The organism is Labilibaculum euxinicum (assembly GCF_009795715.1).
Classification (GTDB): domain Bacteria; phylum Bacteroidota; class Bacteroidia; order Bacteroidales; family Marinifilaceae; genus Labilibaculum; species Labilibaculum euxinus.
The window spans coordinates 57,672-115,342 of the sequence record NZ_WTCR01000013.1; the positions used below are offsets into that span (position 1 = coordinate 57,672).

The following is a 57,671-nucleotide window of genomic DNA, read 5'->3' on the forward strand; positions in this document are numbered from 1 at the left end:
CAAGTGGCATTCGTAACGACTTTAACAGCATTACTTCCAATAAAAAATTCTTCGAAACCGGAAGCTCCGTAAGCTCCCATAAGAATCATGTATGCATCGCCGTATTTTGCTTGATTTACAATTTCGCGGTAAACACTTCCTGTTCTTATTTTAAAATCAAAAACTCCATTCCTAACACAATAGTCAGCAGAATGAAGCTCAGTCAATTTCTCGAAATATTCTTGTACGGTATGAATGATTTCATTTTTCAATTCCTCGAAATGAAAAGGGATTTCGAATTTCTCAGATTTCTGCACATGAATCATCCTAAGATGACAATCCAATTTATTTGCCAAATAAATGCCAAACCTCAATGCCTTGAGAGAATCACCAGAAAAATCAACTGGAACTAAAATACGTTTCATGATGTCTACTTTTACATTAACACTTTATAACCGTAACACAAGAACTATTCCTAAATTTGAACGACATACCATCCAAACGGGTTTAAAAAGAGATTAATTTCTCACAAACCCACTCTAAATCAAGTTCTTCCTGAACCCCTTATTTGCGGGATAAAAATACACAAAAATATTTAGCAACAAACACAATTACCAAGCCAATATAAACTTAAATATCCATTGCTTAAATATTGATGAAAATCGTTTCGATCTCCTACTAAAAGTACAAATTAATCAACTAAAAACCATCCAATTAATAATCATAAGCTTACATCCTGAATTCTGAAACGCAATCCATTATTCTTTACCCATTCTAAATCACCTCTCCTTTCTTGTCATTCAGTTGAGATAATATAACTTTGCACAAAATTTATTATAAGGGAAATACAAAAATGAGCAATAACAACAAAAAATTATTTTTGGAGACTTACGGTTGCCAAATGAATGTTGCTGATAGTGAAGTTGTAGCTTCGATAATGGAACATGATGGTTTTATCATTACAAAAAACCGCGAAGAAGCTGATGTAATTTTAGTAAATACCTGCTCGGTTCGTGAAAATGCAGAAACCAGAGTTCGTGGAAGAGTTCAAGGCTTTAGCGAATTAAAGAAAAAGAACCCAAAACTATTGGTTGGAGTAATTGGCTGCATGGCTGAACGACTCGGAGAAAAACTATTTGATCAGGAAAAAAATGTAAATATTGTTGTTGGCCCTGATGCCTATATGGATCTTCCTCTTCTGGTGAAAAAAGCAGAAAATGGAGAGAAAGCGATCAACATAGAACTCTCCCTTACCGAAACATACAAAGATATTTGTCCGTCGAGAATTGATGAAACTTCCATATCTGGTTTTGTTTCTATCATGAGAGGCTGCAATAATTTCTGCACCTACTGCATTGTTCCCTACACAAGAGGACGTGAACGTAGCCGAAACCCGGAGAGTATATTAAAAGAAGTTAAAGATTTGGCTGAAAAAGGATACAAAGAAGTTACTCTCTTAGGCCAAAATGTAAATTCATTTGCTTTTAAGAATTCTGTTTCCGAAGTCAGCTTTCCTGAGCTTTTAGAGATGGTTGCTGTTTCTGTTCCTGAAATGAGAATCAGGTTCGCAACGTCACACCCTAAAGACATGAGTGATGACACATTAAAAGCCATTGCCAAGCATGATAATATCTGTAAGTTTATTCACTTGCCGGTGCAATCAGGAAGTGATTCCGTTTTGAAAGACATGCGCAGAAAATATACTCAGGAATGGTATAAAGACAGAATTGCAGCCATCCGAAAAATTATACCAGGATGCGGGATTTCCTCCGATATTTTTTGTGGATTCCATAATGAAAGCGAAGAAGATTTCAATCAAACCATTGAATTAATGAAATGGGCGAAATTCGATTTAGCCTACATGTTTAAATATTCAGAACGTCCGGGTACATTTGCTTACAAGAATTTAGAAGACAATGTTCCCGAAGAGGTAAAACAAAGAAGATTAGAAGAGATGATTGCTCTGCAAAACCAAATATCTTTAGAAAACAATCAAGGTGATATTGGAAAAGTTTTCGAAGTTTTGATTGAAGGAATTTCCAAAAGATCTGAACAGGATGTATATGGAAGAACTTCACAAAATAAAGTGGTTGTATTTCCAAAAAAGAACTACCGTGTTGGTGATTTGGCAAATGTAATTATTAACGAATGCACCAAAGCAACTCTTGTAGGAGAAGCTGTTTAATCTGAAAACACATATTAAAATCCAACAAGGCTGAATTATTCAGTTGTGTTGGATTTTTTTGGTATTTTTACCAGACAGCCTGCATCAAAACCTTACTACTATGAAAATTCAGATTCGACCGGAAAACAAGAATGATTACAAGACTATATCCATGATTAACGACATGGCATTTGGTAGAGAAACTGAAGGATTATTAGTTGAAAAACTTCGAAAAAACAAAAAGTTCATCAAAGATCTTTCCTTAGTTGCTTGTATGGGAAATGAAATTGTTGGTCATATTTTATTCTTTCCAATCGAAATTAAATCTGAGAATAACACATTTGATTCTTTAGCCTTGGCACCTATGTCGGTAATACCTGAATTGCAAGGATTAGGTATTGGGGCACAATTGGTAGAGAATGGATTGGCAAAGGCAAAAAAAATGGGGCACCAATCTGTAATTGTATTGGGGCACGATAAATATTACCCTGAATTTGGTTTTACTCCAGCTTCCAAATTCAATATCACATGTACTTTTGAAGTGCCAAATGAAGTTTTTATGGCACTTGAATTGGAAAAAGATGCTCTAAAAACCGTTTCCGGATGTGTTGAATACCCAAAGGAATTTAACGACCTGTAAATCTCACAATTTTCACTGTAATTATTTATTATAACTGCAGACAAGCAGTCCGAAAACGAACAGTACTTTGTTCACATCCGAACAATAATAATTATCTGCAGTACAACACTTTCAACACAACCACACACACAATCAAGAGCTTATTAGCTTTGGTACAAATTATGATACTACCATCGAATTAATATTATTGTTCATGGAAAACCTATGTCCTAATTTTTAACACAATTCGACAAAACATGATTAAAAAGTTGTTTTTCATCACCACATTTTTAATTGCTCTTGCACAAAGTCTTCTCGGTATGGATAATCCTCAATGGTTGAGGTATCCGTCAATCTCTCCGGATGGTCAAACTGTTGTTTTTGAATATGGCGGCGATTTATTTACCATTTCTTCGGAAGGTGGTAATGCCACAGCACTTACCAGCAACCAGTCCTACGACTACCAACCGGTTTGGTCTCCCGACAGCAAAACTATCGCATTTGCTTCTGACCGATACGGGAATTTTGACATCTTTACAATACCTGTTGAAGGAGGGACTCCGAACAGAATTACATTTAATTCAAAAGGAGAAATACCATCTAGTTTTACACCAGACGGACAAAACATACTATTTTCTTCAACAATTAGTGATGATTTCAAAAATGCAATGTTTCCGTCAGGCGTACTTCCTGAATTGTACAGTGTACCGGTAAATGGCGGCAAAGTTTCACAGATACTGACTTCGCCGGCATTGGATGCAAAGTACAGTAAAAATATGGAGTACATATTATACCGTGACAGTAAAGGATATGAAGATCATTGGAGAAAGCATCATACCTCGGCAGTTACCAGAGACATTTGGTTGTATGATGTTGCAAATAAAAAACACAGTATGTTCTCAACATTTGAAGGTGAGGATTTGTATCCTGTATTTAATGCATCAAATGATGAGATCTACTATCTGACAGAAAAATCAGGCAGTTTTAATGTTTGGAAAGCTCCTGTAAAAGATAAAACCCAACTGACTCAAATCAGTACATTTGAGAAACTCCCGGTTCGTTTCTTAAGCATTTCTGACAGCAACAAACTTTGTTATTCCTGGAATGGTGAAATTTATACTCAGGAAGAAGGAAAAGCTCCTGTAAAACTAGAAACAGCCATTGCTATTGACAATAAAGAAAATGAAGTCAGTTTTGAAAAACTAAGCAGCGGCGCTACCGAAATGAGCGTTTCTCCAAACGGAAAAGAAGTTGCTTTCATTGTACGTGGAGAAGTTTTCGTGACCTCTGTTGAATATGGAACTACAAAACGAATTACCAACACTCCGGAACAGGAACGCTCGGTAAGCTTTAGTCCTGATGGAAAAGCTTTACTATATGCTTCGGAAAGAAACGGCAGCTGGAATTTGTACCAAACCAAAATGACCCGGGAAGATGAAACTCAGTTTGCCAACTCTACCATTTTAAAAGAAGAGGCAGTTTTGGAAATTGATGCAGAAACCTTTCAACCAAAATATTCTCCTGACGGCAAAGAAATTGCTTTTCTTGAAGATCGCGTTATCCTAAAAGTAATCAACTTAGAATCAAAAAAAGTTAGAACGATACTAGGCAAAAAATGGAACTACTCTTATTCCGACGGAGATCAGCATTACGACTGGTCGCCTGATGGCAAATGGTTTCTTGTTAATATTTATCCTCACACCATTTTTATGCCAGATGCGGCAATGGTGGATGCTCAGGGAAATCAGAAGGTGATTAACCTTACTGAAAGCGGCTACAGCGATTCTGATGCCAAATGGTCATTAAAAGGAAATGCAATGATCTGGTTCACCGACAAACGTGGATATCGCAGTCATGGAAGCTGGGGCTCGCAATCGGATGTTTACATTCAATTCTTTAACCAGAAAGCATTTGATGATTTCAAACTTTCAAAGGAAGAAAAAGAATTAAAAGAAGAAGCTGAAAAAGCTAAGAAAGAGGAAGATAATGGCGATGACAAAGACAAGAAAAAGGATAAGAAGGACAAAAAAGACAAAGATAAAGTTGAAGATTTAAACATTGAATTTTCAGGAATGGAAGATCGTCAGATTTGTTTAACAATCAATCCTTCCAAACTTTCTGATGCAATTCTGACTCCTGATGGAAAAAAATTATTTTACCTAAGCAAATTCGAAGGTGGATACGATCTTTGGGTAAACGATTTGGAAGAGAAGGAAACGAAAAAAATTCTTGACCTAAAAGGCGGTGGCGGCGATATGCAGTTCGACAAGGAAGCAAAAAACCTGTTTTTAATGTCAGGCAACAGCATCATTAAAGTAGATGTTGCGACAAACAAGCGAAAAAACATCAGCTACACTGCCGAAATGTATTTGGATAAAGCCAAAGAAAGAGAATATCTTTTTGAACATGTTTGGCGCACCATGTTAAGAAAATTTTATGATCCTGAAATGCATCAAGTTGACTGGGATTTTTACAAAAGTGAATACAAGCGATTTTTACCTTATATTAATAACAATCACGATTTTGCAGAAATGCTAAGTGAGTTATTGGGTGAGTTAAATGCTTCGCATACCGGTTCCGGTTATCGGGCCAGATCAAAAAATCCTGATCAAACAGCCAAATTAGGCGCATTCTTTGATTGGAATTACGAAGGTGATGGTTTACGAATTGCCGAAGTACTGGAAAAAGGCCCCCTTAACCAAGCCGATTCAAAGATTAAAGCAGGAACTATCATCGAAAAAATTGATGGAAATGTGATTCCTAAAAACGAGAGTTATTATCCTTTACTAAATCACAAAGCTGATAAAAAAGTACTCTTATCTCTTTACAATCCTTACACAAAAGAACGATGGGAAGAAACTGTAAAACCTGTTTCGGGCATTAATACTTTATTGTACGAACGTTGGGTAAAAAAGCGTCAGGAAGAATGCGAGCGCCTGTCGAACGGACGAATTGGATATGTTCATGTAAAAGGAATGGATTCGCAAAGCTACCGAAAAGTATATTCTGAAATTCTGGGTAAATATGGTACTTACGAAGCCATTGTTGTTGATACCAGATTTAATGGCGGAGGATGGCTGCACGACGATTTAGCAACTCTGCTTAGCGGTGAAGTATACTCTACCCTTTCACCCAGAGGACAGGATTTTGGAACAGAACCTCTTTCCAAGTGGAAAAAGCCATCTGCTGTTTTAATTAGTGAGAGCAATTATTCTGACGCTTGCGCATTCCCATATGTATACAAAACATTAAAAATCGGGAAACTGGTTGGAATGCCTGTTCCCGGTACTATGACTGCTGTATGGTGGGAAACTCTTCAGGATCCGACTTTGTATTTCGGTATGCCAATGGTTGGAGTAAAAGACACCAAAGGAAAATACATTGAAAATCACCAAATAGAACCGGATATTAAAGTTAGAAATGACTACGAAGTTGTAACCAAAGGTGATGATCAGCAACTTAAAAAAGCGGTTGAGTCTTTATTAAAAGAAATTGATGAAAAATAGTCTGTGAAATCAATGAACCTGCAATCAAACACTTCTTCCTGATGGAAGAAGTGTTCTGCAGGCAAAAGACATCTCGTGTACGAAACAAACAGCTCACAACTGGAATCAGATTAAAATGTATTAAATACGATTAACAACAAGAACTACATATTCTGAATAAACTGAACCTTAAGTGTAAATGAGACGGAACTCATCCCTCCTTTGATCACCTCAAATGAATTGAGTTTCGATCTCATTTTACTGGTATGGTTTTTGTTAATTAACAATGTAAAATAAAATTTCAAGAGATATTCCTGACCGCTTTTATTAACCTACTGGCAAACGGAATTATAGGGGTCTGTTCTCCTACTTTTTTCAAAACCTGAACAGACATAATTTGCCGAAAATAACACGGAATAGGGGCCGTTGTTATTTTCGGCTTTTTATTTACAACATCCTAAAAAACAGTCTTGGTATATTTTAGAATAAACAATTTTATTGTTAATTTAACAAGCTGATGATATAAAGTAATAACAAACAAAACAACTACACATAAAAGTTCATCGAAAATAAAAATTTTATTATGAAACGATTCATTTATCTGGCTTTACTCCTTGGCTTTTCAAGTGCGAATGCTCAGGAGAACATAACTTATCAGAAGCCTTCCTCTGAGATCTTAGATTTAGTTGATGTGAAGGCTGCTCCATCGGTACTTATTGATGAAAGTAAAGATTTTATGGTTTTACGATATCGTGATTCGTACAAAACCATTGCTGAACTTTCTGAAGTTGAGTTGCGTCTGGGTGGTTTGAGAATCAACCCAAAAACAAATATCGGTAGTAGAACAAACTATTACAACGATCTGAAATTAATCAATTTAAAAGAAACAAATGCGAGTCCGAAACCCGTAACAGGATTACCGGAAAATCCTCGTTTAGCCAATTTCAAATGGTCGCCCGATCAGAAAATGATCGCTTTTACTAATACAAGCCAAGATGGTGTTGAGATTTGGTTTTTGGATCTTAAAAAAGCTGTTGCTGCAAAATTAACAGAAGCCAATGTTAATGCCAATATGGGCGATGTAATCAATTGGTTCGAAGACAGCAAATCCTTATTGGTGAAAATGATTTCTGAAGACAGAAAAGAACTCATCGATACGAAAAACAGTATTCCAACCGGACCAACAATATCTGTTAATGAAGGAAGTAAAGCTCAAAACAGAACCTATCAGGATTTGCTGAAAAACAAAAATGACGAATACAATTTTGAACAATTGGCTCTTTCAGATCTTTACAAAATATCGCTTAACGGAGGTAAAGAAAAATGGTTAGGTGCAGCAATGTTTGAAAGTATTACCTTCTCTCCTGACGGAAACTATGTAATGCTGACCACCATCGAAAAACCATTTTCCTATCTGGTTCCCTACTCAAGATTTCCATTTAAAACCACAATATATTCGAGCAAAGGCGAAATGGTGCAGACCGTTTTGGAAGTGCCTTTGGTTGAAGAACTGCCAAAGGGATTTATGGCAATAAGAACCGGAAGAAGAGATTTGAATTGGCGCGATGATAAACCCTCCACTCTAATTTATACTGAAGCTCTTGATGGCGGAGATCCCGAAAACAAAGTGGATTTTCGAGATGAAGTATTTGAACTGAAAGCTCCATTTAACGGCACGCCAAAAAGTATCTTAAAAACGATCAATCGATTCTATACTATTGACTGGGGCAATGACAATATCGCAATTGCCATGGATTACTGGTGGAATACCAGAAATATAAAAACCTACGTGTTTAATCCATCGGATGCCAGTCAGGAACCCAAAATAATTTCAGATCGAAACTATCAGGACAAATACAATGATCCGGGAAACTTTGTGCATAAAAGAAATAAATTCAGCAACTATGTACTGGCTTTAGATGGTGATAATGCCTTCTTAATAGGAGATGGTTACAGTGAAAAGGGGCAATATCCTTTTGTTGATCAGTTAAATTTGAAGACTGAAAAAACCGAACGCTTGTATCAATCAACTTACGAAGACAAAATTGAAGACATTCAGGATTTTGATCCTGTAAACAAAAAGTTATTGGTGCGTATTGAATCTAAAACCGAATACCCTAACTACTACTTCCGAAATATAAAAAAGAAAGAACTTCAGCAACTTACCAGCTTCGAGAATCCTTTTAAAAGCATCCAAAACGTGCACAAAGAGGTTTTAAACTACAAGCGAGAAGATGGTTTGGAACTATCCGGAACCTTATATCTTCCTGTAGGTTATGACGCAAACAAAAAAGAAAAAATGCCAATGATTTTGTGGGCTTATCCAAAGGAATTTAAGGACAAAGCAAGTGCTTCTCAAAACACTCAAAATCCAAACGAGTTTACCTACCCTTACTGGGCATCGCCAATTTACTGGGTAACTAAGGGTTATGTTGTTTTAGATGATGCCTCATTCCCTATTATTGGAGAAGGTGAAACAGAACCAAACGATTCTTTCTGTAAGCAACTGGTTTCGAATGCAAAAGCTGCAATTGATGCTGTAGATTCTTTGGGATATATCGATAGAAATAAAGTTGCTGTTGGCGGACATAGTTACGGTGCTTTTATGGTGGCCAACCTATTAAGTCATTCAGATTTGTTTGCTGCCGGAATTGCCCGAAGCGGTGCCTACAACAGAACATTAACACCATTTGGTTTTCAGAGCGAAGAACGCTCGTATTGGGACGCCCCTGAAGTATACTACAAAATGTCGCCTTTTATGCATGCCGACGAAATGAAAACTCCTTTGCTGTTAATTCATGGCGAAGCAGATAACAATTCAGGAACTTACCCAATGCAAAGTGAGCGGTATTTTAACGCACTAAAAGGATTGGGAGCTAACGTTCGATTGGTTATTTTCCCAAAAGAAAGTCATAGTTACAGAGCCAAAGAGAGTATCCTGCACATGTTGTGGGAACAAGATCAGTGGCTTGAAAAGTATGTTAAAAACAGAAAGATGGAATAAGTCTGCAAGTTTCAAAGTTATACAAGAAGGGAATTCACTCGTAAAGATGAATTCCCTTTTCTTTTTTAATAGAAAAGGGCACTATTATTCTCATTCGTCTTTTGTAATTTTGATTTGCAAACACAACAATCCACAACATGAATTTCGAAATTAAAAAAGCAGATGATTTTAATACAATTAACTGGTCGGGCGGAACCAGTACTCAACTTTATATCTACCCGCCAACATCAGATTACCAGCGAAGAGATTTTGATTTTAGACTAAGCACAGCTACGGTAGAAGTTGAGGAATCAGATTTTACTTCCCTACCCGGCGTGTCGCGAAAAATCATGATTTTAGATGGAGCAATAGAAATCATTCATGAAAATCGTTACAGCAAAAAGCTTGACAAATTCGATACAGACAGCTTTGAAGGAGACTGGAAAACCTCATCGATTGGAGAATGCATCGATTTTAATTTGATGACACGCGTCACTTCAAAAGGAGAAATCAAGGCTCTTTCTATTGAAAAGAAACAAATTGTAAATTTACCTCTTGAAAAAGAAACAGATTTCCTGATTGGATATATTTTCTCAGGTGAAATTAGTCTGACTATAAATCAGAAAATTCATCAGCTGCAACAGGGAAACCTCCTGGTGATTACTCAATTTGGCAGCGCAAACCTGCAACTAACCGGAATGGAGAACAGCGAGATCATTATATCTAAAATCATTATTTAAGATTTCTGGTTTTCAAATATTACTCGAGCATTCTTTTCCACAGGTGAGCAATACTTCGCAAAACTTTTGATCCGTTATTATTTTGCTGAGTAAAGGTGTCTTTAAAACTTTTCCCAAAACGTTTTGAAGCAAACAAAACAGTGCCATCGTTAAGAGTTAATTGCAGTTCCTTATGATTGTAACGCAGAATATAATCTTGATTTACTAATAAACTATTGCTTATGGGATAGAAATTATAATCTATCATCAGCATCTCTTTATAGTAACCCAAATTTCTGGTAGTAGTGAGTCGATTCCCATTTCTTAAAAATACGTAGGCAATTACACCATCGGCCTCGAGGTATTTAATTTCATCGACAGTCACAAATTCAACAATTCCATTGTGCAGATGCAGAGCAATTTTATTGGTTTTATTTATGTTACTGTCCCCAACCCGATCTAAAAGCAAGCTTATTTGCCGGTTGAAATACTGCGATCGCAGTTTCTCCGTTGCTTTGTTTACAGCAAGTATTAAATCAGTATCATCTAAAGGCTTGTAAAGAAAATCGAGAGCCGAATATTTAATGGCTCTAAGGGTAAACTCTTTTGCACTTTCGCCTGTTATAAAAATGATTTCAAAGTCTATTTTGCCTTCATCCGAAAGCATCCGCAAAAGATCAAAACCCGTTCCTTTAGGCAATTGAATATCCAGAAATATGATATCGAAATGATTCGCTTTAATCTTTTCATAGGCATCATCGATACTAAATGCTTGTTGAATGTCTCTGATTAAAGGACACAATTTTTCGATTCTTTGTTTGATGTAGTTTGATGTATCTTCGACATCCTCAACTACCAATGCTGTATAAACTTCTTGCATAACCTGCTAATTAGTAAATGTCACACTTACTTCTGTTCCTTCATCAAGGTCTTTGTATTCAATCTTAATTTTATAATCCAGATCGTTGAGAATTTCAATTTTTTTATTGATTAGTTCCAATCCTCTGGACTGATACAATTTGATCGAATCCTTTTTATTTTGCTGAGAGCGTTCCCGTCCAATTCCATTATCCCGAATCATACATTCCACACCATCTTCCCGATCTGAAAAGCGAATCTGCAGAAATCCAATTTTCTCACCAGGCTCCAAACCATGTTTAATTGCATTTTCTACCAAAGGCTGCAAAATCATTGGCGGAATTGTTTTGTTTTGGAGGTCATCAGAATCCAATTTAATTTCAAAATCAAACTTCCGTTCTTTATGTTTTACCTGTTCCAATTCAATATACATCTGCAATAAATCCACTTCCTCTTTAATCGTAATTTCACTGCTAACCGAAGCTCCCAGTAAAACCTTTGATGATTTAATAGATGCCTCCATGTAAGCACGAATCAATCTTGAAAACTTAATTAAGTATTCGTTGGCCTTTTCGGGCTTATGCAAACTGATTAAATTCTGTACTGACGACAAAATATTAAAAACAAAATGAGGATTTAATTGTGCCTGCAAAGTCGCAATTTCAAGAAATTTTATTTTTCGTTCCCGATCCAACATTTTCATTTTAATATGGATTCTGGAATGAACAAAAAAACCAAGTATCAACACCAATATTACAAAACCAATTAAAGTATGCTGATAAAAACGAGGCTCCTTATAAAAAGGCAACGAAATTTTAAGATGCAAATGATCCTCTTTTTGTGTTGTTACATTTGGATTTCCGCCTGGGCGCGCCATTACATGAAAACAATAGTTTCCTGAAGCCAAATTCCGATAGTTTGCATACTTCTTTTTTGTCCAATCGCTCCAAGTTTTATCTACACCATCCAACTTGTATTTGAACATCGGATTGGTTGGCAAACCAAAACCAATTGCTTCAAAAGATAAATCCAATTCGTTACAACCATTTTCCATACAAATTTCTGATCTGGAGATTGTATCTGAATAAATTATTCCCTTATCATTTAGGCTTGTAATTCGCACATCATAAAAATCAGTATCAAAATTGACTTTATGCAGATCAATAACTGAAGTGCAAGTTGTAGAAGGAACGTACAACAAATCTTTATCCAGTAAAAACCCATTCTGACAAACCTCCTCGGACAAAAATCCATTTCGAAAATTGAACAGCTTCATGCGGATATTTCCTTTGGAATAAAATAATGCCAAATCCATCGCAAAAACCTCCAAAGAAGTTCCAACAATCAGTAATTCATCACTTTTCGAGATAATTCCGGCAATATTGTTTTCGATGATTCCATCGTCGACTCTTCTAAATTCCTCATTTTGTGAATTGTAAAACCACAAACCGTCCTTCCCTCCCATCCAAAAATTTCCTTTTACATCTTTATGGATAGAAAAAACACCATACTTAGGACCGCCTTCTATTTTTGAAAAACATTTCTTTTTTCGGTCGTATTTGGTGAGACAACCATTAGTCCCAATCCAAATATTTCCCTCTTCATCAAAATCTATAGCTTTAGGATGCGAAGGAACCAACTGCTTGCTTGAATCAATCAGAATCTCAATATTTTCCTTCTCATCGATAAAACCAAGTCCGTTCATTTGTCCGAATATAATTCGATTGCTAACAGAATCGTATTTCGTGATCAAGGAAATTCCGGTATCGAATTTCTTTGTGTTTTTGTAGTTGTATTTCACCAATCCGTAATGCGTAGGAAAATACAGAAAACCCTTTTTATCTTTTGAAGCACCATAATAGTAATCGGTCTCCTTTCGGTGGAATGGCCCCGGAGCAAGAATTTCCTCCTTGGTTTGAGATTTCATGTCCAAACGATACAAAGCATCTTTATATACAGCGCCATAAAAATGACCGTCATCCCCTTTAATCATTGTCCAGATATCGTTCATAAAGCTTCGGGGAAAATTGGATATGGGACCATTAAATATCTGATACAAGCCATTGTCCGAACCAGACCAAATATTATTATCCCGATCTAAAATAGCCGGATATGGTGCTTTTATAAAATCCAAATTGAATTTTGTGGAGGATTTTGTAACACTATCCAAACGGTAAAAAGAATAGTCATTGACATACAGATAATCCTTTACTGGCAAATGGTTTATTTTAATACTATCAACCCGGTTGTTGGTCCTGTAAACACTAAAATAATTACTTTTATCAACAGGATTCAGGTAATGAATGTTTTCATTTTCTTCCTCCACCAAGACAATTTCCTCCCCCTTTAAAGCTAAAACCTTTCGTTTTACAGAACCTTCAAATTTAATTTCGCGTTCTATTTTCCCATCCGCAATACTAAAGATTTGATTTAAATCCTGCATTGTAAAATACATCCTGGCTTTATCCTTTACATATGCTACCGAATTTATGACCCCTTTAAAATCCGCATCCGAAACGTATCGCTGTATTTCAGCTGTATCCCGATACTGAAAAAGGCAATTTTCAGATAAAATCCAATACTCTTCATTCCCTATAATCACCGCAGCAGGATTTTTGAAGCCTGTTAACAGCAGCATATCCCTGCCATCAAATCGATACAATTGATCGTAGGTTTTTACATAAACCCGTCCTTTCGAATCGCTTTCAATCTCGTATATACTTTTATTAGGCAGGTAATTCTCAAACTCTTCCCCGTTGAACTTCACCAAACCAGACTTGGTTCCCACCCAAATATATCCTAAATGATCCTGATGAATTGCCCGAACCTGAATTTGAGGCAAACCCGAATGAGTTGTATAATTGATATATGGACGCTGCTGTGCAAACACAGAAAGAGTCAAAAAAATCAGGAACATGATGAGACAGATTCTCCTCATTTTGAGTTTAGATATAAGGGGTTTTTAAATACAAATACCAAGATAGGAATTCTATTCTAAATTATGATTCAATAGATAACAAGTGAGCAGATAGAGTAATAAGTGGTAAATAATAAGACAATCCAAAGGAAACAAACTGTCAGAATATATATGCTTGGTTCTTAAAAAACTCCCACTTATTACCGCAAATTACCACTTGTTATTTTCTTCTGTGACTTGCCGTTGAATCCAACTACTTTTAAAAGAAAATACAAATCTAAAACTCAAAAAAATGAAAAAACTTCTACTCTTAATCACTGTTTTCTTTACAATCGTTTTTACCGGACAAGCACAAAGACGGGTTATTCTTCACCACCAAGGTACTGCAAGTATGTACAATACAATCAGCACTGCCATAACAGCATCCGCAGCCGGCGATACCATTTACATTTCAGCAGGCAACTTTATAGAAGATTTACACATTAATAAAGAACTTACAATATTTGGTGCCGGTCATCACCCAAGCACCACCGCAGCTACAGGAATAACAGAAGTTTCGGGTGCTGTTTATGTTAGAGCCGGTGCCATAAAAGGCAAAATAGAAGGACTGTACTGCGATGACATTAGTATGTCCGCTTACAATGCCTCAGACCTTACAGGATATGCCATTAGCCGATGCAACATGAGAAACATTACCTTACCCACAACCATTACTTTTTCATCATCATTTGTGGTTTCGGAGTCTATTATAAGAGGCACTACCAATATTAATAATTGCACTACTTACATATTTGAAAAAAATATATTCGGAAACTATATCCAATATGCTAAATATGGACTATTTGCCAATAATGTTTTTCTTCTGGGAACAGCAAATTCTCTCTGCTACCCAGGATCAGAATGCACTTTCGAAAATAATATAATTTATTACAACAATACTACACCAAGCTATTTGTTAAGAAATTCCAACAATATTGCGTTACACAAAAATCTTATCATCAGCGACTACGATTACCAAACCAACCCAATAGCCGACAATACTTTTACCAGCAATCAAATTGCAGCCACAGCCGATGCAGCATCTGTTTTCACAAGCTGGGATGGAACAACAACCATCTACGCTTACGATTTTGATTTACACCTACAAGCCCCTTACGATGCAATTAACGGAGACGATGGAACTCAAATCGGAATTTACGGAACCAAAGACAATTTAGATAATCCAACTCCTTACAAAGACAATTGTGCACCTGTTATTCCATTAATCGAAGAAAAAACCATATCAAGAACAACCAATACCGATGGCGATCTTCCTATTCAATTTAAAATATCAGCTCAAAACAACTAAATATGAAAAAAGTAATTCTATTACTATTGCTTTTTTCAATTACGCATACTCTTTACTCCCAAAACATTGACAAGTATGAATACTGGTTCGATGATAATTTTACATCTCGGATATCAGTCACAGAAACGGGAGTTGCAACACTTGAATTAAGCAATAATATTAACACTACGGGATTATCCGATGGTTTTCATTCTGTTCATTTCAGGTTCAGAGATGATTCCAAAAGATGGTCCGTACCAGTAACTGATTTTTTCAGGAAATATCCTGACGGAACAGTTGCGGTCACCCGCAATATTTCGAAGTTTGAATATTGGATAGACGATGATTTTGCCAGTCGGATCGTCTCAGCCATTCCTGTGACAAACATTGCCAATCTCAATCAGGTGATGGATACAAAAAGTTTGGCTGCAGGATTTCATTCCATTCATTTTCGCTTTTGCGATGATTCAAAGCAATGGAGTACTCCGGTAACATCATTCTTTCGAAAATACGAAATTGGAACAGAAAGTATCGTTCGGAAAATTAATGGTTTTGAATACTGGATTGATGATAATTTCGCAGACAGACATGCTTCGGCAATTCCTGTTACCGGCATCGCCAATCTGAATCAGGTGATGGATACAAAAACCTTAGCAACCGGATTCCATTCCATACACTTTCGCTTTCGCGATGATTCAAAGCAATGGAGCACTCCGGTAACTTCTTTCTTCAGAAAACACGAAATTGGAACAGAAAGTATCGTTCGAAAAATTAATGGTTTTGAATACTGGATGGATGATGATTTCAACAATCGAATTGCCTCATCTTTGCCTTTAGCCGATACTGCAGTAATCAATCAGGTTTTGGATACCAAACTGCTGGCAAGTGGCTTTCATTCAATACACATGCGGTTTAAAGATGATTCGAATCAATGGAGCGTTCCTGCAACATCTTTTATTCGAAAATATGGCAGCAATTCCGGAATCATTGCCCGAAAAATCACTTCGTACCGATATTGGTTCAATGATGATGTAACAAGTATCAATCAGGTTGATTTAAATGAATCGATTACTCCATTCACCTTGTCAGAATCCATTCATCTCGATCAGCTTCCCATTGGAGACAATCAGCTCATTCATTTTCAATTCCTTGATGACACCAAACAATGGAGCGTTGCAACTACCGATACAATTAATAGGTTAGCTCGGGTTGTTGCTAATTTCACCGCCGATAAAACAGAAAACTGCGGTTCAATGACTGTTCAGTTTACCAACAACTCAAGCGATGGAGAAACTTACCTTTGGGATTTTGGCGACGGAAATACAAGTACCGAAGAAAATCCTCTGCACACATACGATACAGCTGGTTCGTTTACCGTATCATTAACAACAACCAATGATACCTATTCCTTATCAGATGTTTCAAGCATAACGGATTTTATTAGCATACATGAAATTCCAAGTATTGATTTGGGTGCTGATGTGCAAATCTGCGAAGGCAGCGAACACACTTTTAGTGCAGCCGATAATTTTGCTCAGTATTTCTGGAACAATACAGAAGGTACAAACGAGTTAATCGCTTCCGCGGAAGGAGATTACACCCTAAAAGTAGTGGATAACAACGGATGCGAAGCTACTGATATAGCGAATCTTTCTTTCCACGCTGCTCCATCGGTTGATTTGGGTGCTGATGTGCAAATCTGCCAAGGTGGCGAACATACTTTTAGTACAGCCGATAATTTTGCTCAGTATTTCTGGAACAATACAGAAGGCACAAACGAATTGATCGCTTCCGCGGAAGGAGATTACACCCTGAAAGTAATTGATGCAAATGGTTGCGAAGCGACTGATATAGCGAATCTTTCTTTCCACGCTGCTCCATCGGTTGATTTGGGTGCTGATGTGCAAATCTGCGAAGGCAGCGAACACACTTTTAGTGCAGCCGATAATTTTGCGCAGTATTTCTGGAACAATACAGAAGGTACAAATGAATTGATCGCTTCCGCGGAAGGAGATTACACCCTAAAAGTGGTGGACAACAACGGATGCGAAGCTACTGACGTGGCAAATCTTTCCTTCCATACTGCTCCATCGGTTGATTTGGGTGCTGATGTGCAAATCTGCCAAGGCAGCGAACACACTTTTAGTGCAGCCGATAATTTTGCGCAGTATTTCTGGAACAATACAGAAGGTACAAACGAGTTAATCGCTTCCGCGGAAGGAGATTACACCCTGAAAGTAATTGATGCAAATGGTTGCGAAGCTACTGATATAGCGAATCTTTCTTTCCACGCTGCTCCATCGGTTGATTTAGGCGCTGATGTGCAAATCTGCCAAGGTGGCGAACATACTTTTAGTGTCGCGGACAATTTTGCGCAGTATTTCTGGAACAATGCAGAAGGAACAAACGAGTTGAACGCTTCCGCGGAAGGAGATTACACCCTAAAAGTGGTGGACAACAACGGATGCGAAGCTACTGACGTGGCAAATCTTTCTTTCCATACTGCTCCAACAGTTGATTTGGGCGCTGATGTGCAAATCTGCCAAAGCAGCGAGCATACTTTTAGTGCCGCGGACAATTTCGCACAGTATTTCTGGAACAATGCAGAAGGCACCAATGAGTTAATCGCTTCCGCTGAAGGAGATTACACCCTAAAAGTGGTGGACAACAACGGATGCGAAGCTACTGACGTGGCAAATCTTTCTTTCCATACTGCTCCAACAGTTGATTTGGGCGCTGATGTGCAAATCTGCCAAGGCAGCGAGCATACTTTTAGTGCCGCAGACAATTTTGCGCAGTATTTCTGGAACAACACAGAAGGCATCAATGAATTAATCGCTTCCGCTGAAGGAGATTACACCTTGAAAGTGATTGATGCCAATGGTTGCGAAGCAACAGACATGGTGAGCCTAACTTTTAAGGAAAGTCCGGATATTAATTTGGGCGACGATATTGATCTTTGCGAGGGTGAAACTCATACTTTTACGGTTTCGGATGCCTACGCTCACTACTTTTGGAACGACGTGGAAGGCACAAATGCGCATGAAATCGGTTCAACCGGCACCTGCACTCTTCGTGTGGAAAACAGCAATGGCTGTTCGGCTGCCGATCAGGTATCGATAACCGTTCATGACTTACCGCAAATTCCTGTCGCAACTTACAACAACGGCATTCTGTCTTCTACATCTGCAACTGAATACCAATGGTACAGAAACAACGAGGTGCAGAATGGAACCACCAATCAGGAATTCTCGCCATCGCAGGATGGAAACTATTCCGTAGAGGTTTGGAATCAATATGGATGCAAATCAGAAATATCGGAACAGGTAGAAGTCATTTTGGTAGGAATTGAAGAGCTTATCAAAAAGAACATCTCCATTTATCCGAACCCAACAAAAGGAAAGTTGGTGATCGATTTGCATGAAAATTTCAATTACTCAACCAACATACAGGTAGAATTGTTCGATTCAGCCGGAAAACTAATCTTGTACAAACAACTGGAACCAACAACCACTCTAGACTTGACAAGTTATCCGGCAGGATTGTATTTTGTTCACTTTATCAACCAAAACGAAGCTGTCAGCTTCAAAATTGTTAAACAATGATGTAGTAGAAGTACATTTTAGTTAGAGGGAAGGGAATCTGTTTGTAACGGGTTCCCTTTTTATTTACGATCTCAATTGCATACAGCAAAGGCTTCACAAAAATTCTGTATCGAAACAAACTCAACACCTATTCCGCTATTATTGATTGTTAAATGTATCTGCCTTTTTGGATTTCAAAACGGCATGCAATTATTAAAACTTTTAGATTTCTTTCGCCCGCCATGGCTCACAACTTATTCGAAATGAAATAATATACTCAGCTTAATAATTATCTTATACTACTGATGAATTAAGTTACTCTGCTAAATAATTACAAGTTCATTTTATTAAATCGCATCATCAGCTAATAAAATATCATTTTCCGATGACCAAAATAAGTACTCAGATGTCATCTGAATAGATTATATATTCAGCTGATAATATAAAATCATTCGCAAACAGTATCATTTATTCAGCTGAGCATACAATCTGCTACGCAAATACTCTCGTTTATTCTTCTGATATAGTAATAATATCAGCACAATGGTATAAAACCTTGCTGCAACAAGATCTTGCACCACCCTACAGAATCAAACAGGAAGCAATTATTACGAATAATAAATCTAAATAAGAGCAAACATAAAATATTTCTCATTATCAAAACCATTGCTTAGCCACTAATGAATCGGAAGTACAGAACAGGTAATTTCATCCTGCCAATTCAATGCATTATAATCAGCAAAATCTCATTCTATTTTTTTATACATTTAGACTTTGTTAAATATATCACGAGCAGAAAGACCTAAAACAGAACCACAATGAAACATACAACATTCAATGATGTTATTTAGGCAAACAACAATCAGGCATTCTTATTTAATCTGCTGCTGTGAGATTTATCTATTATCAAATTATTCAACTTGGCAGGTTTGACAGGATAGATTGTCTTTAGTTCTTAATACGTTTATATATCATTTGATTTAAAATAATATAAAATGAAAAAAACATTTTTTATTCTTGCTTTGGCTAGTATCCTATTTTCTTGCTCAAAAGATGAGGAATTAACTGCTGAGGAAATGCACACTCTCACCAGTTATTCCGAACCTCCAACAGATTAAGGCAAAAATTGGAGCTCCATATTGGGAAGGTAATAATACAGATGGTGGAGTTTTAGTCCAATCTGATATCTTATCTAAAGGTTATAGACTTTTCTATTTTAGTAAAAAAAACGGTGAATTTGCCAGACATTACAATTTTAATAGTGAAGATGAGTTATTCGAAGTTTCGATAAACTTTAATGGTACTTACGACAATACAACCTTCTTAATTCATTGGTTTGAGCATAAATATGGAGTATGCGCAGCTTCAAAAAATGGAGATTACATCTGCCGTGAGTGGAAAACTTCGAGTAATGGTATCTTATTACGGTACAAACTAGACCCTGGTGGGTTAGGAATACACAGTATGGCTGTTAAGTATTTTAAATAAATCACATAAACACCTAACCCTATTAACATTCAACTTTATGATGAAATTAACTACTGTTGTTATCTATAAAAAATAAACGAAATGAAGATACTATTATCAATTATCATCCTAATAACCTCAAATCAACTTTTATTCTCACAACTAGATACAACATCATTATTAACAACTAAGGAATACTTAAATAGTTCCTTCGCTGTTAATAATTTTCTCTGGAGTGGTATGAGTCTTGGACAGAATATTGCTAAAGACCTAGACAAGACAGTGTTTGACATATCAAATTTTGATAAAAAAAATATAGACTCATTAGATGAAAAATACAAAGGTCAATATGAATTAGTTTTAGAAAATAAAGAAGCAATAAAAGAGTATATCGAAGAGTCTGGTCTTTTTCTTGCTGATTATTTCTATTATAGTAGCAATTTTATTCCTAGTTTCTTTACTGTAGATAAAGAAGGCGAATTAACAATCATATTCTCTGGATTGTGGTGTCGTGAAGTTTATAACATACAAAAATTATCAAGTAAAGAGAGAGTGGCAGAGATTATTACTAATCACGTATTACCGTCATTAAATTACCTTATTAAACATTTCAGGAACAGTAAAATTATGCGTTTTGGATTTATTTGTACTTATGGTAGTAAAGATCCATATGATAGTTCTACATCATCTTTGGAAGGAGAATCAGTTGCATTCATAACAAGTATTGATAAAAGAATACGTAGATGGTGATATTACGGATAATGAATTTGCTGAAACTGCCGAAATCTACATTAACGACAGAAGTATGGTTTCAGGTAAGAAAAAAATTAATGTTAATTTTAATTAGTAGTCACTATCCCGCAAAATGTGTAATTGCTATTTTCAGGGTTAGACTTTAGTTAAGTCTGACCCTTTCTTTAAATATATGTGAAGTAATTAATTCAACACTTTCATACAATCTTTATAAAGGCACCTAAAAATAATCAGTCTAATATGCCATCAGCAACCATTCCTTTAGAATCCGAATCCTATTATCACATTTATAATCGTGGTATTGACGGATGTAATTTATATCGGGAGATTAATGATTACAAACATTTCTTAAAACTTTACGAGAAGTATATTGATCCAATCGCAGATACTTTTGTTTGGGTTTTGATGCCTAATCATTTTCATTTGCTGATTAGAATAAAATCGGAGAAGGAAATTGGAATTTACAAAAATTTAAACTCTGACGGGTCTAAAGACTCCGTCAGGTTTCAAACCCAACCAAGTGTAAACCTGTCAGAGTTCGAAGAACCTGATAGAGTTGGTATCAAAAAGCCAAATCCCACAAAACACTTTTCACATCTTTTTAATGCCTACTCCAAATACATTAATAAAAAGTACCAACGAACAGGATCCCTTTTCGAAAGACCTTTCAAAAGAAAACTGGTAGAAGACGAGACCTATCTTCGAACGCTGGTCTTATACATCCACAACAATCCCATTCATCACGGATTTACGGATATTGCCGTGGACTATCCGTGGAGCAGCTATCTAACTTGTTTATCGGTTAAACCAACAAAATTGAAACGAAAAGATGTAATTGAATGGTTCGATGATGAAGCTAACTTCAGATTTGTGCATCAGCAACACGTTGATTTTATGGAGATGGATGAATGGCTGGAGATCTAATTCTTCACCTCTTAAAACTCTGACGTGTCTAAGGACTCCGTCAGGTTTCAAACCGAACCAGATGAAAACCTGTCAGCTCCTGATAGAGTTGGTATCAAAAAGCCAAATCCTGCAAAACACTTTTCACATCTTTCTGCAGGAGCAAAAAAAAGGCCCGCTCTTCATTATTTCGAGCGGGTCTTTACTTATAATTAATGGTGTGATTAATTTTGTTTTTCCAATCTCTCGGTTAGCTTTTTAATGATTTGTTTAGCATCCCCAACGATACCCAAATCGGAAACCTGAAAAATTGGTGCGTGTTTGTCTTTGTTTACGGCAATAATCAAATCAGAATCTTCCATACCCGCAACATGCTGGATGGCTCCTGAAATACCAAATGCAAAGTACAAATCGGGACGAACAGTTTTCCCTGTCTGGCCCACCTGACGATCGTGACCAATGTAACCGGCATCAACCATAGCACGGGAAGCCGAAACTTCTGCATTCAATGTATGAGCTAATGCATCCATTGCTTCAAACCCTTCTTTATTACCAATTCCACGTCCGCCTGAAACCAAAATTCTGGCTTCGGTAATATCGATTAGATTGTTGTCTTCCTTCACAGTTTCCAACAATTTCACACGAAACTTAGCTGCATTGAATTTCACCTCGTAGTTCACGATAGCTCCGGTACGACTTTCGTCAGCATCCATTGCAAACAATACTCCCGGACGAACCGTTCCCATTTGCGGACGATGGTTTTTACAAACAATAGTCGCCATAAGGTTACCTCCGAAAGCAGGACGAGTCATTAACATTTCGCCATTTTCGCCAATCTCAATTTTGGTACAATCAGCAGTTAAACCAGTGCCTACACGAGCCGAAACTCTTGGACCCAAATCACGACCCAAAGTGGTTGCCCCGATAAATAAAGATTCCGGTTTTCTTTCGCTGATAATTTGGCAGATTGCCTGTGTATATGGTTCTGTAGTATATTCTTTTAGTTCAGGAGCATCCACAACAATTACCTCATCGGCACCACGAGCGATTAAGCCTTGTGCCTGATCAGTAATCTGATCTCCCAACAACATTGCGTACACCTTGTCGCTCAACTCATCAGCCAGCTTTCTAGCCTGTCCTAACAATTCCAAAGCTACGTTTTGAATGATACCTTCACGTTGTTCGATGAAGACGTATATACCTTTGTAATCCTCTAATTTCATAGCTGTAACTAGTTTAGAATGAATTTCTCTTTTAATTTCTTGATGATGATTCCTACGGCCTCATCAGTACCAACTTCGTAAAGTTCACCTGCTGGTTTCAAACCACGGGCAAATGCTTTGTGTACGCTTGTTGGTGATCCTTTTAATCCCAAATCTTTCTCATCAACTTCAATTTCGTTGAATCCCCAAACCTCAACCTCTTTTTGGTAGGCATCAACAATGCCGCCAACATTCATGTAACGTGGAGTGTTTGCCGATGAAAGAACGGTTACCACACAAGGAGCTTCTACCTCCAGCATTTGGTATCCGTCTTCGATATGACGTTTCATTGTGAATGTCTTATCTCCGTCGAATTTTAAATCTTCCAAATAAGATACCTGAGGCAAATCCAAATGCTCAGCAATCTGAGGACCTACCTGAGCAGTATCACCATCAATCGCCTGACGGCCTGTAATCAAAAGATCAAAATCGATCTTCCGTAATGCACCTGCCAAAGCGTGCGAAGTAGCCAAAGTATCTGCTCCTGCAAATTTTCGATCCGTTAAGTGAATCGCCCGATCAACGCCCATAGCGTAAGCCTCACGAAGAATTAAATCGGCCTGAGGAGGTCCCATGGTAATTACGGTAACATGAGCTCCTTTTTCATCTTTTAACTGCAATGCCATTTCTAAACCACTTTTATCATCAGGGTTCATAATACTTGGCACACCGTCGCGGATTAAAGTTCCCGTTACCGGATCAATTTTTATTTCGGTTGTATCCGGTACCTGTTTAATACAGACAACTATTTTCATTTTGTTTTCTTTTTATTGGGATTGTAGGGACACGACATGTCGTGTCCCTACGAATAATTAAATCCTTATTTTAACATATTGGCTGAAATTACCATTCTCTGAACTTCTGATGTTCCTTCGTAGATTTCTGTGATTTTTGCATCACGCATCATACGCTCCACCGGATATTCTCTGGTATAACCATATCCACCGTGAAGTTGAACTGCCTTATTGGTTACTTCCATGGCTGTTTCAGCAGCGTATAGTTTAGCCATTGCAGCATCAACCGAATAAGGAAGTTTAGCATCTTTTTTGTAAGCTGCTTTGCGAACCAGCATACGCGACGCTTCCGTTTTGGTATTCATATCAGCCAACTGAAATTGTGTATTCTGAAATGCAGAAATCGGACGACCGAACTGCTTTCTTTCTTTCACATATTTCACTGTTTCGTCGATAGCTCCCTGAGCAATACCCAAAGCCTGAGCCGCAATACCAATACGTCCGCCATCTAAGGTTTTCATAGCAATACCGAAACCTTTACTCAATTTACCCAACATGTTTTCCTTAGGAACAATACAGTTTTCGAATACCAATTCGCAGGTTGCAGATCCGCGGATACCCATTTTCTTTTCTTTTTTTCCGATAGAAAAACCTGGAGTTCCCTTTTCAATGATAAAAGCAGTGATACCACGTGTACCTTGTGATTTATCAGTCATCGCCAAAATCACATAAACATGAGCAAATTCAGCATTGGTAATAAATATTTTACTTCCGTTGATGATATAATTGTCACCATCCTCGACTGCAGTTGTCTGTTGTCCTGCGGCATCAGTACCAGCATTAGGTTCAGTCAAACCAAAAGCCCCAATCCATTCTCCTGAAGCAAGTTTTGGAAGGTATTTTTGCTTTTGTGCCTCTGTTCCGTACTCCAAAATAGGAGCCGCACACAATGATGTGTGAGCCGATACAATAACCCCTGTAGTGGCACACACTGCCGACAGTTCTTCAACGGCCATCGAGTACATTACATTTGTTCCGCCTGCACCACCATATTGCTTTGGAATAGGAATACCCATAATTCCAATTTTGGCCATTTTCTCAACTGTTTCAACCGGAAATCTTTCCAAATCATCTACTTCAGCAGCCAAAGGTTTCACTTCATTCTCAGCAAAATCCTTAATCATTTGCTGGAATAATTCCTGTTCTTTTGTTAAGCTAAAATTCATTGTTTAAATATAGATTTCAGATATGAGATTTTAGATGTGAGATTTATTCACAGCTCACATCCAGTGACTCATATCTCATCATAAGTTATATATCTTTCTAAATAATCTCTGAACTAAAACCACAGATAAGTTGAAATTTAAGATTCAAGATATCAAGTGCAAGAATTTCTCATGTCTCACATCTAATATCTCACTTCTCATTACACATTTTTCAAAATAATTGCAGTACCCATTCCGCCACCAATACAAAGCGAAGCCAAACCAAACTCTTTTCCGGTACGCTTCATTTCGTGAATTAAACTTACGGTAATACGAGTTCCTGATGCTCCAATTGGATGACCTAAAGCGATAGCTCCTCCGTTCACATTGCATCTTTCAGCAAAGAAATCAGCATCAACAGCGTGATCTTCGCACAATTGTTTTACCACTCCTAATGATTGTGCCGCAAAAGCTTCATTCAATTCAAGCACTTCCATTTGCTCCAATTTCATATTCGCTTTCTTCAATGCACTTGCAATTGCAGGAACAGGTCCCATCCCCATAATTGCCGGATCAACACCACCCTGACCGGTAGCTACAATCTCAGCAAGAGGAGTTAATCCAAATTCTTTAACGGCCTCTTCCGAAGCAACCAATACAAAGGCCGCACCATCATTTATACCCGATGCATTGCCTGCTGTTACAGTTCCATCCTTTTTAAAAGCGGGACGTAAGCCAGCTAATTTTTCTACGCTGGTTCCGCGATTAATGAATTCATCCGCATCGAAAATGATTGTTTCTCTGCGGGATTTTATCTCTACAGGAACAATTTCATTCTTAAAATTTCCCTTATCCTGAGCGGCCATTGCTTTTTGCTGAGAAGCAAAAGAAAAAGCATCCTGCTCTTCGCGGGTTAAGTTATATTTAGCAGCAATGTTTTCTGCCGTAATTCCCATATGGTATCCTTCAAAAGCATCTGTTAAACCATCAAAAACCATGTGGTCAACTGCTTTCAAATCCATCATTTTGTGTCCTGTACGAACAGTTCCCGGCATTACAAAACCAGCATCCGACATGTTCTCGGTTCCTCCGGCAAGTATCAAATTCGCTTCCCCGGCTTTAATGTTCGCATAGGCCAAATTGATTGTTTTCATACCTGAACCACAAATCATGTTGATTCCGTAAGCAGGAACTTCCTGGGGAATACCTGCTTTAATGGAAGCCTGACGGGCAATCCCCTGACCTTGACCAGCCATAAGGATATTACCAACAACAACCTCATCAATTTTAGCCGCGTCAACGCCGGTTTCTTGAATGATGTTCTTGATTACTGTGGCTGCCAAATCAGTGGCTTTAACAGGAGTTAATGCTCCTAAAAATTTCCCGATTGCAGTTCGCTTGGCTGCAACAATATATACTTTGCTCATATCTAGTTTTTTCTCATTTCAATTAAATCCTCAGCAATAATTAATTTTGCATCGGTAGCTTCCTGAATTTGCTCAATGGTAAATAAAGGATTGATCTCTTTTAAAAGAATTCCTTCCGGAACGATATCCATAACACCCATTTCTGTGATAATCATGTTTACCTGACCTGCCGCAGTTAATGGAAGATTACAATCCGTCATGATCTTATGACTTCCGCGTGCAGTATGCTCCATGGCAAGAATTACACGCTTGGCTCCAACGATCAAATCCATAGCTCCTCCCATTCCCGGAGTTTTTTTGCCTGGAATAATCCAGTTTGCTAAATTTCCTTTTTCGTCTACCTGAAGGGCTCCCAAAATAGTAACATCAACATGACCACCTCTAATAATTCCAAAAGAAACAGAACTATCGAAACTACTGGCGCCATTTTTACAAGTAATAAATCCACCACCGGCATTTACAAAATCAGGGTCTTCATCTCCTTCAGCAGGAGCAACACCCATCCCCAACAATCCATTCTCCGATTGTAAAATCACATTCACATCTTCAGGAACGTAATTTGGGATAATTGTTGGCAATCCGATTCCAAGATTTACTACATCACCATTGTGTAATTCGAGAGCTGCTCTTCTGGCAATTACCTCTCTGATTTCATTTTTATCCATGTGAGACTATTTTTAGATGTGAGATGTGAGACTTGAAATATGAGACTTGCTTTTCTCATATCTAATATCTCATGTCTAATTTTTATCTATTTATTCTTCTGCTTAACTCCTGAGCTGCGTATGATGCAACATCATCGGCATATTTATTCATTCCAAAACCGGCATCGTAACCCAATTCTTTTGCCAACTCATGAGAAATCCGCGGTCCGCCGCAAATTAAAATTACTTTCTCGCGCAATCCTTCAGCTTCCATTAGCTCAACCAGTTCTACCAAATTCTTAATGTGAACATCTTTTTGAGTAACTGTTTGTGATACTAAAAGAACATCAGCTTCAAATTCTATTGCTTTCGCAATAAACTCTTCGTTTGGCACCTGACTTCCCATGTTTAAAGCTTCCATCATTTCGTAACGCTCCAAACCATAGTGTCCGGCAAAACCTTTCATATTCATGATGGCATCGATTCCAACAGTATGCGCATCGGAACCTGTACTGGCGCCTAAAACACGAATCGGACGACCAATGTTTTCTTTAATGAAATCATCCGTTTCGTGCATATCCATAGCCGTTGCTTCCACTTTAGGAACAGTAATTCCTGTAAAATCGACAGTATGAATACAATTTCCATAACAATTGAAAAATGTAAATCCTGCCATTAGCTCCTGCACATATACAACCTGAGGATTTTCAAAACCCATTTTCCTCATCATTTGCTTGGCTGCTTCGATGGCCTCGTCGCCTTTTGCTACCGGTAATGTAAAACTAACCTGAGTTTTACCATCGTTCATGGTATCGCCGTAAGGCTTGATCTTAGTTAGATCAAGTGTTTTATCAAATTCGTTGGAATCAGTTGAATAAAGACCTCCACTCATTTTTTTGTCTCCTTTATATTTTAAATATCAAATGCAATCGCACCCGTGTCTTTTAACACCCCCCTAATCCCCCCTGAAAGGGGGACTTCCCAGCTCCCAAAACTTATTTTTTTGGAACTTTTTACTTGATGCTTTGTACTTGTTACTTTATACTTGTTACTTTTTATGCAATAATTCAATAAACGGATTGAAGTAGTTGCTTCCTTTTTCCACAACTCCAGCCAAACCTTTACCGCCGTTTTTCGGACGTTTGATATCAGCAAAAATTCCTTTTTCAAGTGCTGTAAACAATCCTTCTTTTTCGATTTTCTCAACCAATTCAGTTGCATCATCAAGAACTTTTGCTGCACGCTGACGAATGATTCCGCCTTCTTTGAATTCCATTTCATCACCAATACTCTTCATGTTGTTGAAAATGTATTTAGCGTTTTCAATAGAAAGATATCTGTCGGACATGAATGGTGTGTGAATTGCTTCAGTAAGCATTCCCAGCAACTGAATTCCTTGTCCGGTCCAAATTGAAATTTGGTTGAACAATGCATCCTGAACATGGCCTTTAAATACATTCCCGGTCATGAATTTTGTTGGAGGCATATATTTTAGAGGAGCCTTAGGAAAAATCTCTCGGATCATTTGAGCTTGACCCAACTCATAAAGGAAACCATTCTCTAGTCCCGGTTCCATTTCGAAAGCGTGACCTAACCCCATTTGTTCTTCAGGTAAACCTGCTACCAAAGCCAACTGCTCGTTAATAAAATCGGAAGCCAACACAGTGTGAGCCTCATCAAATGCATCAGCAGTTGTCAGGTAATTATCTTCTCCAGTGTTAATAATTACACCGGCAAAACCATTCAATAATCTTGAAAAGTACTGATCGACAATAGTACGTTGCATGTTGATATCGCGGAAAAGGATACCGTACAATGCATCGTTCAACATCACGTCCAAACCTTCAATCGCTCCCATTGCAGCAATCTCTGGCATACACAAACCAGAACAGTAGTTACACAAACGGATGTATTTGCCTTCTTCCTCACCAATTTTATCAAGGTGAGTACGCATAATTCGGAAATTTTCTTGAGTTGCCACAGTTCCACCAAAACCTTCGGTTGTTGCTCCGTAAGGAACGTAGTCAAGCAAACTTTGTCCGGTAGTACGAATTACAGCAATAATATCGGCACCCTGACGAGCTGCCGCCTCTGCCTGAACAACATCTTCGTAGATATTACCAGTTGCCACAATTACATATAAATAAGGCTTTGGTCCTTCACCTATTGTTTCTATGTAATTATCTCTTTTCGCTTTGCGATCCTTAATCACCTGAATACTTTTCATTACAAAAGGTTGAATTGCCTTGTGAATTTCTTCAGTTGAATGAACCGGAATCTTAGTTAGATCCAATTCTCCAACAGCGATTTTCTCTGCAATTTCCTGCGGGTTTAAACCTGTTTCCAAAACAGCATTTCCCAAAAAGAACATTACACCTTCGCTCAAAACTCCTTTTTCCTGCAATTCATCAACAACAACATTTGGTAACGGCACCTCGTTGTTATCAACTCCATCGATTCCCAAAAGACGACACAAAGTTCTCTCAACTGAAACAGTTGAATAGTTCTCTACGAATTTCTGAACCTCGTCTGCAATTCGCTTCGACACCTCTTTTGCGTGTCCAACTTTCTCAAAGTCAAGACCTAGTTTACTCCTCTCCATTTCTTCCTAATTATGATTTAAGAATTATGAATTATAAATCAGGAAACTGTATTACACAATTCATCATTTATAACTAATAACTCATAATTTATTCTTACTCGCTAATTGGTTCTGCGCTTTTTCAATAATCTCTTTATCGATTCCCAATAAAGAAGCAATCCGAAGCGCTTCGTGAGGAACTTCCCCTTCCAGATCCTCTACCAATGAATAATCCATATAACTGTTTATATTTTTGCGGGTGATTACATTTGCACCCAAATCCTTGTCCAGACCTTTCACCCGAAGTTTTCTGAACTTGGATTTTAAACCACTGTAATGTGTAGTGATTACGCTTTTTATTTTTCCTTGATAAAAAATATCCGCTACGGCATTTACAATTGCCAAACCTTCTACCGGATTTGTTGTCCGAGCCAATTCATCAATCAAAACCAAAACATTTTTATGGCTTTTAGAATCTTTTACCATACGGCTCACATTCAACATTTCAGAAGCGAATGAAGACAAGCCATTCAATTCTGACTGCTCATCGCCAACCGATATCATTACTTTATCAACAATGCTGATTTGTGCCGATGCGGCCGGAACAAAAAATCCAAACTGAAACAAATACTGACAAAGAGCAAGTGTTTTTAACACTACCGTTTTCCCAGCCATATTCGCTCCTGTAATTACACAAACCGAACTTTCAAGCTCAATATCTATAGTCTGGTAATTTTTATTCTGGTTTGCCAGTTCATTTTTAATCATTGGGTTGAACAAGCCCCTATATATTGTATTTCCCTTAGATACTTCTCCCTTACTCAGCTGTAAACTTTTAGCTTGAACAGCTTTCGCGATCAATAAATCCAAATGAGCCAATTGCTGCAAAGCATTTGCTAAACCGGATCCGTGTAAGGAGATTTTAGAACATAGATCCTCACGAACCTTTGCCTCAATTTCTTGTGATTTGCTAAATAAAACTTCAATGTCCAATTCAGAATCTCCATTTTTACTCTTAGCGAATCTCAACTCTTTACGAGCTACAGCCAATTCCTCTGAATAATTATCGTAGATGTAAAAAGATGGAATTTTTGTATTTTGAGGATCAAGCAAACGAATCAATTGACTCAGATCCTGAATTTCCAGAAAACTCTGCTTTCCTTCTTTTTGAAGTTCAACAATATCCTGAGCCACTAAAGCAAACACCTTAATTTCGAACAGTTCAACATCATCAAGCACCAAATTACCAAGCAAATTATTCACGCTTCCACGGATATCGCGCAACTGAGCTAATTTATTCTGAATTTGAAAAATAAAATCTGAATTCAACTCCAAAGCTTGTACTATCCGATCCACCAAGTTCAATTCGGCAGTAATTTCCTTTTCGCAGCACATCATTTTCGAATCCAGCAGACAACGTCTTCCCATGGGAGATCTTAAATCCAGATTCTCCATCAGAAATTGCAATCCGCTTGTATGTGATACTACTTCCCGAAACATTTCTACAATCTTTTTATATCGTAAACCGGCACATTTACTTTATCCTGCAATGCACTTTTCAACTCATCCGAATTCAATCGGTATCCATCAGGCGAAACAGGATTAATTGTAATCGCCAACAAATTGGTTTTATTTAAAACCTGTATTCTTCCGCCTCGCTTTACAAAAGCATAATAGGTTTCAGGATTTGCAAATACTCTTGTAAAATCCCTGACAATCAGCTTTATTTCAGATATCTGCTTCTGATTTTTCAAGAATTCTAAAAACTGATCGGTTACAGCGCCACTCACAAAAAAGCTATTGCCATACTGAAAAAGCTTATCTTTTTCTTTTTTAATCAGCAAAACAGAACTAATTCCAGTATCCTGAAACTTGCCTTCCGAATCGATTGCCCAAATGCCATTATCTACTTCAGATAATTGAGCTTTCAAATTCATTTCAATTTCCGGCAACTGAATCAAATCATACACATATTTAGTCTTATAAACCAATTGCGTAATATTTGCCGAAAGAGCTGCTCCTGTCGCCAAAATCATGGCCTCGGTTACAGCTGGCGAACCTATACTTTTGCGGGATAAAGCACCATCAACAATGCACAGCTCTACTCCTTTATTTTTTAAATCAGCAATTAACTCCTTAATGGAATGATTGCTAACGGGTCCCGACAAAAGAACCTTACCCTTGCTTAAAACTTTTGCGCTTACCAACCGACCTAAACTTGTTGATTGACGGGATACATCTATCACTTCAGATATCAGCTTTCGCTGTTTGTAATGCAATTCCGAAGTCACAAAAATCATCCCTTCACTAAGCTCTATTTCGGGCTTATTTGTTTGTGTAACCTGATCACAGCTTTCGCCATCAATACCAATTGAAGTCAGAGCTATTTGTTTACGGCTGTCCCTAAGCCGGGACAGCACGTAATTCAAACACTCGGTCTTCCCGGTATTTTTCTCAAGTCCTACAATCGAAAGACTCTTATAATTTTCTATGTCGTTAAGAAACGGCATCTATTTTTTTATTTCTGTCTTTTCTAGCCAAATGATCTGGTTCTATTGATAATCTATCTCCATTTAAAAGAGATGCAACCCCTTCGTGTTTCTCATTCATCGTACAATCAGGACAAGTGCATTTATTATCGTAATGAGAAGGTTCAGTATAAGTTGTAATCACTCCTTCAAAATTTCTCATTACCACTTTTCCAGGACTCTGAGAAATTACATACTGAGGCATCACCGGAGTTTTTCCTCCTCCTCCCGGAGCATCAACTACAAAAGTTGGCACCGCAAAACCAGAAGTATGCCCCCGAAGATTTTCAATGATCTCAATTCCCTTAGAAACCGGAGTTCTGAAATGCTCCAATCCCATCGAAAGATCACACTGATAAATATAATACGGACGAACCCTGTTCATTACAAGGTTGTGCATCAACTTTTTCATGATGTGAACACAATCATTCACCCCTTTTAAAAGTACCGATTGGTTTCCTAAAGGAATCCCTGCATTTGCCATGCGAGCCAATGCATTTTTAGAATCCTCAGTCATCTCGTCGGAGTGATTAAAATGAGTATTCAGCCAAATTGGATGATATTTACTCAACATTTTCACCAAATTATCCGTAATACGTTGTGGCAAAACAACAGGAGTACGTGTTCCTATACGAATAATCTCAACATGAGGAATAGCTCGCAAACGGCTGATAATATATTCTAATTTATCATCGCTGATCAACAAAGCATCCCCACCCGAAAGAACTACATCTCTTATCTGCGACGTATTTGCGATGTACTCAATTGCTTTCTCGATATTATCCTGAGGAGTTGAAGCATCAGACTGTCCGGCAAAACGACGGCGGGTACAATGACGGCAATACATCGAACACATATCAGTTATCAGAAACAAAACACGATCCGGATAACGGTGAGTTAAACCAGGAACAGGAGAATCTTCATCCTCATGCAATGGATCCAAAAGATCTGCCGGAGAATGATATACTTCTGCGGCTGTTGGAATTGCCTGCTTACGAACCGGACAATTTGGGTTATTCTGATCAATTAGAGTCATGTAATATGGAGTAATAGCCATACGCAATGATGCCAATGATCTGCGAACTCCTTCTTCTTCCTCTTCAGTCAAACTAATGTATTTCTTTAACTGATCCAATGTTTCAATACGGTTACGCACCTGCCATTTCCAGTCATTCCACTGAATATCGGTTACCTCAGGAAACATTTCTCTGCGTCTGTCGTTGTTAGTCATTACACGTATAATTTTTCGAACAATTCTCTAATTCCTTTTGAATTTCTGATAATATCTAATGTTAGGTCGGCATGTCCAATTGCATAACCATTCCCAACAATCATATCAACATCTTTACCCACACCCTCTGCTCCAAGAGCTGCTTTACTAAACGATGTGGCCATTGAGAAGAAGTAAACGCATCCTCTGTCTTTGGTAATTAAAATAGATGACATTTCTGTAGACGCAACATTTACATTGTTGATTACTACATCGCATCCTTCCTCACCAGTTATTTCGGTTACTCGTGTGTAAACATCCATTACATCTGTTGCATCACCAACCAAAACATCAGTAGCCAAACCAAGATTTTTAATGCGCTGTGCATTTTCTTTCGAATACTCCACAACAATCACTTTTCCTTTTGGCCCAACCTTCTGCATTGCCTGATAGCAGCAAAGCACACCCGATTTTCCACCACCACCGATAATACAAACCGTGTCGCCTTCTTTCACCAAACGATCTACCTGAGCAGGAGCACCTGCAACATCAAGAGCTGCCAAAGCCAATTTCTCAGGCAAGTCTGTTGGAAGAACTGCATACAAACCACTCGCAAAAAGAATCGCCTGAGCGTCTACATCAACCTGATCGTTAGACAAATTAATATTTGTAATCTTTTCGATATTAAGAGGAGTTAATGATAAAGAAACCAATGTGGCTATCTTATCACCAACTTTTAAATCCTGATTTGGGAAATTAGGACCAACCGCCTTAACTGTTCCAATCAACATTCCACCAGAACCCGTTACCGGATTTTGCATTTTACCGCGTTCAGCAACAATAGAAAGAATCATTTCTTCCATTTTTGCTTTATCAGCATCACAAGCGCCCTTAATCTGAGTAAAACTTGCCGAATCAATATTCAATGTTTGAACATCAATTAAAACCTCATTGTCGTAAACCGACATGTTGTTATCCAACTTTTGAGCTGGTTGTGGAAGAGTACCTTTTGGTTCAAGTACTCTGTGTGTTCCGTATTTATTTCCTTTGTTCATTTCCTATTATTAGATTTGAGATTTGAGATTTGAGACATGAGAAAAAGACTCCTGCTCAACTTCCTTGATCTAATCTTATTTTTGCTTTAACCCTAAAATTTCCCGAGCTTCGGCTGGTGTTGCAATCCCGCGGCCTAATTCCTTCGCCAAACGAACTACTTTCTCAACCAACTGACCATTCGACTCAGCCACAACTCCTCTCGAAATCATTGTATTGTCTTCAAATCCTACACGAACATGCCCCCCATCAATAATGGCCGCAGTGGCCAATGGGAATTCAAAACGACCAACACCAGCAACCGTATAAGTTGCATCGGCAGGAATGCTTTCCCGTAAGAAAACGAAGTCGCGAAGAGTACCCGAAATTCCTCCATTCACTCCCATTACAAAATCGAAGTGCATCGGCGATTTAATAAACCCTTTTTTGTGAAGACGAAGTGCCATATCAATCATCGATTTATCGAACACTTCCAATTCTGGTTTAATACCTCTCTCAATCATTCTCTCACCAAAATACTTAATGGTGTTTTCAGTATTCTCGAAGATTTCATCGCCGCCAAAATTCAAAGTACCGCAATCTAAAGTTGCCATTTCAGGATTCAACTCTGTTGGTTGCAGTCTTTCATCGTTGGTCATACCTACAGCACCACCAGTAGATGGCTGAATAATTACATCAGGATATTTCGCATGAATCGCATCCATCACCATTTTAAAACGGCTCTTATCTTGGGTAGGAGTTCCATCATCAGTTCTCACATGAAGATGAATTATACTTGCTCCAGCCTCATAAGCCAAACCTGCTTCGCGCACGCATTCTTCGATAGTGTAAGGAACATTTGGATTGTGCTCTTTGGTAACTTCTGCGCCACAAATGGCTGCTGTGATGATCAGTTTTTCCATGGCTTATAATTATTTACGTTGAGATTTCTTAGGAGTAACACATGTTCCGACAGCTCTGCAAACTACAACTGGCTCTTCTAAAAAATCAGCTGCCGATTCAGAAATATCTGTTCTTGGCACAATTACTTTGCGGGCCTCGAAAGTCATTTTACGGCTTGAGTTGCCTTCTTTTATAATTTCGCCAACTGCTTCGATGTAATCACCTGCATAAACAGGAGCTAAAAATTCAATACTTTCGTATCCTGCAAACAATCCTTCATCACCATCGCGACGGATTAATAATTCTGTTGCTACGTCACCAAATAACTGAAGCATTTTTGCTCCATCAACCAAATTTCCACCATAATGAGCGTCATGAGAACTCATGCGCATTCTTATCATTGCCTTTTCCATTTGTCTATATTAGTTAGTTGTTTACAATAAAATCTACAAAAATAGATGGAGTTTTTACCTCTTCCGGCTTCAGTGTTCCAGCCTCTACCATCTGCTTAGCTTCTACAATTACCAAATCGGCAGCAGTAGCCATTAATGGATTAAAATTCTGAGTGGTTCCTCTATAAGTAAGATTACCCTGAGTATCAGAAATGCTTGCTCCAATCAAGGCAACATCTGCCCGCAAAGGTTTCTCAAGCAAAAACTCTTTTCCATCAACAGTTATAATCTCCTTACCTTCGGCAACCATGGTTCCCAAACCTGTTGGAGTAAGAACTCCACCTAACCCAGCTCCACCAGAACGAACGCGCTCAGCCAAAGTACCCTGAGGACTAAATTCCACTTCTATTTCTCCATTATTCATTTGCTCAATCGTAGCAGGATTTGTTCCAATATGAGAAGTAATCACCTTAACAACCTGTCTGTTGGCAATCAATTTTCCCAAACCTTTATCAGCAAAAGCAGTATCATTACAAATGATAGTTAAATTTTTAACATTGGAAGAAACGACCTGATCGATCATATTATTTGCTGTTCCAACCGAAAGAAATCCTCCGATCATGATGGTCATTCCATCCTGCAATTTGGCAACTGCTTCTTTAATTGAGATTATCTTGTTCATCGAAAATTTGTTTTTACATTTTGCTTAAAAACTCTGAATTCTTAATAATACAGTAGTTTTAAATCTATTTTCGAAACAAAGATAATTTTTTAGTTTATTGATGAAAACGATTGCAGAACTCCGTATCAAGACCCATTCTAAATGGCACAAATATGAAACTCTTCAGTCTTTTTATTCATTCTAAACAAGCTTGCAGAAAGGTTCAAAAAGGCTATTTTTGACTATTTTAATGTTATTATTTTAACATTAGTGTTAATTTTAATCGCACGCTATACAAACTATCACATCAAAAACATGTCATACAACATGCGCCTTTTCATTCATTGACACACATGTTTTACAACACCATTTAATGTTTTAACGGTTTTTCACAAAAAATCTTCAAATCTTAATGCTTACAACTCTACAATCAATTAAATTAAAAGTAAAATCTGCCTATTTAAAGTAACAGCTATTAAAATTATTTTTGGGAGAATCCGAACTTTGCCACAAACTAATTTGTTTGTTTTTTAACAAATGCGCAAGAAACCATACCTTATTTGGTTTCCATCTGTATTTATTAGGAATACAGAGCGTTAAGAAATTACAATTTCAGGGAAACTATGCTTGTTTGAATATTCTCACTTGTCTGAAGCCCAAAACCAGCAATGCCACCAATTTTACAACTTCCATAAGCACGTATATGTGGTGAATTGAATTTTTCTCAGGCACCATTCCCATAATAATTAACTGTGCATGCTGATTTAATTCAGGGAGCAAATATCCCGACTGAGCAACTACAAAGGTGAAAATCGTTAAGCCGGTAAGCACAACAACTTTATCGGTATAATTGATAAACACATAAACCAAAAGCATTGCTGAAAAGATGCGCTCAATCATATTTAAAGCACCAAATACATGAACTCCCACATCCAATCCTGTTGGCAGGTCGAGCGACACAGCCCGAAACTTAACCCAGGCTTCCATAAAGCTAATCGCCAATAAAAACCCTACCCAAACGAAGGAAAGCACAAATCCGTATTTTGCTATTTTAGTCATATCTCTTTTTCTTATTTTGAAAGATTAAAAATAAGAAAAAGGATTCTAATTCTTTACTCTTTAGCAGAACTATTACAAACACTTGGAATCAATCGATACGGAAATAATACCAAATTAACATCAAAACATGCCTTATAAAATGTTTCTTTTCAGCTATATCTTCGTTAAAAAAGATGCAACGTAACATTGCTTTGCTTTACTTTTTTGCCTTGATACAGCTAAAATTAATTCATTTTAATTAAAGTCTGTTTTGAAATTAAATTGATATAAGCAAAAAAGTCCTTTTACATCAGCCACTGAATTTTCTGATAGTAAAAGGACAATACTTTTTAATTTTTTTCACTCATTTAAGAGTCTAATTCCTTCTTCCCATATAAATCATTACATAGTAAAGTAATGTTGCTAAGGAAGACAGAGCTGCAATAAAATAAGTATATGCCGCCCATTTCAATGCATCAAAAGCACTTTTCTGTGTTTCATAGGTTGTAATACCTGATGTTTTCAACCAAACCAAGGCTCTTCGACTAGCATCCACCTCTACAGGCAAGGTGATAATACTAAAAAGAGTAGTGCCGGCAAACAGTACTATCCCTGTCAAAAGTAGTTGAGGGAAAGTATTCACCATGACAATTCCAGCCAAAAGCAACCACTGTATCCAATTGGAACTAAAACTAACAATGGGTACCAAAGCCGATCGCATTTGCAGCCATGCATATGCTTCAGCATGTTGAATTGCATGTCCGGTTTCATGCGCAGCTACTGACGCTGACGCTATACTTCTACCATAGTAAACATCCTTACTCAGATTAATGGTTTTATTTTCCGGATTGTAATGATCAGATAACTGACCATCAACAGAACCGATCCGTACCCCTCTCACACCATGATCCCTCAACATCTGCTCAACCACCTCGCGTCCCGTCATACCATTTGCCGTAGGTATTTGAGAATACCTTTTAAATCTTGCTTTTAATTGACTACTCACCAGCCAGCTCAACAAAGTAAAAGCAATAAATATGATCCAAATTCCTCCCATTACAATTCCTCCAATTAATTTAACAGACATTTTAGATAAAAAACTCAAATTCTCTGCCAAGATTGATTCAAATACATTTCATGTCGATTTGACAGTTATTGCAGCACCTTAATTAAGAGCCATCCTCCCCAAACACAGCTAGATAGTACACCTATTCACAAATGTAAATATTTGAATTTCAAGGGAGTTAAACATCAATAAAAACAAAAAGCAGGTACCATTTCCTAGACATTCCATATAATTTGCTTATTTTTGCCTTTCCTTAAAACAAAAAGAACCAAGCAATGTTCACTGACTCAGATTTTGATGCTATTCGACCATATAACGATTCCGAAGTTGTAGAAACCATCGGACGTTTAATAAAAGAAGAAGCTTTTATTCGATTCTCACAACAGTTATTTCCAGGATTTTCGAAAGAGATGATTGTGAAAGCATTGGGAGAAGTAAAAACAATAAAGGAATTTCAGAGCAACTTCATTGTACGACTGGCACAACACATTATTGACCACACCACCAAAGGAATAACCATTGACGGACTGGAAAATCTTGATCCAAAAGAAAGTTATTTATTTATTTCGGATCATAGAGATATCATTTTGGATTCAGCCTTACTTAACGTGATGCTTTACAACAATGGTTTTGAAACAACTGAAATCGCTATTGGCAGTAATCTTTTAATTCAACCGTGGATAGCCGATTTAGTTAAACTAAACAAAAGCTTCGTTGTACAAAGAAACGTAACTGTTCGTCAGATGCTTACCAGCTCTAAGCAATTATCATCTTACATACAGTATGCATTAAACACTAAAAAATCATCTATTTGGATAGCGCAACGAGAAGGACGCACCAAAGATGGTGATGACAGAACTCAGCAAAGTTTGTTGAAAATGCTGCAAATGAGTGGAGATGTTACTTTCTCTGAGCACTTTAAAAGCTTACGAATTGTTCCTGTTGCCATTTCATACGAATACGAGCCATGCGATGCAATGAAAACCTTAGAAGTATACAAAAAAGAAACCGAAGAAGGTTTTAAGAAAACTCCTAAGGACGATTTACGAAGCATGATCAAAGGAATGGTTAATGAAAAAGGCCGCGTTAATTTTGTTATCGGAAAACCGATCTCTGCAATGCTCGATGTTATTGAAGAAATGGATGACAGCAGAGATAAATTCAAAGCTCTTGCTGATTTGATTGACTACAGAATACACAAGAACTACAAACTTTGGCCTGACAATTACATTGCCTACGATATCGTGAACCAAACGGATGAGTTCGCGGATAAATATACATCTGAAGAAAAAGATCTTTTCTTAAAGCACATGGAAAAGAAAATTAATCCGGATGAAGGAAATCTAGAAAGATTAAATCATATATTCCTGGAAATCTATGCGAATCCTGTAAAAAACAGATTGGAATTAAAAAAACCGGATTTTATCCCTGAAAAATAAAATACTATGGCTTTCTCAGGAAGGCCATTTTTTTTTGAACTGATTTTTTAATAATTTCATTCTATAAATAAAATTCATCTGGAATAAATACTCAGCAACTCATCTATTAAGATTCGCTAAAATTAAAAACACATGAAACTAATTAAACTCCTGCTAATCATGTCCACCTTTTTAATTATGGTGGCTGCAATATTAAACCTCCTGAACTCTTCGGCAGAAACCCCTGACAGAAGCGGAATCTATATTGAACTGATTGTCATGTTCATCCTTACAATTTCGATGGTATTATTGAACAATCAGGAAAAGAAGATTAAAGAGTTGGAAAAAAAACAAAATGAGGAGCTATAGCAGCTCCTTTTTTTACGCCTTCAACCTGAGAACAATAAATGAATAAGCTTACATTAATAAAACCGTAAAAAATGTTAAGACTTCTTAATGTATTCTTCAATCCTCAAAGAAAATTGTAGCTTAGTGGAACAAGTTCTGTTAAACACTATAAACTTGAATAATCATGCTTGAACAAACAAAAATCGTCCTCGCTAATGTAAGTTTTGATTTTGCTCTTTTTCGTAAAGAGTTGACAAAAGCCTTTCAGTGGCTAACACCAACTGATTTTGAGAAACTTAAAAATTGGTGTCTGGAAAATTATTCGGGTCGCTATCATGAGATACTTTCTGATGTTACCAACCCTCAGCTTTCATTATAATAAGTAAGTTACTTTATAAATTTCGAGGATCTTCAATTGAAGATCCTCTTTTTTATACCATCTCAAATTTGAATATTCATCCTTTAAAAAAAATAAAGTATCTTCGCAACGGAAAAAAAATCAGAAGATGATAAAATTTGTACGTCATATTAAAGTAGGAGACCAGGAATTCGAAACCTGGTTCGGAATGGAAATCAAAAAGAAAGGGAACAGACCTAATATTGATATTTTCTATTATACCGATGATCCGAGTGAAGAATTAAGCATGCATCAATTAATCAAATCAAATTTTCAGAGCAAAAAAGACGCTTTACAATTTGGGATTAAATTCATGCGGAGTATGTATCAGGATATGATACAACGCGAAAAAGAAGTCGCTAAAAAAGAAGAGAAAGCAGAACAATCTGATTCTACTGAAAAGGTTTCAGAATAAATATCTCATAAAAAAACGCCGGTCAAATGACCGGCGTTTTCTATATCAGGTAACTGTTACATGATTAGTTTATATCCTCGACCATGAACATTGATGATTTCAATGCCCGGCTCAGGCTTTAAATGCTTTCTTAGCTTAGTAATGTACACATCCATACTTCTGGCATTAAAATAATTATCATCGGACCAGATCGTTCTAAGAGCTAAATTTCGTTCCAAAACTTTATTCACATTATTACAGAGAAGTTTTAACAATTCTGATTCTTTCGTTGTCAGCTTAATTGTTGATTCACCATCCTGAAGAAACTGCTTCTTTGAATCGAATAAAAAGCGCCCTAATTTAAACTCTTCCTGGGTATTTTCACTTTTTACCCCTGAAGTTCTTCTTAAAACAGCTTCGATACGAACCAATAGCTCTTCCATACTAAAAGGCTTTGTCATATAATCATCGGCTCCCAATTTAAAACCCTCCAAAACATCTTCTTTCATCGACTTCGCAGTTAGGAAAATGATTGGAATCTCACTATTGATCAAACGAATATCCTTGGCCAAAGTAAAACCATCCCTATGCGGCATCATGATATCAAAAATACACAAATCATATGGATTTTTTAAAAATTCATCGTATGCCTTATCGCCATCTTCACGAAGTGTGGTGTTGTAGCCTTTTGCAACCAAATACTCTTTTAACAGAAGTCCTAGGTTAGCGTCATCTTCTGCTAATAAAATTTTAACTTGTTCCATATGTATCTATTTTTTTAAGGGAAGATATATTTCAAATTTGGATCCTTTATCAGGTATACTGTCAACACTAACCTGTCCATTATGGGCATCTACTATCTTTTTAACGTAAGACAATCCCAAACCAAATCCTTTAACGTCATGAACATTTCCCGTATGCACTCTAAAAAAACGCTCAAAAATCATTTTTTGATCTTCTTTCGAAATTCCAATGCCGTTATCTGTAACTGTAATAACAATACCCTTATTTTTATTTCTTGTACTAATACTAAGTTCCGGAGCATCCTTACAGTATTTAATGGCATTATCCAATAAATTCGCAATTACATTACTTAAATGAACCTCATCAGCCATTACCAGATCATGCTCTGCATCAATATTCTGATACATGTTCCCCTTTTTGTCTTCAACTCTTATAGTAAAGTTAGGTAATAAATTTTGAATTATTTTATGAACACTTATTGTCTTCAATTTCAATTTCATTCTAACCTCATTAAAAACCGCCATCTGCAAAACTTTCTCAACCTGATAGGTTAGTCTCCGACTTTCATCATTAATAATCTTAGCAATATGATCTCTTGTTGATGCGGTTGTGGTAACAGTATTATCCTTCAACATCTGAGAAGCTAACGAAATAGTTGCAATAGGAGTTTTAAACTCATGTGTCATATTATTAATGAAATCATTCTTTATGTTTGATAACCTTTTCTGACGAAAAATAATGAAAATCGTGAATGCACTGGAAAGAATTAAAACCAGAGTCAATATGAAAGATGGAAGTAACAAAGAGTATGATTGTAACATATACCTCTGCTGCCCGGGGAAATAAATATATAAAAAGTTTAGATTGGAGAAAAAATCATTGGGAAACAACTGCTTGCTGTATTTTTCGAAAGAAGGATTTCGAAAATAATTTTTTGATCTCTTCTCAAATTTATTATTTGATTTCACTGCATATTCAAAGTTCAGCTTAATCCCATTCTCCCGCAGCTTTTCCTGAATAAGCTGCGGCAACTTTTCCATTTTTATCCTTTCACTCAAAGAGAGCTGCGAGTTAGCTAATTGTCCTGCAATTAGAGCATATCTGGAATTACCCGATTTTAGAGTTTTATTAAACTGAGACTGCATTTTTGAAAGTCCGGATATACCTTCTGGATTTAAATACCCTTCCCCAATATTATATTCTTTGTTTTCGGAGTAAAAACTCAATCTGGCTTTTTCATGAGTGAAGTCCATAGGAATATTAATACTAAACCCTGAACTTTTAGAGCTGATTATTGTACCATTATTAAAGTTGGAAACATCACCTTCCAAAATAATCTGCTCTTTCTCTGCTCTTTCTAATTCTGAGACAACCTGATCTAAAGCCTTACTAACAGTAAGAGCAAGTTGTTCTTCTTTAATTTTAGAGGCTGACTGAAAAAAGTTAATCTGAACCAATATCAATCCCGATAAGGAAATACAGAGTACAATTGTTACAAGCCAAATATATTTTTGATTCATAGATACAAATATAAAAAAAACCAGCTGTAGCTATTCCAGCTTAACAATCTTTAACACAAGTTTAAATGGATACAATTACCAAAATTTCGGTTACCAAAACTCATCACCACTTTATAGATTTGGATTTAATCTATTTTAGACAAAAACGGCTGTTTTTCGATAAATTTTCACAAAAACGACTTTGAAGTTAATAATTTGACACTATATTTGCCAACGGAGAGCGAATCTATAAGAAACAATCTCCTTGATTAAAAATTTTGGTTAATAGTTAGATGAAAGGGCGGTTGTGGTTACCGTCCTTTTTTTTATACAGTTTTATTCGCAAAAGGAGATGAAAAAATCCACCTTCAACTTAAAACCAACCACAAATTTCTTTTTTTGAAAATCACTAACAGAGTGTAACAGGAGAGATTTAGCAAGCCAATTCCATTTGACTTATTCGTGCAAGAGCCTCTTGAGCAGCTTTTTGTTGAGCTTCCTTTTTAGATGTACCCATCCCCGTACCCATTTTCACTTCTTCCACCTCAACTTCAGAAGTAAACAATGGCAAATTCAATGCATCATCAATACCACCTTCGTGTGTATCAAAATAAACATCTTTCTTATTTTTTTGAGCCCACTCAATCAATTTGCTTTTAAAATTGGTTTCAACAGTAACCACTTCTTCCAAATTGATGTGAGTCCTAAAAATCTTATCCTCGATAAATTTTCTTGTTCTGTCGTACCCCTGATCGAGATAAATAGCTCCAATAAAAGCTTCAAATGCATCTCCGTAAATATGCTTGTTATTATTCAAGTTCACATTGGAGACAACCTGTTTGTCGAGCTCAATTTTAACCGCCAGCTTATTTAAGGATTGCCTGCTGACAATTTTAGATCTGATTTGAGTAAGAAAACCTTCGTCCTTATTGGGAAAGTACTTGTAGAGAATATCGGCGATTATGGCACCAAGAATAGCATCTCCAAGATATTCGAGACGTTCATTATTTAAACCGTAACCTTTTTTTTGGATGGTTGCAGATTTGTGTATGAAAGCGAGTTCATACAAATCAGGATTATTAGGTTTAACCCCCAGTGAATCAAAAAACAATCCATAAAACTCCCTTTCAGGATAGAAAAAAAGTTTTATGGATTGAAATATAGACTTTATCACAAATTATTCAATGAATGATTTGAAAATAACCGAAGCATTATGGCCACCAAACCCAAATGTATTGCTCAGGGCAGTGCGAATTTCGCGTTTCTGAGCCTTATGAAGTGTAAGGTTTAGTTTTTCATCAATGTTAGGATCCGCCTCGCTAAAGTTAATTGTAGGAGGAACTGTTTGATTGTTTATTGCCAAAATACAGGCAATAGCTTCAACAGCTCCTGCTGCTCCCAGCAAGTGACCAGTCATTGATTTTGTAGCACTAATGTTCAATTTATAGGCATGATCGCCAAACACTGTCTGAACCGCTTTTGTTTCAGGAATATCACCTACAGGTGTTGAAGTTCCATGAACATTGATATAATCAATTTCTTCTGGTTTTAGACAAGCGTCTTCTAACGCCATTTTCATAGCGTTAATCGCACCTCTTCCTTCCGGATGAGTTGCTGTTAGGTGATAAGCATCACCAGACATTCCACCACCAACAATTTCGGCGTAAATTTTTGCTCCTCGTTTTTTGGCGTGCTCGTATTCTTCAAATATCAAGCAACCACTTCCTTCACCCATAACAAAACCGTCACGGGTATTACAGAACGGACGAGATGCAGTTTTATACTCTTCATTGTTTGTAGATAATGCCTGCATAGAATTAAATCCACCCAACCCTGCTTCATTGATAGATGCTTCAGAACCTCCTGTAATAAAGATATTAGCTTTACCCAAACGGATGTAATTCATTGCATCAATCATTGCATGTGAAGCCGAAGCGCATGCAGAAACAGTACCATAATTAGGTCCTTGGAATCCATATTTCATTGAAATATGACCGGCGGCAATATCAGAAATCATCTTAGGAATGAAAAAAGGAGAGAAACGAGGAGTTCCATCCCCGTTTGCATATCCTGTAACTTCATCTAAGAAAGTTTTAATTCCGCCAATACCAGAACCCCAGATTACTCCAGCCTTTGTTAAATCTTCCGATTCAAGGTCAAGATTTGAATCTTCAATAGCTTGTTTGGCCGCAACCAAAGCATACTGAGCATACAGATCTAATTTTCTAACTTCCTTGCGGTCGAAATGATCATTCGGCTCGAAATTTTTAACTTCGCAAGCAAACTGAGTTTTGAACTTTGAAGCATCAAAATGAGTAATCAATCCTGATCCACCCACTCCGTTCTCCAAACTATCCCAATATTCGGCAACAGAATTACCAATTGGGTTAATTGTTCCGAGCCCAGTTACTACTACTCTTCTAAATTCCATAAAAAAGGTTCTGGTTAATAATTACTTAGCGTTTTCTCCGATGTAAGAAATAGCGTCACCTACAGTACCAATGTTTTCTGCTTGATCGTCTGGAATAGCGATATTAAATTCTTTTTCGAATTCCATGATAAGCTCAACTGTATCCAATGAATCAGCTCCAAGATCGTTAGTGAAACTAGCCTCAAGTGTTACCTCAGTTTCGTCCACACCCAACTTATCAACTATGATAGCTTTTACTCTAGATGCAATATCAGACATAACTTTAAAATTTTAAGTGATTAAATATTTAAACTAATTAATTTTCAACTGTGCAAAGAAATAAATTTACTCTAAATAATTCAAATTTATTTCACAAAGTTGCGGTCAAAGGTAATTCTTTTTCCTTTTCTGCGAAATTATTTCACTGCGAAATGCCTTTTGCATATATTTGTGTGTTTTAGTTACATTTGAAAACACAACATGAAACGACTAGCTATATTTGCCTCTGGATCAGGAAGTAATGCTGAAAATATCGCAAGGTATTTTAGCGACAAACCCGAATTTGAGATTTCGGCAATACTTTCCAACAACGCCAATGCCTTTGTACTTTCCAGAGCAAGAAGCCTAAATATTCCAACTTTAATTTTTTCCCGGTCAGAATTTAATGAAACGGATAAAATAATTGATTTTTTGGCTGAAAAAAAGGTCGATTTTATTGTTTTAGCAGGATTTCTTTGGTTGCTTCCTCTTAATTTACTGCGTAAATATCCCAATTCCATTGTTAATATTCACCCTGCCCTTTTACCAAAATATGGTGGAAAAGGAATGTATGGCATGAAAGTCCATCAGGCAGTTGTTGATAATAAAGAGACCGAGAGCGGTATTACCATTCATATGGTAAATGAGAAATATGATGAAGGGAAAATCGTATTTCAGGCCAAATGCAGTATTTCTCCAAATGATTCTGCAGAAGATGTTGCTGAAAAAATTCATAAACTGGAACATGAATTCTTCCCTAAAATAATTGAGCAATTACTCTAAAGTAATTGCTTCCTTCGGATTCAGTTCCTGCATCAACTTTTCCATTTCCTGCTTATATCTAAGCACGTTTTCTTCTTTCACTGGGGACACTGGAGGCGATTTCATATTTAATGGATTTATTGGAGTTCCATTTTTATAAACTCTAAAATCTAAATGAGGACCTGTTGCAAGACCGGTTGCTCCAACATATCCTATGGTTTCACCCTGCTTAACTCTGGTACCGGTATTCATTTTTTTAGCAAACCGGGAAAGATGCATATAAGTTGTTGTGTAAACGCTATTGTGTTTAATAGTCAGATAGTTTCCTCCTCCATTTGCCTGATATCCTCTTTTGGTAATAACACCATCACCAATTGTGTGAACAGGTGTACCTGTAGGCGCTGCGTAATCAACACCATGATGAGCCCGATACCTTTTTAAAACAGGATGATACCTGTTATTAGAAAACTTAGAGCTAATTCGTGAATATCGCAAAGGAGCTTTTAAAAATGCTTTCTGCAGACTTTTACCTTCCTCATCAAAGTAACCTTCTTTATCACCTTCAACAAATGCAAAAGCATAATTATCTGAGTTATGGTGTACAAAATTTGCAGCAATCACTTTTATTTGATGAATCGGTTTGTCATCCACATATGATTCTTCGTATATAACATTAAACTGATCACCCTTCCCTATGCCAAAAAAATCAATAGTCCAGGCGTAAATATCGGAAAGTTCAATCGATAGCAAAGGATCAGAATTGGCTTCAACCATTGCATTCCACAATGACGACTCAATACGCCCTTTTATTTGCTTCCTATATTTAATGATTTCCTTTTCACCCTTAAATACATCCAGAGTATCGCGTAAATCGAATACGATATATTCAACGGGAGTGTTTTCATAAATAAAGTACTCCGGCGTTTTCAAACTGTCTTTGGTGAAAAGAACTGAATACTCATGCCCGGACTTAATCCTTCTGACATTAAAAACCTTCTTTGCTTTCCTTGCAATATTATCAATAGTACCAAAACTAACATCATATTGCCGTAATATCGTTGATAAGCTGTGATTTCGTTTTACCTTATTAGTTTCTACAGAAAATTCTTCAATGGGAAATCCATATTTTAAATGCACCTGCGCTACCTCTGTGGAGTCAATTACCACTTCTTCCTGATCAATTTGTTCTACTAACTCTTTGTTTGAATACCATTTAAATATAATTAAACCTAACAGAACGGCACCTGCAATTAATAGAAACCTATAGTTCAAGAATTTTTTTATCATGGATATTTATTTTTGTGAGGCCTAAAGGTATAACTGTTTTTATAGTCACACAACTAATATTACTGACAGATATCTGTTTTAAGCTTTTTTAAGAAATTGCTATTTAATTTTATCGAATCCCTTTCCGTAAACTCCCATTACGCTTCCCAGAGAAATAAATGCATCCGGATCCACCAACTTAATCATATTCAAAATAGTTTGAGATTCTCTTTTCCTGGCCAACAGCATTAATACTTTAACATCTTCCCCACTAAAACCACCTGTTGCGCTAAGAACAGTTATTCCCTGATCAAGAGAATAAACAACCTCTTTTCTAATCTCATCAGGCTTTCGTGTAAAAATAAAGATCTGTACAGACTGTTTGCTTCCCTCAATAATCATATCAACACAATAGGCACTTACTCCCATGGTAACAAATCCATATACAACCTGTTCAATGGAATGCTCTAACAAATACGAAGACGAAATAATAACAACATCAATTGTAAGTAACAATTGTCCGGGGCTGTAATTCTTATACTTATTAATCATCATGGCCAGAATATCAGTTCCCCCTGTACTCCCTCCACGTGACAATATCATTCCGGCACTGGCACCAGCCAGTATTCCTCCAATGATAGCACACATGAATCGATCAGAAACCAACGGTTCCGTTATCAAAGACTGAAACAGCCAAAGAAAAAAGGAAAGAACAGTAATTCCATAAATGGTTTTAATCCCAAAACCGAAACCCAAAACGCGCAATGCCACAAGAAGAAAAACAGAGTTAATAAGGAAAACACTATATCCAACCTTAAAACCTGTAACATAGTAAATCATGGTTGCAATACCACCAACACCCGAACCTACAATTTCTGCAGGAATAATGAATCCGGTCCACGCAAGCGAACCGACCAACAAGCCTATTGTGATAATTAGGTATGATTGAAAATCAAATTTTGACATTTGTATCGAACTGCTTTTTTTCATAATAACTACCCTCTTATTTCTTCAAAACCTAAGCCATAAACCCCCATTACCGATCCCATTGATATAAAGGCATTTCCATCGATTTGCTTTACTAATTTAAATATTGATGGTGCTTCATGTTTTCGAACCACTACCATCAATATCTTTTTATTTTCTTTTGAGTACCAACCTGTTGCATCCATCACCGACACTCCCCTGTTCATGGTTCCGGTAATTTCATTGGCAATCTTCTCAAACTCTGTCGAAATAATAAAAAGCTGAGCAGATTGTTTCGATCCGGAAATTACCATATCAATAGCGTAAGCTGTAATAGACATTACTACGTAACCATACACAATAGTAGGTACATCTTTAAACACGATATAAGATGAAGCAATGATAAAAATATCAAGATATAATATAATACGGCCGGGACTGATATTTTTGTATTTATTGATAATCATTGCTATAATATCAGTACCTCCGGAACTACCTCCTTGAGATATCGTGATACCAACTCCAATCCCGGATAATGCACCTCCAATAATTGCAGCCATAAATTTTTCATTCACTAAAGGTTCAGGAATAAGCTTAGGCAAAACTGAAAGTAATACCGACCCTACAATAATTGCAAATACTGTTTTAACACCAAATTTACTACCCAATATTTTTAGAGCTATCAGTATTAAAAAGGCATTAATAATAAAATAAGAATAACCAACAGGAATTGCTTTTGCGCTTGCAAAATAAATTAATGTGCCAATACCACTAACCCCCCCTCCGATTATACCGGATGGGATTAAAAAGGCAGCCCAACTAAAACAATATATTGCCATCCCAACAGTAATTATTACCAGGGATTTTAATTCAGAATAATTTATTTTCATCTCGTATCAAAAAAAAAAGCTTTAAGCTTTGTTGTCAAATAGTCAACAAAGCTTAAAGCCAGAAACTTATTTGAATAATTTATTTATACTACTATATTTATGATCTTATTAGGAACGATAATAATTTTCTTAGGAGTCTTTCCATCAATCCATTTTTGAGATTTTTCTAAAGAAAGAACTTCCTTTTCAATTTCATCTCTGCTGAGATTTACTGGTAATTCCAATATAAATCTCATTTTACCATTAAATGAAACAGGATATTTATGAATATTTTCCTGAACGAAACTTTCGTTGAACTCCGGGAAATCTGCCTTCGTTATACTTGTTGCATTTCCACATAAAGCCCATAGTTCTTCAGCAACATGAGGTGCAAAAGGAGCAAGAATAACCAAAAGATTTTCAAGAACGGCTTTATTGTTACACTTCAAAGTATACAACTCATTCACACAAATCATGAAAGCTGAAACTGAGGTATTGAATGAAAAACGCTCAATATCATCCTGTATTTTCTTAATGGTTTTGTGAAGAACCTTTAATTCGTCTTGTGTTGGCTCACTGCTTGCCAATTCAAATTCACCTGCTTCATTATGAAACAACCGCCATAATTTTTTCAGGAATTTATGAACTCCATCTATTCCATTTGTATCCCATGGCTTATGCGCTTCCAACGGTCCCAAAAACATTTCGTATAAACGCAAAGTATCAGCTCCGTATTCTTCAACAATTACGTCAGGATTTACCACATTAAACATGGACTTAGACATCTTTTCAACAGCCCAGCCACAATGGTATTTTCCGTCTTCTAAAATGAATTCTGCATTCTTATATTCAGGCATCCAGTTTTTAAAGGCTTCCAAATCAAGAACATCATTTTTCACAATATTCACATCAACGTGAATTGCTGTGGTATCATATTCCTCTATTAATCCGTGAGAAACGTATTTATTGGATTTCTTATCACGATAAACAAAATTCGATCGTCCCTGAATCATTCCCTGGTTGATCAATTTCCTGAAAGGCTCATCCTTACATACTTCATTGATATCGAAAAGGAATTTATTCCAAAAACGAGAATAGATTAAGTGCCCCGTAGCATGCTCGGTACCACCAATATACAGATCAACATCCTGCCAGTATTCATTTGCTTCGGCAGAAACCAATGCCTCATTATTACGAGGATCCATATATCGTAAATAGTAAGCCGATGACCCCGCAAAACCAGGCATTGTATTCAATTCAATTGGATACCCATCTTCGGTAATCCAATCTTTTGCGCGTCCTAAAGGTGGTTCTCCACTCTCTGTTGGCAGATATTTATCAATCTCAGGCAATTCTAAAGGCAACTTGTCCAAATCCATCATTTGAGGCATACCATCTTTAAAATAAACAGGAAAAGGTTCTCCCCAATATCTTTGACGAGAGAAGATAGCATCTCTCAATCTGTAGTTGATTTTTTTCTTTCCTAAACCTCTGGCTTCAACTTCCTCGTTTGCCTTTACAATAGCATCTTTTACATCCAATCCATTTAAAAAATCAGAGTTCATTGATTGTCCTTCTTTGGCATCGTAGGATTCCTCAGAAATATCACCACCTGACACAACCTGAACAATCGGCAAATCGAAATGTTTTGCAAAAGCGTAATCGCGGCTATCATGAGCCGGAACCGCCATAATTGCACCTGTTCCATATCCGGCGAGCACATAATCACTCACCCAAACCGGTATTTCCTCGCCTGTAAAAGGATGAATTGCATATGCACCGGTAAATGCACCGCTTACCGTTTTAACATCGGCCAAACGCTCTCTTTCTGTTCTTTTGCTGGTTGCCTCGATGTAAGCATCAATATTCGCCTGGCAATCTGGAGTCGTTAATTCCTTCACCAAATCGCTCTCCGGAGCTAAAACCATAAAAGTAACACCAAAAATGGTGTCCGGACGGGTAGTAAAAATCTCCATTTTTAGTTCAGAACCTTTCACGCCAAAGTTAACTTCAGCACCTACAGACCGTCCAATCCAGTTTTTCTGAATCTCTTTTAAAGAGTCCGTCCACTCCAAATTATCCAAACCATCCAACAAACGTTTTGCGTAGGCAGAAACACGCAATGACCATTGACGCATTTTCTTTTGCTCAACAGGGTGTCCTCCGCGAACAGAAGCTCCATCTTTCACCTCATCATTCGCTAAAACGGTACCTAATTTAGGACACCAGTTAACCATTGTATCGGCTAAATATGCCAATCTGTAGTTTAAAAGAACAGTTTGTTTTTCGATATCTGAAAAGCCTTTCCACTCATCAGCAGTAAACATTTCTGTTTCTGAACAGGCAGCATTCACTTTTCCATTTCCTGAAAGCTCAAATTGTGTAACTAAAGACTCAATTGATTCTGCTTTTTGTGAATCGATATTGAAATAGTGATTGAACATTTGAATAAATGCCCATTGAGTCCACTTATAATACTCAGGCTCGCAAGTACGAACTTCACGATCCCAATCGTATGAAAAGCCAATTTTATTTAATTGCTGGCGATATCTGGTAATATTTGTTTCTGTTGTAATAGCGGGATGCTGTCCTGTTTGTATTGCATATTGCTCAGCAGGCAAACCATAAGCATCATACCCCATCGGATGAAGCACATTAAATCCCTTTAAAGTTTTATAGCGGGAATATATATCAGAAGCGATATATCCAAGTGGGTGACCAACATGCAAACCAGCCCCCGAAGGATATGGAAACATATCGAGCACATAAAATTTGGGCTTTTCAGAATTCACTTCAACTTTGTAGGTTTTCTCTTCAGTCCAATACTTCTGCCACTTTTTTTCTATTTCTTTAAAGTCGTACTCCATGGTAATCTTGATAAAATATGGTTATTTCTTGCGTTTCAAAGCGCAAAATTAGCAAAAGTTTATAAATATTTACCGAGTTTAAGAAGGAAGTACAATTTTATTAAGATATGGATTCTAATGGTTTAGGCATGTAAGTTTAAAACAATGAATTATATTTATTTACAGGAATGTATTTAGATGCGATGCAGAACAAAATATTTTTCTAAATTTGCACTCGTAATTGGCCCGTTAGTTCAGCTGAATAGAACGTCAGATTCCGGTTCTGAAGGTCACAGGTTTGAATCCTGTACGGGTCACAAATAAAGCCGATCAATATTAATTGATTGGCTTTTGCATTTCATTCCATCGGGTACAATCCAAAAATCAACACATTCTCAAACAATTATCTCTTTCAATATAATTGTGACAAGAGTTTTACAGAATACATTGACATGAATCTGATTCTTTTGGGGATGGGCTAACAAAAAAAGGAGTCCAAACGGACTCCTTTTTTAATATGTATAAACTTGGAATATTATTCCGCTGTTTCACGTGTAGAATAATTCAACTTTAACGAACTTGCTTTTCTAAGTTCTTGCTTAATGTCGATAATAATACCCATCTTAGTATATTGATCAACTTTAAGAGAAGTAGTCAACTTGTTTCGTAATTCCTCTTTTCTTGCTTCTCTTTCAGCAGCAATAAAAGCCTGAATATCATCAACTGTTGAAAATTGGTCGTTCAATTGAATTTGTGGTTCAGTACCCATCGTTTTTGCAAATTTTCTCATTGGAACACCTACATAGATGTTACTAACAAGATCCTTTTTTTCCAATTTCACGATTTCTTTTGCACTTGGAACCATAATATTAACATTCAACTCCACTTCACGCATGGTTGTACTAACCATGAAGAAAAATAAAAGCATGAATACGATATCAGGAAGAGAGGCTGTTGAAATTTCCGGAAGCTCCTTAGAACCACCTTTTTTAAATTTTCCCATTATTTTTTTCCTCCCACATTTTTAGGTTCAGCTTCAGAAATTTGCATTGGCACATAATCCCGAACAGCATCCTGCTGCTCCTCATTCAAGTCTGCATATTTCTTGTTCCACTTTTGCATTGCCTTCTCATCTTTTAATTCACGAGATGCTGCTGCAAGTTCGTCCTGTACTTTAATGTACATTTCGTAACTAGTTCCGCGGTCATTTTGCAAAGAAACCAAACCTTTTGAAACCATTACATCTCCAAAAAAAGGAATTGTAGTAAGTTTTTTCTCAGGTAAATCTGCACTATTCAGCGGGTTCAGGATAAATTCTTTTGTTTTTTCACGCAGTTGTGAAATACTTAGAATTTCTCCATTAACCAATAAGTCATCGTTGCGGTTAACCAAAATAGCTAAAACATTACGTTGTTTAACCTTTGGTGCGTCTATTTCCTCTTCCTCTGGAATTGGTGGTAACTTTTTATAGATACCTGTATCAATGTCCATAGTAGTCGAAACCAAGAAGAAAATTAACAACAAGAATGCAATATCGGCCATCGAACTAGAATTAATCTCTGGTGTCTTTCTTGCCATAATATTATAATCTAAAGGTATATCGATCCGAATTAAAAACCCGAATCATTTACTTAACGTAATTTTCTTAATATTTCGGTCACAACAATAGCTGCAACTGTTCCAACACCTAGAATGTACATGGTGTAAAGTACAGTATCCGCAAATTGCAGTGCTCCTGGAGTGTTATCAGCACCAGTATAACCAGGAAGATCTAACAGTGTTGCATCTGATAATGAATAAGCAATAAGGATTACCAAACCCAAACCAACTAATCCACCCAAACCTTTAACAGCTCCTTTAGGATTAGTCACTAACTGAATGATAGGAAAACCCAAAGCCAACCCGGCACAAACAACAAACAATGCTTTGGCCCAATTCAATAAAACATCAGTATAAACAGGTGTTTGATCCGCTTGATTTGGTAGATCTCCACCTAAGTAAAACATGGCAACAAAAATTGCTGTTAGACCAATCATTACATAGGTGAGAATATTTAAATATTTACTCAATGTATTTGACATAGTCTAAAATTATTTTTTCATGTTGTATTTTACAAGGATATCAAGAAGAGAGATAGAAGCATCTTCCATGTTATTCACGATACTGTCAATTTTTGAAGTACAGTAGTTATAGAATACCTGAAGGATCATCGCAACGATCAAACCAGATACAGTAGTAATCAAGGCCACTTTAATACCACCTGCTACAGCTGCCGGAGAAATAGTACCCATAGACTGGATAGAATCGAAAGCGTCGATCATACCAATTACAGTACCCATAAATCCTAACATAGGAGCCAGACCAATCATCAAACCAATCCAAGAAAGACCTTTTTCTAAAAGCCCCATCTGTACAGATCCGTAAGAAACAACTGATTTCTCAACTACTTCAATACCTTCATCGATACGATCAAGACCTTGATAGAAAATACTGGCAATAGGGCCACGAGTATTTCTACAAACTTCTTTAGCTGCTTCAACGCCACCGTTGTTCAATGCATCTTCAAGATTAGCGAACAATTTTTTAGTATTAGTTGTCGACATATTCAAGTAAATAATTCTTTCGATAGAAAGAGCTAAACCTAAAATAAGTGTTAACAATACAAAACTCATAAACATCGCACCACCTTGGATGAATTGTTTTTTCACAACTTGGTGAAAAGAAGTACTTTCGATAGCTTCTTCTTCCATTACTGGGGTTGCTTTTTCAACAACTTCTTCTGCAACTTCCCCAGCAACTTGCGTTGTATCTACGGTAGCTTGTTCTGCTGTCTCATCCTGAGCAAATACGTTTGTTGACGCTCCTAAGCTTAGCATCCCGATAACTGCTATAAATGCAAATAACTTTTTCATAGTCTGTTTTTCAAATTTTAATTAACGAAATTATTTTTTACAAAATTAAACGATTACGATCTCTAAAACAACTAATTACTTAGTTGAATATTCCTTTTAATAAGAAAAGTCTTTCTACATCTGTTTTCCATGATAATCATGAATTTAATTTTATGTAATACAGAAGGGACTAAACAGTGCACCAAATTACAAAAAAAATGTGAAAAACAAATAAACTATTGGCTTAATTCGCCTTTCAAAGATTTATTTAAAAGGAATTTGATTTGTTCTGAATTTAAGTTTTTCCCCAACACATACATAAGTTTGGTTACCGCAGCCTCAGTAGTTATATCTCTGCCACTAACAACACCTGCATGTAATAGCTCCAGACTAGTTTCATACAAGCCCATCTCAACACTTCCAGCAGCACATTGAGTAACATTATATACGATTATCCCCTTCTCGATTGCAGCTTTAACTGAGTCGATAAACCACTTATCCGTAGGTGCATTTCCGGCTCCATATGTTTCCATTATTACAGCTTTCAATCCTTTACTGTTAAGAATGGAGTCAACCACAGTCTTATTTATACCCGGAAATATCTTTAAGATCGCAATATTTAGATCCAAAGATGTTGATATTTCTAATTCTCCCGGCTGACTTGGGTAATGAATAGCGGCATAATTATAATTGATATGGATTCCAATCTTTGCCAAATCAGGATAATTATACGAATGAAACGCATTAAAATGTTCTGCATTGTGCTTTGTAGTTCTATTGCCCCGAAAAAGTTTATTCTCGAACACAACACAAACTTCAGGCACCATAGCTTGTCCGTTTTGATAAGCTGCAGCAATTTCAATAGCTGTAATTAAATTCTCCTTCCCGTCAGTTCTTAACGTACCTATTGGCAATTGAGATCCGGTAAGGATAACTGGTTTTTGTAAATTATCCAGCATAAAACTTAAAGCTGAAGCAGTGTACGACATAGTATCCGTTCCATGCAATACAACAAAGCCATCAAATTTCTGATAATTCTCTTTTATTATTTCAACAATCTTTATCCATACCCTCGGATTTAAGTTTGATGAATCAATCAATGGCTCAAAAGCTATTGATTCCAATTTAAACCCAAATCCGTTCAATTCCGGAACCTGTTTTAGGATATGATCAAAATCAAATGGTTTTAACGAACCTGTTTCAGGATCGTTCACCATACCAATTGTTCCTCCGGTATATATTATTAAAATAGAAGTTTGTTTCTGTTCCATTTTATTTCAATTCAATATTGAATAATTTTGCCGCATTTGCACTTGTTGTTTTGGCCACCTCATCTAAGCTAAGCTGATAAATTTCAGAAAGCTTACTGGCAATATAAACCAAGTACGAACTTTCGTTTCTTTTTCCCCTCTTTGGCACAGGCGCCAGATAAGGAGCATCAGTTTCCAAAATCAGATGATCCAATCCAATAGATCCGACTGTTTTATCAAGTCCGGAATTCTTAAAGGTTACAATTCCATTAATCCCTAACAGAAATCCAAAACCAATTGCTTTTACAGCTTGCTCCGTATTTCCGGTAAAGCTGTGAAACACACCTTTTAAATTACTATTGCGGTAAGATTCCAATATTTCAAAAATCTCATCAAATGAATCTCTGGCATGAATAACAATTGGAAGCTCTCTTTCAAGTGCCCAATTTATTTGAGTATCGAAAACAATTTGCTGCTCTTTCACATAAGCTTTGTCCCAATACAAATCCATACCTATTTCACCAATCGCACAATAATCTCCTTTTGCAAGCCAGGCTTTACAATTCTCCAACTCTTCCCTGTAGTTTTCTTTTACTGATGTAGGGTGAAGTCCCATCATGGGCACGCACACATCAGGAAAACGTTGAACCAATCGATTCATTTTTGGTATCGATTCCGAATCAATATTAGGAAGCAGAATTTTCCCGATATTTACTTTCCTGCAATTTGAGATAATTTCTTCAATATCATCTTTAAAATCATCTGAATATATATGGGAATGGGTATCAATCAATTTCATCTTTACACAACTTTTCTGCAAACATATACAAACAGGAGTGACTTGCCAAACTAATAATAAGCGAATATCAATTAAAAAAAGCCGGCAAAGCCGGCTTTTATATAGTAGGCGAT

49 protein-coding genes and 1 tRNA gene (1 of these 50 only partly in view) are annotated in these 57,671 nt (G+C 36.9%); 16 read left to right on the forward strand and 34 right to left on the reverse strand.

All coding sequences use genetic code 11. The features are described 5' to 3' along the window. Positions 1–404, reverse strand: the 5' portion of a protein-coding gene (locus GQR60_RS16105; RefSeq protein WP_124993924.1) for a universal stress protein. Its footprint begins 430 nt before the window's first position; the window shows 404 of its 834 coding nt (coding positions 1–404); the start codon lies at positions 402–404; the stop codon falls past the left edge of the window. A 428-nt stretch (positions 405–832) separates the two neighbouring features. Between GQR60_RS16105 and miaB the strand changes: the two genes are divergently transcribed. From miaB to GQR60_RS16130, 5 genes are all read left to right on the forward strand, one after another. Then, entirely contained in the window at positions 833–2,164 is a 1,332-nt protein-coding gene (miaB, locus tag GQR60_RS16110) for a tRNA (N6-isopentenyl adenosine(37)-C2)-methylthiotransferase MiaB (RefSeq protein ID WP_124993925.1), read from the forward strand. A 100-nt stretch (positions 2,165–2,264) separates the two neighbouring features. Continuing rightward, positions 2,265–2,783, forward strand: a complete 519-nt coding sequence (locus GQR60_RS16115; RefSeq protein ID WP_124993926.1) for a GNAT family N-acetyltransferase — start codon at positions 2,265–2,267, stop codon at positions 2,781–2,783. Between the two features lie 236 nt (positions 2,784–3,019). Next, complete coding sequence (locus GQR60_RS16120; RefSeq protein ID WP_191991638.1) at positions 3,020–6,268, forward strand: S41 family peptidase; 3,249 nt, start codon at positions 3,020–3,022, stop codon at positions 6,266–6,268. 562 nt (positions 6,269–6,830) lie between these two features. Continuing rightward, positions 6,831–9,251 (forward strand): alpha/beta hydrolase family protein, encoded by a 2,421-nt coding sequence (locus tag GQR60_RS16125; RefSeq protein WP_124993927.1) that lies wholly within the window; start codon positions 6,831–6,833, stop codon positions 9,249–9,251. A gap of 137 nt (positions 9,252–9,388) precedes the next feature. Further along, on the forward strand, positions 9,389–9,970 hold the full coding sequence (locus GQR60_RS16130) for a HutD/Ves family protein (RefSeq protein WP_124993928.1): 582 nt from the start codon (positions 9,389–9,391) through the stop codon (positions 9,968–9,970). A 19-nt stretch (positions 9,971–9,989) separates the two neighbouring features. Here GQR60_RS16130 and GQR60_RS16135 read toward each other — a convergent pair whose 3' ends face one another. Further along, positions 9,990–10,829: a LytR/AlgR family response regulator transcription factor gene (locus tag GQR60_RS16135; RefSeq protein WP_124993929.1), complete on the reverse strand. Its 840-nt coding sequence runs from the start codon at positions 10,827–10,829 to the stop codon at positions 9,990–9,992. Between the two features lie 6 nt (positions 10,830–10,835). After that, a complete protein-coding gene (locus tag GQR60_RS16140; protein ID WP_160463503.1) occupies positions 10,836–13,724 on the reverse strand; it encodes a sensor histidine kinase in 2,889 nt (962 codons plus the stop codon). A gap of 292 nt (positions 13,725–14,016) precedes the next feature. Between GQR60_RS16140 and GQR60_RS16145 the strand changes: the two genes are divergently transcribed. From GQR60_RS16145 to GQR60_RS16160, 5 genes are all read left to right on the forward strand, one after another. Next, on the forward strand, positions 14,017–15,072 hold the full coding sequence (locus GQR60_RS16145) for a right-handed parallel beta-helix repeat-containing protein (RefSeq protein WP_124993931.1): 1,056 nt from the start codon (positions 14,017–14,019) through the stop codon (positions 15,070–15,072). A 2-nt stretch (positions 15,073–15,074) separates the two neighbouring features. Beyond that, a complete protein-coding gene (locus GQR60_RS16150) occupies positions 15,075–18,656 on the forward strand; it encodes a PKD domain-containing protein (protein WP_124993932.1) in 3,582 nt (1,193 codons plus the stop codon). Positions 18,657–19,630: 974 nt separating this feature from the next. Then, positions 19,631–19,753, forward strand: coding sequence for a hypothetical protein (locus GQR60_RS20240; protein ID WP_262885277.1), 123 nt, complete (start codon positions 19,631–19,633; stop codon positions 19,751–19,753). 451 nt (positions 19,754–20,204) lie between these two features. Then, positions 20,205–20,852 (forward strand): hypothetical protein, encoded by a 648-nt coding sequence (locus GQR60_RS16155; protein ID WP_124993933.1) that lies wholly within the window; start codon positions 20,205–20,207, stop codon positions 20,850–20,852. 243 nt (positions 20,853–21,095) lie between these two features. After that, on the forward strand, positions 21,096–21,779 hold the full coding sequence (locus GQR60_RS16160) for a hypothetical protein (protein ID WP_124993934.1): 684 nt from the start codon (positions 21,096–21,098) through the stop codon (positions 21,777–21,779). Between the two features lie 203 nt (positions 21,780–21,982). Here GQR60_RS16160 and GQR60_RS16165 read toward each other — a convergent pair whose 3' ends face one another. The 16 genes from GQR60_RS16165 to GQR60_RS16240 form a co-directional block, all read right to left on the reverse strand. Further along, a complete protein-coding gene (locus GQR60_RS16165) occupies positions 21,983–22,981 on the reverse strand; it encodes an electron transfer flavoprotein subunit alpha/FixB family protein (protein WP_124993935.1) in 999 nt (332 codons plus the stop codon). An 8-nt stretch (positions 22,982–22,989) separates the two neighbouring features. Then, on the reverse strand, positions 22,990–23,775 hold the full coding sequence (locus GQR60_RS16170) for an electron transfer flavoprotein subunit beta/FixA family protein (protein ID WP_124993936.1): 786 nt from the start codon (positions 23,773–23,775) through the stop codon (positions 22,990–22,992). 65 nt (positions 23,776–23,840) lie between these two features. Beyond that, positions 23,841–24,980, reverse strand: coding sequence for an acyl-CoA dehydrogenase (locus GQR60_RS16175; RefSeq protein ID WP_124993937.1), 1,140 nt, complete (start codon positions 24,978–24,980; stop codon positions 23,841–23,843). 200 nt (positions 24,981–25,180) lie between these two features. After that, positions 25,181–26,386: an acetyl-CoA C-acetyltransferase gene (locus tag GQR60_RS16180; protein ID WP_124993938.1), complete on the reverse strand. Its 1,206-nt coding sequence runs from the start codon at positions 26,384–26,386 to the stop codon at positions 25,181–25,183. Positions 26,387–26,388: 2 nt separating this feature from the next. Continuing rightward, a complete protein-coding gene (locus tag GQR60_RS16185) occupies positions 26,389–27,051 on the reverse strand; it encodes a 3-oxoacid CoA-transferase subunit B (protein WP_101309421.1) in 663 nt (220 codons plus the stop codon). A gap of 82 nt (positions 27,052–27,133) precedes the next feature. Then, on the reverse strand, positions 27,134–27,922 hold the full coding sequence (gene kamE, locus GQR60_RS16190) for a lysine 5,6-aminomutase subunit beta (protein WP_124993939.1): 789 nt from the start codon (positions 27,920–27,922) through the stop codon (positions 27,134–27,136). Positions 27,923–28,078: 156 nt separating this feature from the next. Beyond that, positions 28,079–29,632: a lysine 5,6-aminomutase subunit alpha gene (kamD, locus tag GQR60_RS16195; RefSeq protein WP_124993940.1), complete on the reverse strand. Its 1,554-nt coding sequence runs from the start codon at positions 29,630–29,632 to the stop codon at positions 28,079–28,081. Positions 29,633–29,713: 81 nt separating this feature from the next. Beyond that, positions 29,714–31,111 (reverse strand): lysine 5,6-aminomutase reactivase ATPase KamC, encoded by a 1,398-nt coding sequence (kamC, locus tag GQR60_RS16200; protein WP_124993941.1) that lies wholly within the window; start codon positions 31,109–31,111, stop codon positions 29,714–29,716. A 2-nt stretch (positions 31,112–31,113) separates the two neighbouring features. Then, entirely contained in the window at positions 31,114–32,121 is a 1,008-nt protein-coding gene (gene kamB, locus GQR60_RS16205) for a lysine 5,6-aminomutase reactivase subunit KamB (protein WP_124993942.1), read from the reverse strand. Further along, on the reverse strand, positions 32,108–33,370 hold the full coding sequence (kamA, locus tag GQR60_RS16210) for a lysine 2,3-aminomutase (protein ID WP_124993943.1): 1,263 nt from the start codon (positions 33,368–33,370) through the stop codon (positions 32,108–32,110). The genes kamB and kamA overlap by 14 nt, the downstream gene beginning before the upstream one ends. Beyond that, the gene (gene kdd, locus GQR60_RS16215) at positions 33,370–34,404 is read right to left on the reverse strand and encodes an L-erythro-3,5-diaminohexanoate dehydrogenase (RefSeq protein WP_124993944.1); all 1,035 of its coding nucleotides are present in this window, start codon (positions 34,402–34,404) and stop codon (positions 33,370–33,372) included. Before kdd ends, kamA begins: the two co-directional genes overlap by 1 nt. 75 nt (positions 34,405–34,479) lie before the next feature. Continuing rightward, on the reverse strand, positions 34,480–35,304 hold the full coding sequence (kce, locus tag GQR60_RS16220; protein WP_124993945.1) for a 3-keto-5-aminohexanoate cleavage enzyme: 825 nt from the start codon (positions 35,302–35,304) through the stop codon (positions 34,480–34,482). Between the two features lie 9 nt (positions 35,305–35,313). Further along, positions 35,314–35,697 (reverse strand): 3-aminobutyryl-CoA ammonia lyase, encoded by a 384-nt coding sequence (kal, locus tag GQR60_RS16225; protein ID WP_124993946.1) that lies wholly within the window; start codon positions 35,695–35,697, stop codon positions 35,314–35,316. Positions 35,698–35,710: 13 nt separating this feature from the next. After that, positions 35,711–36,358 (reverse strand): CoA transferase subunit A, encoded by a 648-nt coding sequence (locus GQR60_RS16230; RefSeq protein ID WP_124993947.1) that lies wholly within the window; start codon positions 36,356–36,358, stop codon positions 35,711–35,713. Between the two features lie 600 nt (positions 36,359–36,958). Beyond that, on the reverse strand, positions 36,959–37,396 hold the full coding sequence (locus GQR60_RS16235) for a hypothetical protein (protein WP_124993948.1): 438 nt from the start codon (positions 37,394–37,396) through the stop codon (positions 36,959–36,961). A 355-nt stretch (positions 37,397–37,751) separates the two neighbouring features. Continuing rightward, a complete protein-coding gene (locus GQR60_RS16240) occupies positions 37,752–38,462 on the reverse strand; it encodes a zinc metallopeptidase (RefSeq protein ID WP_225441440.1) in 711 nt (236 codons plus the stop codon). A 254-nt stretch (positions 38,463–38,716) separates the two neighbouring features. Between GQR60_RS16240 and GQR60_RS16245 the strand changes: the two genes are divergently transcribed. The 4 genes from GQR60_RS16245 to GQR60_RS16260 all read left to right on the forward strand — a co-directional run bounded on the left by GQR60_RS16245 (position 38,717) and on the right by GQR60_RS16260 (position 41,019). Beyond that, complete coding sequence (locus GQR60_RS16245) at positions 38,717–39,880, forward strand: 1-acyl-sn-glycerol-3-phosphate acyltransferase (RefSeq protein WP_124993949.1); 1,164 nt, start codon at positions 38,717–38,719, stop codon at positions 39,878–39,880. Positions 39,881–40,012: 132 nt separating this feature from the next. Further along, a complete protein-coding gene (locus tag GQR60_RS16250) occupies positions 40,013–40,228 on the forward strand; it encodes a hypothetical protein (protein ID WP_124993950.1) in 216 nt (71 codons plus the stop codon). A gap of 163 nt (positions 40,229–40,391) precedes the next feature. Continuing rightward, entirely contained in the window at positions 40,392–40,586 is a 195-nt protein-coding gene (locus GQR60_RS16255) for a hypothetical protein (protein ID WP_101309434.1), read from the forward strand. Between the two features lie 127 nt (positions 40,587–40,713). Next, positions 40,714–41,019 carry a hypothetical protein gene (locus GQR60_RS16260; RefSeq protein ID WP_124993951.1) on the forward strand — a complete coding sequence of 102 codons (306 nt, stop codon included), beginning with the start codon at positions 40,714–40,716 and terminating at the stop codon, positions 41,017–41,019. A 56-nt stretch (positions 41,020–41,075) separates the two neighbouring features. On the opposite strand, the gene rprY is transcribed toward GQR60_RS16260, so the two are convergent. The 5 genes from rprY to GQR60_RS16285 all read right to left on the reverse strand — a co-directional run bounded on the left by rprY (position 41,076) and on the right by GQR60_RS16285 (position 45,930). Then, positions 41,076–41,762, reverse strand: coding sequence for a response regulator transcription factor RprY (rprY, locus tag GQR60_RS16265; RefSeq protein ID WP_101309436.1), 687 nt, complete (start codon positions 41,760–41,762; stop codon positions 41,076–41,078). A 6-nt stretch (positions 41,763–41,768) separates the two neighbouring features. Next, positions 41,769–43,262: a sensor histidine kinase gene (locus GQR60_RS16270; RefSeq protein WP_124993952.1), complete on the reverse strand. Its 1,494-nt coding sequence runs from the start codon at positions 43,260–43,262 to the stop codon at positions 41,769–41,771. 412 nt (positions 43,263–43,674) lie between these two features. After that, positions 43,675–44,415: a ribonuclease III gene (rnc, locus tag GQR60_RS16275; protein WP_124993953.1), complete on the reverse strand. Its 741-nt coding sequence runs from the start codon at positions 44,413–44,415 to the stop codon at positions 43,675–43,677. A 3-nt stretch (positions 44,416–44,418) separates the two neighbouring features. Then, complete coding sequence (fabF, locus tag GQR60_RS16280) at positions 44,419–45,672, reverse strand: beta-ketoacyl-ACP synthase II (protein WP_101309439.1); 1,254 nt, start codon at positions 45,670–45,672, stop codon at positions 44,419–44,421. 21 nt (positions 45,673–45,693) lie between these two features. Then, the gene (locus GQR60_RS16285) at positions 45,694–45,930 is read right to left on the reverse strand and encodes an acyl carrier protein (RefSeq protein ID WP_096429419.1); all 237 of its coding nucleotides are present in this window, start codon (positions 45,928–45,930) and stop codon (positions 45,694–45,696) included. 201 nt (positions 45,931–46,131) lie between these two features. Between GQR60_RS16285 and purN the strand changes: the two genes are divergently transcribed. Then, positions 46,132–46,692 carry a phosphoribosylglycinamide formyltransferase gene (purN, locus tag GQR60_RS16290; protein WP_124993954.1) on the forward strand — a complete coding sequence of 187 codons (561 nt, stop codon included), beginning with the start codon at positions 46,132–46,134 and terminating at the stop codon, positions 46,690–46,692. On the opposite strand, the gene GQR60_RS16295 is transcribed toward purN, so the two are convergent. The 4 genes from GQR60_RS16295 to leuS all read right to left on the reverse strand — a co-directional run bounded on the left by GQR60_RS16295 (position 46,684) and on the right by leuS (position 52,639). Next, positions 46,684–47,958 carry a M23 family metallopeptidase gene (locus GQR60_RS16295; RefSeq protein WP_124993955.1) on the reverse strand — a complete coding sequence of 425 codons (1,275 nt, stop codon included), beginning with the start codon at positions 47,956–47,958 and terminating at the stop codon, positions 46,684–46,686. The two genes, purN and GQR60_RS16295, sit on opposite strands and share 9 nt — an antisense overlap. A 99-nt stretch (positions 47,959–48,057) precedes the next feature. After that, the gene (locus GQR60_RS16300; RefSeq protein WP_225441441.1) at positions 48,058–48,903 is read right to left on the reverse strand and encodes a YitT family protein; all 846 of its coding nucleotides are present in this window, start codon (positions 48,901–48,903) and stop codon (positions 48,058–48,060) included. 29 nt (positions 48,904–48,932) lie between these two features. Continuing rightward, on the reverse strand, positions 48,933–49,793 hold the full coding sequence (locus tag GQR60_RS16305; protein WP_124993957.1) for a YitT family protein: 861 nt from the start codon (positions 49,791–49,793) through the stop codon (positions 48,933–48,935). 83 nt (positions 49,794–49,876) lie between these two features. Beyond that, the gene (gene leuS, locus GQR60_RS16310; RefSeq protein ID WP_124993958.1) at positions 49,877–52,639 is read right to left on the reverse strand and encodes a leucine--tRNA ligase; all 2,763 of its coding nucleotides are present in this window, start codon (positions 52,637–52,639) and stop codon (positions 49,877–49,879) included. Positions 52,640–52,861: 222 nt separating this feature from the next. Here leuS and GQR60_RS16315 point away from each other — a divergent pair. Next, positions 52,862–52,935, forward strand: a tRNA-Arg gene (locus GQR60_RS16315). Between the two features lie 218 nt (positions 52,936–53,153). Here the strand turns inward: GQR60_RS16315 and GQR60_RS16320 are convergent. From GQR60_RS16320 to GQR60_RS16345, 6 genes are all read right to left on the reverse strand, one after another. After that, positions 53,154–53,621, reverse strand: coding sequence for an ExbD/TolR family protein (locus GQR60_RS16320; protein WP_124993959.1), 468 nt, complete (start codon positions 53,619–53,621; stop codon positions 53,154–53,156). Further along, complete coding sequence (locus tag GQR60_RS16325) at positions 53,621–54,196, reverse strand: ExbD/TolR family protein (RefSeq protein WP_124993960.1); 576 nt, start codon at positions 54,194–54,196, stop codon at positions 53,621–53,623. Before GQR60_RS16325 ends, GQR60_RS16320 begins: the two co-directional genes overlap by 1 nt. A 53-nt stretch (positions 54,197–54,249) precedes the next feature. After that, positions 54,250–54,699, reverse strand: coding sequence for a hypothetical protein (locus GQR60_RS16330; RefSeq protein WP_124993961.1), 450 nt, complete (start codon positions 54,697–54,699; stop codon positions 54,250–54,252). A 9-nt stretch (positions 54,700–54,708) separates the two neighbouring features. After that, the gene (locus tag GQR60_RS16335; protein ID WP_124993962.1) at positions 54,709–55,530 is read right to left on the reverse strand and encodes a MotA/TolQ/ExbB proton channel family protein; all 822 of its coding nucleotides are present in this window, start codon (positions 55,528–55,530) and stop codon (positions 54,709–54,711) included. 215 nt (positions 55,531–55,745) lie between these two features. Further along, positions 55,746–56,780 (reverse strand): asparaginase, encoded by a 1,035-nt coding sequence (locus GQR60_RS16340; protein ID WP_124993963.1) that lies wholly within the window; start codon positions 56,778–56,780, stop codon positions 55,746–55,748. 1 nt (position 56,781) lies between these two features. Next, the gene (locus tag GQR60_RS16345) at positions 56,782–57,558 is read right to left on the reverse strand and encodes a TatD family hydrolase (RefSeq protein ID WP_124993964.1); all 777 of its coding nucleotides are present in this window, start codon (positions 57,556–57,558) and stop codon (positions 56,782–56,784) included. Positions 57,559–57,671: the final 113 nt, after the last annotated feature.

Bases quoted from the DNA above. Each gene is read 5' to 3' on its own strand.
- miaB (WP_124993925.1), top strand. From the start codon at position 833: ATGAGCAATAACAACAAAAAATTATTTTTGGAGACTTACGGTTGCCAA.
- GQR60_RS16115 (WP_124993926.1), top strand. From the start codon at position 2,265: ATGAAAATTCAGATTCGACCGGAAAACAAGAATGATTACAAGACTATA.
- GQR60_RS16120 (WP_191991638.1), top strand. From the start codon at position 3,020: ATGATTAAAAAGTTGTTTTTCATCACCACATTTTTAATTGCTCTTGCA.
- GQR60_RS16125 (WP_124993927.1), top strand. From the start codon at position 6,831: ATGAAACGATTCATTTATCTGGCTTTACTCCTTGGCTTTTCAAGTGCG.
- GQR60_RS16130 (WP_124993928.1), top strand. From the start codon at position 9,389: ATGAATTTCGAAATTAAAAAAGCAGATGATTTTAATACAATTAACTGG.
- GQR60_RS16135 (WP_124993929.1), bottom strand. From the start codon at position 10,829: ATGCAAGAAGTTTATACAGCATTGGTAGTTGAGGATGTCGAAGATACA.
- GQR60_RS16140 (WP_160463503.1), bottom strand. From the start codon at position 13,724: ATGTTCCTGATTTTTTTGACTCTTTCTGTGTTTGCACAGCAGCGTCCA.
- GQR60_RS16145 (WP_124993931.1), top strand. From the start codon at position 14,017: ATGAAAAAACTTCTACTCTTAATCACTGTTTTCTTTACAATCGTTTTT.
- GQR60_RS16150 (WP_124993932.1), top strand. From the start codon at position 15,075: ATGAAAAAAGTAATTCTATTACTATTGCTTTTTTCAATTACGCATACT.
- GQR60_RS20240 (WP_262885277.1), top strand. From the start codon at position 19,631: ATGAAAAAAACATTTTTTATTCTTGCTTTGGCTAGTATCCTATTTTCT.
- GQR60_RS16155 (WP_124993933.1), top strand. From the start codon at position 20,205: ATGAAGATACTATTATCAATTATCATCCTAATAACCTCAAATCAACTT.
- GQR60_RS16160 (WP_124993934.1), top strand. From the start codon at position 21,096: ATGCCATCAGCAACCATTCCTTTAGAATCCGAATCCTATTATCACATT.
- GQR60_RS16165 (WP_124993935.1), bottom strand. From the start codon at position 22,981: ATGAAATTAGAGGATTACAAAGGTATATACGTCTTCATCGAACAACGT.
- GQR60_RS16170 (WP_124993936.1), bottom strand. From the start codon at position 23,775: ATGAAAATAGTTGTCTGTATTAAACAGGTACCGGATACAACCGAAATA.
- GQR60_RS16175 (WP_124993937.1), bottom strand. From the start codon at position 24,980: ATGAATTTTAGCTTAACAAAAGAACAGGAATTATTCCAGCAAATGATT.
- GQR60_RS16180 (WP_124993938.1), bottom strand. From the start codon at position 26,386: ATGAGCAAAGTATATATTGTTGCAGCCAAGCGAACTGCAATCGGGAAA.
- GQR60_RS16185 (WP_101309421.1), bottom strand. From the start codon at position 27,051: ATGGATAAAAATGAAATCAGAGAGGTAATTGCCAGAAGAGCAGCTCTC.
- kamE (WP_124993939.1), bottom strand. From the start codon at position 27,922: ATGAGTGGAGGTCTTTATTCAACTGATTCCAACGAATTTGATAAAACA.
- kamD (WP_124993940.1), bottom strand. From the start codon at position 29,632: ATGGAGAGGAGTAAACTAGGTCTTGACTTTGAGAAAGTTGGACACGCA.
- kamC (WP_124993941.1), bottom strand. From the start codon at position 31,111: ATGTTTCGGGAAGTAGTATCACATACAAGCGGATTGCAATTTCTGATG.
- kamB (WP_124993942.1), bottom strand. From the start codon at position 32,121: ATGCCGTTTCTTAACGACATAGAAAATTATAAGAGTCTTTCGATTGTA.
- kamA (WP_124993943.1), bottom strand. From the start codon at position 33,370: ATGACTAACAACGACAGACGCAGAGAAATGTTTCCTGAGGTAACCGAT.
- kdd (WP_124993944.1), bottom strand. From the start codon at position 34,404: ATGAACAAAGGAAATAAATACGGAACACACAGAGTACTTGAACCAAAA.
- kce (WP_124993945.1), bottom strand. From the start codon at position 35,304: ATGGAAAAACTGATCATCACAGCAGCCATTTGTGGCGCAGAAGTTACC.
- kal (WP_124993946.1), bottom strand. From the start codon at position 35,697: ATGGAAAAGGCAATGATAAGAATGCGCATGAGTTCTCATGACGCTCAT.
- GQR60_RS16230 (WP_124993947.1), bottom strand. From the start codon at position 36,358: ATGAACAAGATAATCTCAATTAAAGAAGCAGTTGCCAAATTGCAGGAT.
- GQR60_RS16235 (WP_124993948.1), bottom strand. From the start codon at position 37,396: ATGACTAAAATAGCAAAATACGGATTTGTGCTTTCCTTCGTTTGGGTA.
- GQR60_RS16240 (WP_225441440.1), bottom strand. From the start codon at position 38,462: ATGTCTGTTAAATTAATTGGAGGAATTGTAATGGGAGGAATTTGGATC.
- GQR60_RS16245 (WP_124993949.1), top strand. From the start codon at position 38,717: ATGTTCACTGACTCAGATTTTGATGCTATTCGACCATATAACGATTCC.
- GQR60_RS16250 (WP_124993950.1), top strand. From the start codon at position 40,013: ATGAAACTAATTAAACTCCTGCTAATCATGTCCACCTTTTTAATTATG.
- GQR60_RS16255 (WP_101309434.1), top strand. From the start codon at position 40,392: ATGCTTGAACAAACAAAAATCGTCCTCGCTAATGTAAGTTTTGATTTT.
- GQR60_RS16260 (WP_124993951.1), top strand. From the start codon at position 40,714: ATGATAAAATTTGTACGTCATATTAAAGTAGGAGACCAGGAATTCGAA.
- rprY (WP_101309436.1), bottom strand. From the start codon at position 41,762: ATGGAACAAGTTAAAATTTTATTAGCAGAAGATGACGCTAACCTAGGA.
- GQR60_RS16270 (WP_124993952.1), bottom strand. From the start codon at position 43,262: ATGAATCAAAAATATATTTGGCTTGTAACAATTGTACTCTGTATTTCC.
- fabF (WP_101309439.1), bottom strand. From the start codon at position 45,672: ATGGAATTTAGAAGAGTAGTAGTAACTGGGCTCGGAACAATTAACCCA.
- GQR60_RS16285 (WP_096429419.1), bottom strand. From the start codon at position 45,930: ATGTCTGATATTGCATCTAGAGTAAAAGCTATCATAGTTGATAAGTTG.
- purN (WP_124993954.1), top strand. From the start codon at position 46,132: ATGAAACGACTAGCTATATTTGCCTCTGGATCAGGAAGTAATGCTGAA.
- GQR60_RS16295 (WP_124993955.1), bottom strand. From the start codon at position 47,958: ATGATAAAAAAATTCTTGAACTATAGGTTTCTATTAATTGCAGGTGCC.
- GQR60_RS16300 (WP_225441441.1), bottom strand. From the start codon at position 48,903: ATGTCAAAATTTGATTTTCAATCATACCTAATTATCACAATAGGCTTG.
- GQR60_RS16305 (WP_124993957.1), bottom strand. From the start codon at position 49,793: ATGAAAATAAATTATTCTGAATTAAAATCCCTGGTAATAATTACTGTT.
- leuS (WP_124993958.1), bottom strand. From the start codon at position 52,639: ATGGAGTACGACTTTAAAGAAATAGAAAAAAAGTGGCAGAAGTATTGG.
- GQR60_RS16320 (WP_124993959.1), bottom strand. From the start codon at position 53,621: ATGGGAAAATTTAAAAAAGGTGGTTCTAAGGAGCTTCCGGAAATTTCA.
- GQR60_RS16325 (WP_124993960.1), bottom strand. From the start codon at position 54,196: ATGGCAAGAAAGACACCAGAGATTAATTCTAGTTCGATGGCCGATATT.
- GQR60_RS16330 (WP_124993961.1), bottom strand. From the start codon at position 54,699: ATGTCAAATACATTGAGTAAATATTTAAATATTCTCACCTATGTAATG.
- GQR60_RS16335 (WP_124993962.1), bottom strand. From the start codon at position 55,530: ATGAAAAAGTTATTTGCATTTATAGCAGTTATCGGGATGCTAAGCTTA.
- GQR60_RS16340 (WP_124993963.1), bottom strand. From the start codon at position 56,780: ATGGAACAGAAACAAACTTCTATTTTAATAATATATACCGGAGGAACA.
- GQR60_RS16345 (WP_124993964.1), bottom strand. From the start codon at position 57,558: ATGAAATTGATTGATACCCATTCCCATATATATTCAGATGATTTTAAA.